Source organism: Bradyrhizobium sp. AUGA SZCCT0158, from assembly GCF_018130065.1.
Classification (GTDB): domain Bacteria; phylum Pseudomonadota; class Alphaproteobacteria; order Rhizobiales; family Xanthobacteraceae; genus Bradyrhizobium.
Genome location: NZ_JAFCME010000005.1, coordinates 111161 through 167997, shown reverse-complemented (window position 1 = coordinate 167997; position 56837 = coordinate 111161). Strand labels below are relative to the sequence as shown.

The window sequence follows — 56837 nt, the reverse complement described above, 5'->3', positions numbered from 1 at the left end:
GGTTCGAGTCGGCCCTGCGCGGTGCCAGGATTGCTGGCCACAGGCCGCTGAAGGAAAAGCCGAAGAGGCGAGCAGCTATGAAAACGAAGAAGAAGCCCGGCAGGTGAGCCGGGCTTCAACCGTTCGTTAACTAGGGAAACCTAGCGTTCGTAGACCGGAGTTGACTGAGTCGAGCTCTTCACGAGACTGATGCCATGCTGAGCATCAGCCTTGTTCCAGTAGCTCTCTCCAGAGTCGGCGATTTTCTTGTTGTTCGCTGCGTACAGAGTCCATCGCCACTGGCTAGCAGTGTCTTTGTAAATAACGAAGTGCATTGGAAAGTCTCCTTATGACCGAAGTCACTTATGGGAAGTACTTGTTCGAGTATCGCTTCAAGGATGCGGAGTGGGGATTTGAGATTATCGCGACCAGCCCGCAAGAAGCCCGTGAGCGCCTAAGGGCGATCAGCTGGGCTCAATACAAAGGTGAGGTTTTCGCGAGGGTATCGGCAACAAGTGCGCCGATGCTCAAAATTGCAACCCGCATCCGTTCGATGCTTGGGTTATGAACTGTCAATCATGAGAGCCTCCACTTTGGATATTTCAAAGTGAGCCCTTGACCAGAACGACCCTTCGGGAGTCTATTTACCCCCTCAAAGCTTTGCACCGCCCTAACTCGCACCTGCCCACATGCAGTGCGGGACTGGATCGGAAAGGGGCCACCTTGGATGTCCGTCCTTGGTGGCCTTTCCTTTTCCAGCGTCGCGTAGAGTGTCTGACGACTCCGTTACGCCCGTCAAGGACTAGTACGAGTTCCTGAATCAAATACTAAATATGGGGAAATAGAGGGATAACAGGGGGTGATCCCGCACCTGTGATCGGTCCAAGTATCAGTGAGTCCTCACAGATTCGACAAGGAAAAAAATGTTGCGGGCCTGTGGAGCGAGGGCTTCTCCCGGCTGTTCACAGGACAAGTATTTATTCGCCTCTTCCGGGCCTTCCGGGATTGCGCTCTGGAGACTCACGTAAGGCTACGGAGAAATTCCGGGCCGGGCATGCCGGCGCACTATTTGGTCCGCCAGTATTTCACGAATCGAGGCTTGGGCTTTGGTTGCTTTGAGCGCCAGCGTAAGAACCGGCCGGCCGCTTTGCTGAAGTCAGGCTTAGTTAGGCAGCCGGTACGTCAAACGCTTACCGGCTGCATTGGTCACAGCAAGCGTCATCCGTTCCCCGCTATCAAATCCAAGGGCGGTACGGTGGTCGAACCTGAAATCGTATTCGGCAAGGTAGCGGTGCAAATGTTTCTCGCTGCAATGCTGGTAAATGCCCTTCATGCCGCGCTTGAATATTGAGAAATAGCCTTCGCTTGTGGTGTCAAACGGATAAGCGGGAGTCGGCTATTCCAGCAAAGACCGAATCGCCTCAAAAGTCCGAGGCGATGCCTTTGCGCTCCCAGTCGCCGTAACGGGTGGGTTCGGGCCCCTTCGGACCCTGCAATTCCTTTTGTGCCGGTTGAGCGGCGTTGGCCTCAGCGGCTTTCCGGCGCGCTTCGGCCTCGGCGAGCGCACGCTGGGCGGCCGGCGTCAGCAACTTGCCGGGAGCGGCGCCGGGAAGAACTGCAGACGGTGATCGGGGATCGTCGGTCATGGCAAAATTTCCGGCAAAACTTTCCTGCGGCCGATCTCGTAGCACAAGGACGAACGCATCGCCGGCATCACAATCATGAAATCGTCGGCGCGATTCTTACATTTGGCATATTCGCATGCCAAATGAGTTTTTCATTTCCAAGTTCTTCACTTCGATGGCATGCGCCGAAACCCTGTTCAGCACCTTCCGAGATATTCCTTCTTCATGCCCCCTTCAAGATTCGCAGTTCCTGCCGAAGTTCCCGGTCTCGCAGCGCGGCGCATCGCGGCCGACATTCTCGACGGCGTGCTGCACAAGCACCGCACCCTCGACGAGCAACTCGACGGCGCCGGCGCCCATCCCGGATTGAAATCGCTCGCCGATCGCGACCGCGCGCTGATGCGGCGGCTGGTCGCAACGATCCTGCGGCGGCTCGGCACGCTCGGTCATTTGTTGTCGCGCCTTCTCAATCGCGGCGTTCCGACCGACGCGCCGCGCGCGCAAAGCGCGCTGTTGATCGGTGCCGCGCAGATTCTCTGGATGGACGTGCCCGATCATGCCGCCGTCGACCTGTCGGTGCGGCTGGTGCAATCCGACCGACGCGCCGCGAAATATGCCGGGCTCGTCAATGCCGTGCTGCGGCGTTGTGCGCGCGAAGGCCAGCCGCTGATCGACGAGGTCAAGGCGCAGACGCTGGACATTCCGCCGTGGCTGCTGGCGCGCTGGATCGCGGCCTATGGCGAGACCACCGCGCGCGAGATGGCCATTGCGATCGGCCATGAACCTTCGCTCGACATCACCGTGAAGTCGGACGCGCCGCAATGGGCGACCCGCCTGCACGGCGAAACGCTGCCGACCGGAACGGTGCGCACCCTGTTGCAGGGTTCCGTGACGATGCTGCCCGGCTTCACCGAGGGGCAATGGTGGGTACAGGACGCCGCCGCCGCACTGCCGGCGCGGCTGTTCGGCGACATCAACGGCAAGAGCATCGTCGATCTCTGCGCCGCGCCCGGCGGCAAGACCGCCCAACTCGCGCAAGCCGGCGCACGCGTCACCGCGGTCGATCGTTCGGCGCCTCGGATGACACGGCTGCGCGACAATCTTTCGCGGCTGTCGCTGCAGGCCAATGACGTCGTTGCCGATGGCGCCGAATGGCCGGGCGGCGACGCCACGTTCGACGGCGTGCTGGTGGATGCGCCCTGCACCTCGACCGGCACCATCCGGCGCCATCCTGATGTGGCCTGGTTGCGGCAGGAAACCGACATCGCGGCGCTCAGCGCGCTGCAGCTCCGGCTGCTGAAAAAGGCGGTCGCGCTGCTCAAGCCGGGCGGCACGCTGGTCTATTGCACCTGTTCGCTGGAACCGGAGGAAGGCGAGCAGGCGGTGGCAGCGCTGCTCGCGACCGAATCAGGCGTGCGCCGGGCGCCGGTCGACGCCGGCGAGGTCGCAGGCCTTGCCGAGATCGTCACGGCCGATGGCGATTTGCGTACCCTGCCCTGCCATCTGCCTCACGACGACCCGCGGCTTGGCGGGCTGGATGGATTTTACGCCGCGCGGCTGGTTAAATCCTGATTTTGCACCTGTTTTTCGCGACCATCGGGTGATTCGCGCACTTTCAAGATGGTGTTTTGGGCGCGTTTCCGGATTACAAAGGATTCGCCACAAGATCTCCTCCCATCAAGGTCAGGCGTGTCGGTCGCTCAACGCAGACGCATTACGACGCTGGTCGCGAGCCGCTTTACGCGGGGCGTGATCGCGCGCGCCAGCGGCAGTACCGTCGGGCTGTCGCGGCTCTGGCCGGGCCGCGCCGACCGGCTGATCATCGCCCCGCATGATCTGCGCACCGCCGATGCCACCCGCGCCGCCGAAATCTACGCCGGCCGTTTCGTGTTCGCCGGCAAGATCGTGACCTGCCACGGCCGCTCGATCTTCGATCTCGAGCCGCCGTCGGAAGATTGGGAAGTGGCGCTGCTCGGCTTCGGCTGGCTGCGCCATCTGCGCGCGGCCGATACCGCGCTGACCCGCGCCAACGCCCGTTCGCTGGTCGACGACTGGATTTCGAATCCCGGACGCAAGCGGCCGCTCGAGCGCCGCGCCGATGTGCTGGCGCGCCGCGTCATCTCGCTGTTGTCGCAGGCCCCGCTGGTGCTCGGCGATACCGACGGCAAATTCTATCGCAAATATCTGCGCGGGCTGACCCGCGAGATCCGCTATCTGCGCTACACCATGCTCGACATCGCCGATGGCGTGCCGCGGGTCCAGGTGCTGATCGCGCTTTGCTACGCCTCGCTGTGCCTCGCCAACCAGGCCAAACATATCCGCTCGGCGTCACGGCGGCTGTCCGACGAATTGCAGCGGCAGATCCTGCCCGACGGCGGGCACATCTCGCGCAATCCCGGCGCGCTGGTTGAATTGCTCAGCGACATGCTGCCGCTGCGCCAGACTTTTGCTGCAAGGAATATCGCGCCGCCACCGGCGCTATTGAACGCGATCGACCGCATGATGCCGATGCTGCGCTTCTTCCGTCATGGCGACGGCGCCTTTGCGCTGTTCAACGGCATGAGCAACGCGCCGAACGATCTGGTGGCGACGCTGCTGGCCTATGACGACACCCACGGCGTGCCGATGGCGCACATGCCGCATACCGGCTTTCAGCGCCTCGACGCCGGCGCCACCACGGTCATCATGGACACCGGTCCGCCGCCGCCGCCGAATATCAGCCAGGACGCGCATGCCGGCTGCCTGGCGTTCGAATTGTCCTCCGGGCCGAGCCGGATCGTCGTCAATTGCGGAATGCCCTCGACCGGCCGCGACAATTGGCGCGCCTTTGCGCGCAGCACCGCGGCGCATTCGACCCTGACCTATCACGAGACGTCGTCCTGCCAGTTCGTCGAAATATCGGCGATGAAGCGGCTGTTGCAGGGCGCGCCGGTAACCAGCGGCCCGGCCAATGTGGAGAGCTATCGCGAGGCCGTGGAGAACGGCGATCTCTTGACCACATCGCATGACGGCTATCTGCCGCGATTCGGCGTCGTGCACCGCCGCGTGCTGATGATGGCGCCTGATGGCGCGCGGCTCGACGGCGAGGACACGCTGTCGCCGGCACCGGGCTCGCGCATCAAGGGCAACGGCAGCGATTTTGCGTTGCGGTTTCATCTGCACCCGTCCGTGAAGGCGAGCCGGCTTTCCGACGCCCGCGGCGTCATGCTGGTACTGCCCAACCGCGACGTCTGGACCTTCGAGGCGCTCGACGACAAGGTCGACCTCGAGGACAGCGTGTTCCTGGCCGGCAATGACGGCCCCCGCCGCACCGCCCAGATCGTGATCCGGCAGGATTCCCGGCAGGCAACCTCGATCCGCTGGAATTTTGTCCGTTCCTCGACCTCAGCCGCGGCGACCAACGCAAGGCGCAACGCCCGCCGCGAGCCGGAATTGCCGCTGTAGGGGATTCGCGAGCCGTCATTGCGAGCGCAGCGAAGCAATCCATAGCGCGGCATAACGGATAGATGGATTGCTTCGTCGCTTTGCTCCTCGCTATGTCGAAAACTGGCATGCCAATATCCCCGGTATTTTCCCGAATTCCGGCATCGGCCGCGGTTTCATGACCGGCAAAACCATGCTACCGGCTGGCGAACCTGCCAGGAAACCTGCCATGACTGACCATCCCCGCCGCGTCACCCGCGCTCTGTTGTCCGTGTCCGACAAAACGGGCCTGATCGAATTCGCCCGCGCGTTGGCCGGCCACGGCGTCGATCTCGTCTCTACCGGCGGCACCGCGAAGGCGATCGCGGCCGCGGGGCTGAAGGTCAGCGATGTGTCCGACCTCACCGGTTTCCCCGAAATGATGGACGGCCGGGTCAAGACGCTGCATCCGAAGGTGCATGGCGGCCTGCTCGCGATCCGCGACAACAAGGAACACACGGATGCGATGCAGGCGCACGGCATCGCGCCGATCGATCTGCTGGTGGTCAACCTCTATCCGTTCGAGGCGACCGTCGACAAAGGCGCCGCTTACGAGGACTGCATCGAGAACATCGACATCGGCGGCCCGGCGATGATCCGCGCCGCGGCGAAGAACCATGACGACGTCGCCGTCGTCGTCGAAGCCCGCGACTATCAATCCGTGCTCGACGAGCTCGCCGCCAACAACGGCGCGACCTCGCTGACACTGCGCCGCCGCCTCGCGGCAAAAGCCTACGCCCGCACCGCCGCCTATGACGCCGCGATCTCGAACTGGTTTGCGCTTCAATTGAAAGACGACGCGCCTGACTTCCGCGCCTTCGGCGGCAAACTGATCCAGTCCTTGCGCTACGGCGAGAACCCGCATCAGATCGCGGCGTTCTACGCCACGCCCGACAAGCGGCCAGGCGTTTCGACCTTGCGCCAGCTCCAGGGCAAGGAACTGTCGTACAACAACATCAACGACACCGATGCGGCCTATGAATGCGTCGCCGAGTTCGACCCGGCCCGCACCGCGGCCTGTGTCATCGTCAAGCACGCCAATCCCTGCGGCGTTGCCGAAGGCAGCGATCTGCTTGGCGCCTACAAGAAGGCGCTGGCCTGCGATTCGACGTCGGCGTTCGGCGGCATCGTCGCGGTCAACCGCACGCTCGACGCAGACGCCGCGCGCGCCATCACCGAAATCTTCACCGAGGTCATCATCGCACCCGATGCCACGGAAGAAGCCATCGCCGTCGTCGCCGCAAAGAAGAATCTGCGGCTGCTGCTGGTCGGCGGCCTGCCCGATCCGCGCAAGCCGGGCCTCACCGCTAAGACCGTGTCCGGCGGTCTGTTGGTTCAAAGCCGCGACAACGCCGTGATCGAAGACATGGCGCTGAAGGTCGCGACAAGGCGCGCACCCACGGACGCCGAACTGCGCGATCTCAAATTCGCCTTCCGTGTCGCCAAGCACGTCAAATCCAACACGATTATTTACGCCAGGGATCTTGCCACCGTCGGCATCGGCGCCGGCCAGATGAGCCGGGTCGATTCCGCCCGCATCGCCGCCCGCAAGGCGCTCGATGCCGCGGCTGAACTGAAGCTCGCCGAACCGCTGACCAAAGGCTCGGTGGTCGCGTCAGACGCGTTCTTCCCGTTTGCCGACGGCATGCTGGCCTGCATCGAAGCCGGCGCCACCGCTGTGATCCAGCCCGGCGGCTCGATGCGCGACGACGAGGTGATCAAGGCCGCCGACGACCACGGCATCGCCATGGTGTTCACCGGCGTGCGGCATTTCCGGCATTGATTACTGTCGCCCCGGCCTTGAGCTCAGATGCGCAATTGCGCATCTGAGCTCAAGGCCGGGACGACGTGTTGAGAGAGCGCGGCAACCTCACCTCTCCCTCACCCGCCACAACAGCGCCAGCCCAACAACAAAAAACACCACCAGCAGCGCCATCCCCGCTTTCTGACTCGCGGTCACCGCCGTGACGATCCCGATCAGCAGCGGTCCGACGAACGAGGTGACCTTTCCGGTCAACGCGAACAGCCCGAAACATTGCGCGATGCGATCTTGCGGCGCGAGGCGAATCAGCAGCGTGCGCGACGCCGCCTGCAGCGGACCGCCAGCACCGCCGATCAGACATCCGAGGATGAGATAGGCGCGCTCGGCAGCCCCGGCGAATAATGGTCCGCCGGGGACGGGCGGGTCCACCTTCACGAACAGAATCGAATCCTTGTCGACCAGCAGTATGGCGGCGAGCGCCAGCAGCAGCACCAGGAGGCTGATCGCGATGACGCGCTTCGGCCCCACGCGGTCGTCGAGCTTGCCGCCGAGCCAGGCCCCGAACACGCCCGCGATGGCAGCTACAATGCCGAAGGTGCCGATCTGGATCGTGTGCCAGCCGAACGTGCCGGCTGCATAAATGCCGCCGAAGGCAAACAGCGACACCAACCCGTCGGTATAGATCATGTTGGCAAGCAGGAAAGTCGCCAGCGACTTCTGCTTCGGCAGTTCGCGCAGCGTCTGCTTCAGCTCGCTCAAACCTTCGCGCAACGCCGCGCGCACCGGCAGCTTCGCCGGATAATCCGGCGTCAGCAAAAACATCGGCAGCGTGAACAGCATGAACCATAGCGCCGTCAACGGTCCGGTGATGCGGTCGCCCGCATGCGTCACCGGGTCGAGGCCGAACAGCGGCATGAAGCCGAACAGCGTGCGTCCGGTCTGCGGATTGGCGGCGAGAAAACCGAGCACCAGGATCAGGCTGAGGATGCCGCCGACATAGCCGGTGGCCCAGCCGGTGCCGGACAGCCGTCCGATCTTGTCCGGCGGCACCAGCGTGGGCATCATCGCGTTGTTGAACACGGTGGCGAATTCGACGCCGACACTTGCGATCGCATAACACAGCAGCAGTGTCGGGATAATGCTGGGATCGCCGGGCTTTCCGAACCACATCAGGCTCGATCCGATCACCAGCAGCAAGCCGAATCCCGCGATCCACGGCTTGCGGCGGCCGCTGGCATCGGCAATCGCGCCCAGGATCGGCGACATCAGCGCAATCAACAGCCCCGCGGCCGCGGTGGCAAACCCCCACAGCGCCTGCCCGGTCGCCGGATCCGGCGCGACGAAGCCCGCGAAATACGGCGCGAACACGAAGGTGGTGATCAGCGTGAAATAGGGCTGGGCTGCCCAATCGAAGAAGATCCAGCTGACGACGGCGGCGCGGGGCGGATATTTTCCTGGAATATCAGCGCCAGATGCCTGCGGAGAAATCACCGTCATGCCCAGGAATTTCCTTCATCGATCACGACAAGGCGTTTTGCCCGTGGAATTCGAACCCATATAGCATGCGATTATCATGCGTGTGCGATTGCCAGGCATTACACCGGCTCCAACTGCGGCGGATTTTGGATGATTTTCTGCACGAATAAGTGGCGTAGCGCGCTGGCGACCATCACGCTCGTTGTTGCATGCAGCACAGCGGCGTATGCGCAGGAGCAACGCCGCCTCTATACACCGCCGGACCTTGCCACGGTTCGCGCCGTATCCGCCCAGCAGGGCATGGTAGTGGCGCAGGAAAAACTCGCGGCCCGCATCGGCGCCGACATTTTGCGGCAGGGCGGCAATGCGGTCGACGCCGCGGTCGCGACCGGCTTTGCGCTGGCGGTGACCTACCCGCGCGCCGGCAATATCGGCGGCGGCGGCTTCATGGTGATTCATTCCGCCGAGCGCAACGAAGCCGTCGCGATCGATTATCGCGAGACCGCGCCAGCAGCCGCCACGCGCGACATGTATCTCGGCGCCGACGGCAAACCCGACACCGACAAATCGCGCAATTCGGCGCTCGGCATCGGCGTGCCCGGCACCGTGGCGGGCCTGGCGCTGGCGCTGGAAAAATACGGCTCCGGCAAATTCACCCTCGCACAGACCATCCAGCCATCGATCGAACTGGCCCGCGACGGTTTTATCGTCGCCGACGACATGGCCGATACCCTCTCCGACATGTATCGCCGGATGGCGCGCTGGCCGAATTCCGCAAAACCTTTCTCGCGTGCCGATGGTGAGCAGCTGCGCGACGGCGACCGGCTGATCCAGCCTGATCTGGCGGCCACGCTGACCGCGATCGCCGAACAGGGCCCGCGCGGCTTCTATGAAGGACCGGTTGCCGAAAAACTGGCGAAGGCGGTGAGCAGTGCCGGCGGCATCATGACGCCGGACGATCTGAGATCATATCAGGCGCTGCTCCGCGCGCCGGTGCGCGGCAATTACCGCGGCTACGACATCGTCTCGATGCCGCTGCCGTCGTCGGGCGGCACGGTGTTGCTGGAAACGCTGAACATCCTCGAAGGCTTTCCGATGTCCGACATGAAGCAGGGCTCGGCGCCCTCGCTGCATGTCATGATCGAGGCGATGAAGCGCGCCTATGCCGACCGCGCCCGCTATCTCGGCGATCCCGATTTCGTCAACGCACCGATGCAGGTCCTGCTTGCCAAGGATTATGCGGCGAGGCAACGCGCCAGCATCGATCCGGAACGCGCAACGCCGTCGGCCGATGTCTTGAAGATTACCCCGCAACGCGAGGGCAGCAACACCACGCATTATTCGGTTGTCGACTCCAGTGGCAACGCCGTCAGCAACACCTACACCCTGAACTTCCCCTATGGCGTCGGCCTGGTCGCCGACGGCACCGGCGTGCTGCTCAACAACGAACTCGACGATTTCACCGCCGCGCCCGGCGCCTCCAACGCCTTCGGGCTGGTGGGTTTTGAGGCCAATCTGCCCGGCCCCGGCAAGCGGCCGCTCTCGTCGATGTCGCCGACCATCGTGCTGAAGGACGGCAAGCCGGTGCTGGTGACGGGAACGCCCGGCGGCAGCCGGATCATTTCGGCGGTGCTGCAGGTCGTCGTGAACGCGCTGGACTACAAGATGGATGTTGCGGCTGCCGTCGCCGCGCCACGCGTGCATCATCAGTGGATGCCCGACGAAGTGCGCGCAGAACGCGGCTTTCCGCAGGAGACGCTCGATGCGCTGAAGGCCAAAGGGCATCAGGTGATCGTGCCGCTCGGCCAGACCTCGGCCAATTCGATCGCTGTTACGCCCACCGGCCTGCTCGGCGCTCCCGATCCGCGTACGCGTGGTGCAGAGGCGGCGGGGCAGTGACGTAAAGCCGCCGATTTGCCTGATCGCATCATCGGCGTAGGATTGTTTTTCTGAAGTGTCGCCGTGAACAAAGGTGTGTTCCCTCCCCCCTTGCGGGGGAGGGTTAGGGAGAGGGGTTCACACGAGCGGTCCCGATGACGCCACCCCTCTCCCCGACCCTCCCCCGCAAGGGGGGAGGGAGCATAGCCATTTGTGCGTCCCTAACCTGGAGTCCTCCCATGACATCCCTCAAAGGCAAGACGCTGTTCGTATCCGGTGGCAGCCGCGGCATTGGGCTGGCGATAGCGCTGCGCGCCGCGCGTGACGGCGCCAATGTCGCGATCGCGGCCAAGACCGCCGAGCCGCACCCAAAGCTCAAGGGCACCATCTACACCGCCGCCGACGAGGTGCGCGCCGCCGGCGGCAAGGCGCTGCCGGTGCTGTGCGACATCCGCGACGAGGCGCAGGTGATCGCGGCGATTGACAAGGCCGTGGCCGAGTTCGGCGGCATCGACATCTGCGTCAACAATGCCAGCGCCATCAGCCTGACCAATTCGCAGATGACCGACATGAAACGGTTCGACTTGATGATGGGCATCAATACGCGAGGCACCTTCCTGGTGTCGAAATATTGCATCCCGCATCTGAAGAAGGCCGAAAACCCGCACATCCTGATGCTGTCGCCGCCGCTCGACATGAAGACGAAATGGTTCGAGCATTCCACCGCCTATACGATGGCCAAGTTCGGCATGAGCATGTGCGTGCTCGGGCTGTCAGGTGAACTGAGATCGGCAGGCGTCGCCGTCAACGCGCTGTGGCCGCGCACCACGATCGCGACCGCCGCGGTCGGCAATCTCCTCGGCGGCGACGCCATGATGCGCGCCAGCCGCACGCCTGAAATCATGGGCGACGCTGCTTACGTCATCTTCACCAAGCCGTCCCGCGAATTCACCGGGCGGTTCTGCATCGACGACAAGGTGCTCTATGCCAGTGGCGTGCGCGATTTCGAACCTTACCGCGTCGACAAATCTGTAGCCCTGATGCCGGACTTCTTCGTCCCTGATGATGACGTCCCGCCGCCCGGCGTCACCGTGCAGGCGCTGCCCTCGGTCGCCGCCGCGAAGCCGTAGCGCTGGGAACGGACTGATAGCGGAGAGACGTGTGGGCTGGCGAAGTTGGACCGCTGTCGCGTTGCTGCTGACCGTGTCGGCGACGGCCTGCATCATCTACCGCCCCGATCGCACGATCCGCATCGCCACCGGCTTGGTCGCGCACAATGTCTGCGCCAAGACCTTCGTCTCCGGCCTCGATCCGCAAACCGTGTTTTCGGAAACCATCGAGCGTCCCGGACTGCGCCGCCTGCGCACGGCGCTGCGATTCCACGTTGATCACGCGGCGATGAGTGTCGATGCGTCGGCGGCATGGATGTTCGGCAGCCGCGCTATCTATCATGAAGGGCTCGGCTGCGTGCTGCGGCACGGAACGAAGGAGCCGTACATCCTCAGGAGCGACATCGACGCATTGAAGGTACCGAAATCCCCGCCGCTGCTGGGCGAGATTGCCGGCCCCGATGTCGTGGCGCCGTCCAATCCGGCATTGAAGGCCGCGCTCGATCACGCCTTCGAGGAGCCAGCCGAGCCGCCGTTCCGGCGCACCAAGGCTGTCGTCGTGGTGCATGACGGCAGGGTGATCGCCGAGCGCTACGCCAGCGGCATCGGCGTCAACACGCCGCTGCCCGGCTTTTCCATGACCAAGTCGGTGACCAATGCCTTGATCGGCGTGCTGACCCAGCAAGGCCTTGTCACGCCATCGATGCCCGCGCCGATACCGGAATGGCGCGGCGATCTCAGGCGCGAGATCGAGGTCGAGCAGTTGCTGCGCATGACCACCGGGCTGGCACTCGATGAGGCCAGCAGCTTCGGCCAGATGGTCTATCTGACCGACGACATGGCCGGCTTCGCAGTCAACGCTACGCTTGTCGCGCCGCCGGGCACGCGGTGGGCCTATTCCAGCCCGACCACGCAATTGTTGGCGCGGATCATTCGCGATGCCGTCGGCGGACCGGAGCAGAGCCTGGCGTTTGCGTGGCGCGAACTGTTCAATCCTCTCGGCATGCGCAACGTCACGCTCGAATTCGACGCGACGGGCACGCTGCAGGGATCGACCAACATGCTGGCGAGCGCGCGGGACTGGGCGCGGTTCGGACTGCTGTTTGTCAATGACGGCGTTGTCGGCGGCAAACGCCTGCTGCACGAGGACTGGGTGGATTTCTCCGCCGCCGCCACGCTCGACACCGACTATGGCGCCGGCTTTTTGACCAACCGCAGCGAGCATGAACGCGCCAAGGAGCGCGTGCGGCTCGGTATCCCCCGCGACGCGTTCTTTGCAGCCGGCGATCTCGGCCAGCGCATCGTGATCATGCCGTCACAGCGTCTCGTCGTCGTGCGTCTCGGCGACAGCGTCGATCCGGAAGGCGACATCAAAGGGCTCGCCAGGTTGGTGAAGGAAGTGATCGCGGCGGTAGGGCCGTGAGGCGTCATTGCGAGCGAAGCGAAGCAAGTGCGGCATAGCGGACCGATGGATTGCTTCGTCGCTTTGCTCCTCGCAATGACGGGGGAGCTACCTCCCCACCACATACGGCCCGCCCTTTTCCAGCGCGCGGGCATAGGCCGGACGGGCGTGGATGCGCTCGAGGAACGCCATTGCCTGCGGATGTCCCTGCTCCAGCCCGCCGCGCGCCGCGGCGGCTTCGAGCGGAAAGCTCATCTGGATATCGGCGCCGGAGAATTCGTTGCCGGCGAACCATTCGCTTTTCGCCAGTTCGCTCTCCCAGTAATCCATGTGCTGCTTGAGCTGCGGATTGACCAGTGTGGTCAGCGCCGTGTTGCAGACCTTGCGCACCAGCGGCCGCAGCAACGCCGGCGCACGCTTCGGCATCAGCGTGAACAACAGTTTGAGCAGCAGCGGCGACATCGCGGAGCCCTCCGCATAGTGCAGCCAATAGGTGTAGCGCAGCCGCTCCGGCGTATTCGTTGCGGGGATCAGCTTGCCGTTGCCATAGGTGCCTATGATGTACTCGGCGATCGCGCCTGACTCCGCGATGGTGTTACCGTTGTCGGTGATCACGGGCGACTTGCCGAGCGGGTGAATGGCGCGCAGCTCTTTCGGCGCGCGCATGTCGGCCTGGCGCTGATAACGCACGATCTCGTAGGGCACGGCGAGCTCTTCGAGCAGCCACAGCACGCGCTGCGAGCGGGAATTGTTGAGATGGTGCACCGTCAGCATGGCTGTCCCTCCGGGAATTGCGGATGTTCCCGTATCAGGCCTTGGCCGGTTTTGCGACTTGCCAGCCCTAGACAATAGGACGGCATATTATAGGGCTGAGGAACAAAATACCCGGGTAATATTGACAGACCAAATATACCCGGGTATATTTATCCCATGTGGCTGTTTCGGAAACGCAAAATGACCCAAAGCTTTACCGCCTTCGAAGGCGAACGGCGCTTCATTACCGGCTCCCTTGCCCAGGTGGCGCTCGCCATCAAGCGGGCCGGCCGGATGGCCGGCTCGGTCCACATCTTCAGCGACAGCAGCGGCCGACCGCTCGATCTGGACCTGCGCGGCAGCGAGGACGAAATCGTCGCGAGGCTTCCACGCACCGAGCCCGAGGCCGCTGCTCCCGAACTCGGGCCGGCGGAGCCGCGCGGCCGCGGCCGGCCCAAACTCGGCGTGGTGGCACGCGAGGTGACGCTGTTGCCACGGCACTGGGAATGGCTGAACACCCAGCCCGGCGGCGCGTCGGTGGCCTTGCGCAAGCTGGTGGATGAAGCCCGCCGCATCAACGGTGATCGCGACCGCCTGCGCGCGGCGCGCGATGCGGCCTACCACTTCATGTCTGCGATGGCCGGCAATCTCGCCAATTTCGAGGAAGCTTCGCGCGCTCTGTTCGCCGATGACCGGCGCCGCTTCGCCGGACTGATCGCGGATTGGCCGGTGGATGTGCGCGACCACATCGTCAAGCTGGCCTACAGCGACCAGGCCGCGCAGGGAACATGACTTCGCGAAAACGATGGAGCGGGCTGACGGCGTCAGCCCGCTCTATCTGTTGATCTCGCAGCATCGACCGGCTAGGCTCATTTGGATGATAGTAATCATATAAGAAACCGTCAGGAGGATGCCGTGAGCTCCAATCCGCAGTTCCTGTTCGATTTCGGCAGCCCCAACGCCTTCCTCAGCCACGAGGCGATCCCGGCGATCGAAAAGCGGACCGGCACGAAATTCGAGTATGTCCCGGTGCTGCTCGGCGGCATCTTCAAGGCCACCAACAACAAGTCGCCGGCCGAAACGCTCGCCGGCGTCAAGAACAAGCGCGAGTTCCACGCGATCGAGACCGAACGCTTCGTCAAGCGCTTTGGCGTCAAGCCCTACACCTGGAATCCATTTTTTCCCGTCAACACGCTGAACCTGATGCGAGCAGCGGTCGCGGCGCAAATGGAAGGTGTGTTCGAGAAATATGTCGAAGCTGCGTTTCATCACATGTGGGTCGAGCCGAAGAAAATGGACGACCCGGAAGTCGCCGCGAAGGCGCTGGCCTCCTCCGGCCTCGATGCAGGCAAGCTACTGGCCCGCTCACAGGACGCGGATGTAAAGGCAAAGCTGATCGAGAACACGCAAGCCGCGGTCGAGCGCGGCGCGTTCGGCTCGCCGACGTTCTTTGTCGGCAAGGAGATGTTCTTCGGCAAGGAACAGCTGCGCGAAGTCGAGGAGATGGTTGTGGGGAAATGACGCGTAGCGTCATCCCGGGGCGCGCAGCGAACCCGGGATCTCGAGATTCTCAGATGTGCAATTGCACATCGTAGTTCGATGCTGCGCATCGCCCCGGAATGACGGCGCCACAGAGGCAGATGTGGAGTTCACCAATGCAAAAACGAAACGCCACCGTCGCAGTGATCGGCGCCGGCGACTACATCGGCGGCGAGATCGCCAAGAAATTCGCCGCCGAAGGTTTCACCGTTTTCGCCGGCCGACGGGACGGCGCCAAGCTGGAGCCGCTGAAGAAAGAGATCGAATCGGCCGGCGGGTCGATCGTGGCGCGCTCGCTCGATGCGCGCAAGGAGGACGAGGTCGCCGCCTTCCTCAACGACGCCGACGCGCACGCGCCGCTGGAGGTCTGCATCTTCAATGTCGGCGCCAACGTCAATTTCCCGATCCTTGAGACCACCGACCGCGTGTTTCGAAAGGTCTGGGAGATGGCCTGCTGGGCCGGGTTCCTGGCGGGCCGGGAATCGGCGCGGCTGATGCTGCCGCGCGGCCAGGGCAACATCTTCTTCACGGGCGCGACCGCGAGCCTGCGCGGCGGCAGCGGTTTTGCCGCCTTTGCCAGCGCCAAATTCGGCCTGCGCGCGGTGGCGCAATCGATGGCGCGCGAGCTCGGGCCAAAGAACATCCATGTCGCGCATCTGATCATCGATTCCGGCGTCGACACTGCCTGGGTGCGCGAGCGCCGCGAGCAGCTCTGGGGCAAGGAAGCCCTCGATAATCCTGACTTGCTGATGCCGCCGGCCTCGGTCGCGGCGTCCTATTGGCAGCTCTACCAGCAGCCGCGCAGCGCCTGGACGTTCGAGTTGGAGATTCGTCCGTTCGGGGAGAAGTGGTAAGGTGGCGAATGGCGAGTGGTGAATAGCGAATGGGCCTTCCCCATTTCGCCATTCGCTACTCACTATTCGCCCTCCAAGAACAACAACAACAGGACTAAACCAATGCGCATTCTCGTGGTCGGCGCCGGCGCCATCGGCGGATATTTCGGCGGCAGGCTGCTTCAGGCCGGGCGCGACGTGACGTTTCTGGTGCGGCCCAAACGCGCCTCTGAACTCGCCTCCGCCGGCCTCGTCATCAAGAGCCCTGGCGGCGACGTCACGCTGAAAAATCCGCCGACGGTGCAGGCCGACAAGCTCTCGGAAAAATTCGACGTGGTGCTGCTGAGCTGCAAAGCGTTCGACCTCGATGACGCCATAAAATCCTTTGCGCCGGCGGTTGGCCCAAATACGGCGATCATCCCGCTGCTCAACGGCATGCTGCACTTGAACGTGCTCGACGAAAGATTTGGCGCGGAGTGCGTGCTGGGCGGCCTCTGCGCTATTGCCGCGACGCTCAATGAGGCGCGCGAGGTGGTGCAGCTGGCGCCGATGCAGTCGCTCAATTTCGGCGAACGCGACGGCACCATGTCGGACCGCGTCCGTGCGATCTCGGAAATCTTCACCAGCGGCAATATCGGCGCACTTGCCAGCGAGCACATCATGCAGGACATGTGGGAGAAGTGGGTATTCCTCGCCTCATTGGCGGCATCGACCTGCCTGATGCGCACTTCGGTGGGGAACATCCTGGCGGTGACGGGCGGCAGGGATTTCCTGCTCGGCATGCTCGATGAGACCAGCGCGATCGCAAAGGCCGCAGGTCACGAGCCGACAGGCCCGTTCTTCCAGCGCACGCGGGGCCTGTTGACCACCGAAGGTTCACCGATGACGGCGTCGATGTTCCGCGACATCAAGGGAGGCTTTCCGGTCGAAGCCGATCACGTCATCGGCGATCTCGTCGCCCGCGCCGACGCCGCGAAAATTCCGGTGCCGAAGCTGCGCATCGCCTACACCCATCTCAAGGCGTATGAAAAGCAGCGGGGGTAGCGACACGCCGCGGGATCTATTTTTTTGGCGTCGTCCCGGCCTTGAGCCGGGACGACAGCAATTACAAATGCGCCAGATAATGCGCCAGCGCCTCGATCTCTTCTTCGCTGAGGGAATAGGCGACACTCGCCATCGCCGCCATGCCGCCGCCGGACCGCACCCCTGATTTGTAGTCGTGCAGCGCCTTGACGAGATAATCCTGACGCTGCCCGGCGACGCGGGCGACCGCCTTGGTGCCGGCGTAGTCCGGCAGGTGGCAAGACGCGCAACGCCCGCCCACGGCCGCCTGCGCGCCCTTCTTCGACAGATCCGGCTTGTCGTCGGGCGGCGCCTTCGGCGGCGGGAGCTGCGCGAAATAGGCGCCGAGATTGCGGATGTCCTCGTTGTTGAGCTGATCGACGATCGGCTGCATCTGCTCGTTCTTGCGGGCACCGGCACGGTAGAACACCAACTGCCACTGGATGAACATGTCCGGCTGCGCCGCCAGCGAGGGAATGTTTTCCATCTGCGAAATGCCGTTCTCGCCGTGACAGCCGACACACAATTCGGCCTTCGCCTTGCCGGCGGCGATATCGGCGGCATGGGTGGGGCCGCAGATCATCGCTGCTGCTAGTAGGATCCCGGTAAACGCAAGTCGCATCATGGCTCTCCCGTCGTCATGGCCGGGCTTGACCCGGCCATCCATCTCTCTTCAACAAATTTTGCGTTGATGGATGCCCGGATCAAGTCCGGGCATGACGAGCATGTTCCATTCCAAAACGCGAAGCTGCGGCCACTCGTTCCCGAGCAACCGCAGCCCCTATTATCTCCGCCCTACTTCTTCGCGTAGCTGATGCGATAGATCGCACCGGCCCAGTCGTCGGACACCAGGATCGAGCCGTCCTTGTCGAGGACGATGTCGTTGGGACGGCCGAGATAGCCCTGGTCGCCTTCGAGCCAACCGGAAGCAAAGATTTCCTGCTTGGCGTTCTTGCCGTCGGGACCGACGATCACGCGCTTGATCCGGGCGCCCTGATACTTTTTCCGGTTCCAGGAGCCGTGTTCGGCGATCAGGATGTTGTTCTTGTACTCGGCGGGGAATTGGCTGCCGGTGTAGAACTTCATGCCGAGCGGCGCCACATGCGCGCCGAGATTGAGCACGGGCGGTGTGAACTCCGAGCACTTGTGACCCATCGCGAATTTCGGATCCGGCATATTGCCCTGGTGGCAATAGGGATAGCCGAAATGCTCGCCGATCTTCGAGATCATGTTGAGCTTGTCGCTCGGCAGGTCGTCACTGATCCAGTCACGGGCGTTTTCCGTGAACCAGAGCCGCCCGGTGCGCGGATCGACGTCGCCGCCGACGCTGTTGCGGACGCCGAGCGCCCAGATTTCCGCATTGCCGGTCTTGGGATCGACGCGACGGATCTGCGAGACGCTGGTCGGCGGAATGCCGATGTTGAAGGGAGGTCCGAACGGCAGATAGAACCAGCCCTCCTTGTCGACCGCGATGTATTTCCAGCCATGCGCGGCGTAGGACGGCATGTCGTCATACACCACCTTGCCGGCGCCGAGATTGTCGATATTGGCTTCGGCGTTGTCGTAGCGGATCAGCTTGTCGACCGCGATGACGTAGAGCGCGCCGTCGCGGAACGCGAGGCCGGTGGGCATGTTGAGGCCCTTGAGGATGGTCTTGACCTCCTTCTTGCCGCCATTGTCCTTGATCGCATAGACGTTGCCGAGGCCGAACGAGCCGACGAACAGCGTGCCCTTGTCGCCCCAGGCCATCTGCCGCGCCGCAAGCACGCCCGAGGCGTAGACCTCGATCTTGAAGCCCGCTGGCAATTTGATCTTCGGGATCAGCTTGGCGAGTTCGGCGTCCGTCGCGCCGGTCGGCGGGCCGGACGGCGGCGCCTGTCCCCTCTGCGCCTCGGTCTCGTCGCCGAGAAACCAGTCGGGCGGCGGGTTGGTCCAGAATTCCTTGGTGCCGGATTCGTATTTCTTGAGCGGCTTCTGTTGCGCGTTGGCCTGGCCGGCCCCCGCGACAACGAGGATCGCCGTGAGCGCAAGAACAGATCGATGGAAAGCCGATTTCATCGCGTCACTCCCTATGCAGCCTTGGAGGCTGCGCCTGTTATTATTTTGAACGTTCGAGGCGAACTTGGTCAGGTGAGGTGGAATAGACCCTAAAATGGTAGCACATCCATTGCAGGAGAGAAGCGTAGGCTGCGCTACCCTGTCAGACGAAATTAGATTGAGTGGAAATATTCTTCGTCCGGTTTTGTTTCGGGCTTTTTGCAAGGGACGCGCTGCACCGCAATATTCGTTTCGAGCCAGCGCCGCGGCCGGATCGAACGGTGGCCGGGCGTCGAAGCACCTTGATCCGGAAGGCGAGGATCGCCACGGGATGAGAGCGCTACCGCGTGCGCTTCACCGTCAGCACGGCGGTGCCGCGGTTGTTGCGGTAGAGCAAATCGTAAAGACCGGGGATGCCGATCACGGCGTCGTTGACGAAGACGAACAGTTCTTCCTTGCCGTTCGGCGCAATCGTCGGCGTGATGTTGAACTGGATAATGTCGTCGTAGGGATCTGGCTCGTAGGAGTCTTCTTCGCCGCCGACGTTACCAAAACGCAAAACGATGCGGAACCAGTCCTTGGATAATTCCCGCCGCATCGGCAGCAATAGCCAGAGATAGACGCGCTCGTACCATTGCGGCCGCTCTTTGCTGGAAAAGCCCCCGACCGGCGTGCCGATGCGGGCAAGGCCATTGAACCATTGCTTGTCTTGGCCGTTTTTGTCGCCGGCTTGAATAGTCACATAATAGCGGCCGCGATGCTGCAGCAGGATGCCGGTCGCCTTGCACAAATCCGACGTCTCGAATTCGACGCGCGCGGTCTGGTTGACGGCGAGCACCGCGGGTTTCGGATCGGAATCGCGATGCACGCAGGTATATCCGGCCATGTCCCAGCCGTCGTAAGCAAGGTGGCTGACAAGCGCAAATCCGAGATAGACGAACACAGCCGCGAAGAAGCCCGGAGCGATCCTTTGCTTCAAAGTGTCCTGGATGCGGATGTAAAGCGGGCTGCTGCGCAGATCATAGATCCAGTTGTCAGGGAGCGCTGACGGCGCTCCCGGCGACTTCCGCCAGATCGAGGCCATCAGGTTCGACGTGCGGCCTGCGATCTTCGAGGACAGGACCAGCAGGCCTGTGACCAGGACAGCGATGAAGGCGAACCAGCCCGGCGCGCGCGCGTAACCGTCGATCCAGGTCGTCGCAAAGTCCGGCAGGAATCCGCCGACAAAGCGTACGAGGTGGGACACCCAGCGGATCGGACTGGTATATTCATCGTAGCGTTGCGCGCTGCTGATGAGCGGAAAGACGAGCAGCCACAGCGTCGCGCCGACGGTAGCGAAATAGGTGATGCGGCGCAGCCAGACCCAGTTCCAGACATGCTCCTGCGCCAACGCGCGCTGCGCCGCGGCGGCGCTCGTCTCAAAGGGTTGCGTGGCGGGCGCGATGCTGAACTTGTCGGGCGCGACGATCTCGCCGTCCTCCTTGACGACGTCGTAATATGGCGGCAGGCCGACCGGCGCGTAGCCATGCGCGTTGTTCTCGATGCGCCGGAAGACGCTTTCGTGAATCTTGGCGCTGACGACGTCGACCTCGTCTTCTTCCAGCTTCTTCGTATAGAAGGCCGGCACCAGCTTGCGCGGCCCGTAGCGATAGTATCCGCCAAGGCCCTTGCGCGGATCGTACAGCCGTCCGTCCTTGTCGCGCTTCGAGATCGCGTTCTTGAATGTATCGGGATCGGCAATCATGTGGTCGGGGCTCGGCGGCTGGCCCGCATAATCCGACTTGAATCTGAGCCCGCAGCGCCTCGCCTCGGTGATCATCCAGACGAAGGGGATGTGGGCCAGCGCATCGTCGGGATAGCCGCCGCCGACATTGGTATGCACGCCGGCGAACCAGACCTGGCTGATACGTTCGTCCTTGATGAAGCGCTTTGCTGTGGGATCCACCGCCGCCGCGCCGCCATTGGTGCCGGCGGTCTCGTCCCAGAGCTGCGGGTGGAAGGTGGTGCGTTCCTCGTCGAGCGCCAGCGCCTGGCAAGCGCGCGCGACGCTCGCGGACAGATGCTTGCCCGGCAGCTCGAGCCGCCAGAGATATTTATGAATGCCGCGGGTCATTTCGTCGACCGGCATGCCGTAGGCGGCAACCGTGTCCCAGACGCCGATGAACCTGACCTTGACGTTCCTGCGAACCTCCTTGGGCGGGTAGTGCGGACCGAACTTGTTGCGGAACCACTGGTAGGGTGCTTCCAGCCTCAGGTCATGATAGCGATCCCGGCGATAGGCGCGGTAGGCCGCACTCGCGAGACTATGCAGTTCGGCTTCGTTATCGGCTTTGACCAGCCCTTGGCTGTCGATCAACCCCATCACGATCCGGATCGTAAAGGCACCGCGGCTGAAGCCGAAGCCGAACAATTCGTCGTCCGTGTCGCGATAATTCCGGCAGGCAAACTTGTAGAGCGCGATGACGTTGCGGCGCAGGCCGAGACCGAATGCGCCGCCAAGGATCGCCATCGGCTTGAACGACGAGGTGCCGACGCCGTCGTCATAGAACGCGACCTGGTCGTTGCCGGAAAGATCCAGCGCCTCGAAGGTGCGCCAGACATTGGTGCGCCAGACTTTTGCGGCGGAGTTACCGGTGCCGTCGGACAGCAGAATGATTTTTCGGCTCATGGGACATGCCTCGCCCGCGGCATGAAATGAACATGCAACCTAGGGTAACTACAGGTTGACACGTTCTCTTCGAATAGAGAAGCGTTCCGCGGGCAGGGCGCCGCCTGTCAATACGGCGGCTCGTCATAGACGGGCTTGCCGTCGATCAGCAGGCGCTTGATCGCGGCCTGGCCGGAAGGCGTCACGGCCGCGACCACCTCCAGCCGTGCCTTTTCGGTCGTCTCGATTTTCTTGCCCTCGCCCTGCGGCACGAAATAGCTTTCGAGCCCGTATTTCACGAGGGCGGCACGGATTCCGGGTTTGCAAACTCTCAGCCCGCTCTCGTTGGGTGGGCAAACCGATCCCGCGTCCACCGTGCCCAGAATGACGATATCGGCGCCGGACACCGCCGGCCGCTCGGATGAGATCGCGACCGCCCTCGCCTTGCCGGTCTCGTCGGGCCGCAGGGTCACGAATACTTTTTGTCCCCGCTTGAACTCACTCGTTGAGTCCTTCGGCAAGTCAATTGACGAGATTCGATAATCGAGAATGACATAGTCGCCGCGAAACAGATCGCGCGGATCGACCGGCACGATCTCGAGCCGGACTTCCTGGCCGTTTCGCAATATTTCCGCGCGTTGATAGACCATCGCGAGGATCAGTCCGCAGAGCATCAGCGCGGCGAGGATGTAACGCGGGAGCAACGGCACGCGCCCGATCAGGCTGTCGACGGTACTCATCAGGCCGCACTCCCAGAGGATTGTTCATTGGCACGGCTTGACCAGGTTGCGAGTTTGCGCGCCCCCAAGGCGAGGCCCAGCAGCACGACACCGGCGGCAAGGAAGAACAGGGACTGGTCGAGCAATGTGCCGACCGTGCGCCAGAGCAGGATCAATATCGAAACGCCGAACACCGCGTAGCCGACCATGAAAAATGTCCGCAAGCCGACCAGCAGGCCGCCTGCGATCAAGGCCACCGCGCTGACGAGCACGGCGATGGGGATCAGCACGCGGCTCGGAATTGCGGGGCCGCCCGCCAGCATCAGCGGAATCGTCAAGCCAATGGCGCAGGCCGCGATGATCACAAGCCGCCCCTTGTCCCTGCCCCGCGCCAATCCCGCGAGGGCCGCGATCGCGAGCGCCGCGGCGACATAGGCAAGGCCGAGATGCGCATCGATGGCGTGCTCGAAGCGGACATATTTTTCCAGAACGAGTTCGATTTCAAAGCAGAGCAGCACGCCGAAGGCCCAGCCGCCCCACGGCAAGAGCGCCCGGAACTCGGCGGGCCAGTCGCGGTCCAGCGCCAGCAGCCCGATCGCCATATAGGCTACCGAGAACGCAATGCCGCCATGGATCAGCCGATCCGCCGGCGACCAGATCAGTGAGGCCAGCCAGACGCTCAGCGCCAGAACGGCCGCGTGCGCCACCAGGCGATTTTCGCGGCCCAGCGCCAATGCAAACGCCGGAACGAACAGCAAGAAGAACGGCCAATGAATTTCGCGCCATTGCGCGTCGTCGGACCGTCCGAGCGTCCAAGCCGCCATCGCCGCAAAGGCAATCACGAGCGGGCCGCTCTTGCCCGTCAGCGCCGCCGCGATGAGCGCGCCGATCGCCACCAGCATGGCGCCGGCCGGCCAGTCGCCGGGCAGATGATACATCTGGCCGACCAGCGCCACGCCTGCGCCAAAGCACAGCGTGGCGAACGTCACGGCGGCATCGGCGCCCCAGGGGATCGCGCGCCGGCCGAGTAGCAGGGCAACGGGAAAACAAGCCGCAATCAGCGTGAGAATGCCGACCAGCCTAACCAGGCGTGGAATCTCCTGCCAGTTCGCGGCAACAAAGGCGCTGACGCTGGCCGCCAGCATCAGGGCGCCGAGCATCGCGAAGATGGCGGGCAGGCGCGAGGTCGCCTCTTCGCCAAATCGCGCCTTGCGGATGGAATGGGCCGCGTCGCCCGAGATCACGCCCTCTGCGACCCATTTGACCAGGTCCGCCTCAAGGCGCTGCCGATATCCCCGTTCAAACAATTGCCAGCCTCGCGTGTGTCACGATCCTTGCGGCGCGGCACAAGACGACGCTGCAATCCTTGGTATCAGAAGATGGCATGCAGGTTCGGTGGAAGAAGCAGGCCGCGGCGGCAGGTCGCCCGCCGCCACAAACGACAAAGCCGCCTGACGGCGGCTTGTCATTCAATCATCGGTTTGGCATGCGAGAAATCTTGGAGCGGGCGAAGGGGCTCGAACCCTCGACCCCGACCTTGGCAAGGTCGTGCTCTACCACTGAGCTACACCCGCATCCGAGATGTCGGCGATCGCTCGCCGGCAACGGCAGAGCTATGCCAAATGCAGGCCGTGAATGCAACAGTGCGAACGCGGCCGAAACCACCGAGATAGCCCGATTTTCTTATTTTATTGGCGTGAATCCGTCCGAAACGGCGCCCAAACCGCGGTAATCGGTTCCCCTGTCTCCTCAGCGCGAATTCCTGGGTCAAATTGCCGGGAATCTCGCCGATTCGGACTTCCGCCCGGATGCCCCCGATCCGCCCTCCCGGTCAATTCGTCGCGCCGGCTGGACACGTGATGGGGAGGCCGCCCATCGTTCGGGGCAGCACGCTGCGGGCCGGGCCGATTGAATTTTGTGACCAAGCCGCCATCTAGCGGATGAGAACTTCGCGCCCTTCCGTGCTAGAAGGGCGCCAATCTCTGGGACAGCTTTCGAGACCAATTTTCAAGACATCAGGTGAGGATACATCGTGACGATAATTGAGCAGGGCGGCGGCCCCGCGCCGCAGGCCGTACCCGATCTGATCAAGGATACCACCACCCAGACCTTCGTGAAGGACGTCATCGAGGAATCGAAGCGCCAGCCGGTGCTGATCGACTTCTGGGCGGAGTGGTGCGGTCCGTGCCGTCAGTTGACGCCGATCATCGAGAAGGCCGTCCGCGCCGCCAAGGGCAAGGTCAAGCTGGTCAAGATGAACATCGACCAGCATCCGCAGATCCCCGGCCAGATGGGAATCCAGTCGATCCCGGCCGTGATCGCCTTCGTCAACGGCCAGCCCGCAGATGGCTTCATGGGCGCGGTGCCGGAGAGCCAGGTCACCGCCTTCATCGACAAGCTCACCAAGGGCATGGCCGCACCGGGCGAACCGAACATTGCCGAAATTCTCGCCGAGGCCGAAGCCGTGCTGGCGGAAGGCGATGCGGCTGCCGCGGCGCAGATCTATGCCGAGGTGCTGTCGATCGATTCCACCAATATCGCCGCGTTGGCGGGTCTTGCGAAATGCTACGTGACGACCGGTGCCATCGAGCAGGCCAAGCAGACCATCGCGATGGTCCCGGAATCCAAACGCAATGACGCCGCCGTCAAGGCCGTGCAGGTCTCGATCGATCTCGCCGAACAGGCGCAATCGGTCGGTCCGGTCACCGAGCTGGAACAGAAAGTCGCCGCAAACCCGCTCGATCATCAGGCCCGATTCGATCTGGCGACCGCGCTCAACGCCCAAGGCAACCGCGCCGAAGCGACCAACCAGCTGCTCGAAATCGTCAAGCGGGACCGCAAGTGGAACGAGGATGGCGCGCGCAAGCAGCTGGTGCAGTTCTTCGAAGCGTGGGGCGGGGCCGATGAATCGACCGTGGATGGACGCAGGCGGCTGTCGACGATCCTGTTCTCGTGAGTTGCGTATTCCGCAACCGTGGACGCCGGTTTTGGATTAAGAATACGCACAAGACATAGACATCTCATGCAGTAGAGCCGGGGCCGCAGATGCCGATCAATGCCGAATACCGCGGACCCGGCGAGCTTCCCGAAATCATTCCGGTGTTTCCGCTACCGGGTGCACTGCTGCTGCCGCGCGGCCAGATGCCGCTCAACATCTTCGAGCCGCGCTATCTGGCGATGGTCGACGACGCGCTGCGCGACGGTCACCGCCTGATCGGGATGATCCAGCCGGATATTTCCCACAGCAAGGACGAAGCGCGGCCGATGCTGTTCAAGGTCGGCTGCGTCGGCCGCATCACCCAGCTCGCCGAATCCGGCGACGGTCGCTACATCCTCGAACTCACCGGCATCTCGCGCTTTCGGGTGGTCGAAGAGCTGACGGTGCTGACCGCGTACCGGCAATGCAAGGTGGATTTCTTCCCCTTTGTTGACGACTTCACCGCGCGCAAGGGCGAAGAGGCAGTCGACCGCGAGGCGCTGCTCGAGGTGCTGACCGATTTTCTCAACGCCAACAATTTGAAAGTGGATTGGGAGGGCATCGAGAGCGCGCCCAACGAGGCGCTGGTCAATGCGCTGGCGATGATGTCGCCCTATGGCCCCGCCGAAAAGCAGGCGATGCTGGAAGCGCCCGATTTGAAGACGCGCGCGGAAATCCTGATCGCGGTGACCGAGATGGACCTCGCCAAGAAGCGCACCAGCGGCGGCGATACCGGACTGCAGTAGACCGCGCCGGCTACGCCGCGTTCGCGGCTGCCTTGGCCCGCGAGCGCACCATTTTCGCGACTTCGGCGCTCGTTACCGGCGGACTGAAATAATAGCCTTGCGATTCGAGGCAGGCCTCTCCGCTGAGGATGTCCCATTGTTCCTTGGTTTCCACGCCTTCTGCCGTCGTGGTCTTGCCGAGGCTTACGGCAAATCGAACCACTGCGCGCGCGATGACGCGGGATTCTTTCTTCGGACTCGTCAGCTCGCTGACGAAGCTGCGGTCGATCTTGATCTTGTCGAATGGAAACTTTTGCAGGAAGCTCAGGGATGAATAACCGGTGCCGAAATCATCCAGGGCAATTCGAACGCCCAGTTCGTGCAGCTGACCGAGCGCAGCAAACACGGCTTCGCTGTCGTGCATGATGGCCGTTTCGGTAACCTCGAGTTCGAGCCTTTGCGGCGCAATTCCCGAACCAGCCAGGGCGCTGATAATGACCCGAACCAGGTCCTTGCTTCTGAACTGAGCCGGAGACAGGTTTACCGCGATCTTGAGATGGGCAGGCCATTTTGCCGCCTCTGCGCACGCCGTCCGCAATACCCACTCTCCGATCGGCACGATCAAGCCGGTTTCTTCCGCGAGCGGGATAAAATCGCCCGGCATGACCCAACCGCGCTCGGGATGATGCCAACGCAGCAGCGCCTCAAAGCCGCTGATCTTGCCGTTCTTGAAGTTGACGATCGGCTGGTAGCGGAGTTCGAACTCATTATTGGAAATCGCACTCCGCATATCCCGTTCGAGGTTGCGGCGGGCATGCATGAGTTCGTCGAGTTCCGGCTCGAAGAAGCGGAAGGAACCACGCCCGCCATTCTTGGCGGAGTACAGAGCGAGGTCCGCTTTCTTGAGAATCTCATCGGAATCGGTTCCGTCGCGTGGCGCGACGGCAATGCCGATGCTGGTTCCGACGGTGACCCGGTGATCGCCAAGATCGAAAGGCTCGCAAAGCGCAGCCTTGATGCGTTCGGCGAGCGCCACGGCTTCCACCAGCGGATTTTCCACGCACTCAATGACGGCGAACTCGTCGCCGCCCAGCCGCGCGACCATCGCCGTTTCCCTGACGCACCCCAGCAGCCGCGCCGCAACGGCTTGCAACAGGGCGTCTCCCGTGGGGTGCCCCAGCGTGTCGTTGACCTCCTTGAAGCGGTCAAGATCAAGCATGAGCACCGCGAGATCGGCGCCTCCCCTGCGCGTGATGGAAAGGGCGAGCTCCAGGCGCTTCCTCAGCAGGACGCGGTTTGGCAGATCGGTCAGCGCGTCATGATGGGCCATATGCGTGATCTTGGCCTCGGACCTGCGCTGCTCGGTGACGTCCTGGTGCGTCGCCACCCAGCCGCCACCGGGCATCGGTTGCCTCGTAACGCAGATCAATCGACCATCGGCGAGCTCGTCGACTCGGCTTGCCGGGACGTTGCTTGGCAGCGCATTCAGGGCCGACATCACCTTTGCGGCGCCGTCATTGGTGCCGGTCTTGAGGATGCCGTTGCTGATGCGATGCTCGATGATTTCGCGGTGTGATGTTCCCGCCCGCAACAGTTCCGGCGGCAGCTGATACATCTTCGCGTATCGATCGTTGCAGACGACAAGCCGCTTCTCCGCATCGAACATGCAGAGACCCTCGCCCATGTTATTGATCGCCGAATCGAGCCTGAGCTTCTGCTCCTGCAATTCTCTTTGGGAGCCTTCGACCTGCTGTCGCGCGTGCGAGAGCTGATCGATGATTTCCTCGAATTTGCGCGTCCGGTTGGCGAGGCGGCGATCCGCCAGCACGCCGACCAGGCTCATCCCGAGCACCGACAGCGCCACGCCCGCAATCGCGACAGCGAGAAAGGCGGGAGAAAGTGACATCTCGTCAGGTGCCCGCGTCGGATCGGGGACAATTTCTACCGCGCCCATCGCCGTGAAATGATGCGAGACAATTGCGAGCGTCAGGAAAACCGCCGCGACAAATGTTCCCCACAAATCCTTGTAGCGGACCGCGAACGCGAGCGCCGCATAACCGAACGCCATGCCGATAAGGATGGAGGCGAACACGAGATCGAGCGACCAGGTGACCCGGCCCGGGACTTCGAGCGCCCACATGCCGAGATAGTGCATGCTGGCAATGCCCGCGCCGATGATTCCGCCGCCGATGGGCGCGCGCCACCGGCCGGGCGCATTCGCGGAGAAGCCGAACCCGCCGGACGTCAATATCATTGCCACGGCGAGCGACAGTGCCGTCAAGGCCACGCCGTATCCGGTCGTGACACCGGGTTCGTAAGCGAGCATCGCGATGAAGTGCGTCGCCCAGATCCCGTACCCGATCGCGGCGCCCGCAATTGCAATCCAGATCAGCCGCGTCCTGGATTGCGACGAGATCGCGCGATGAAAGATATGGATGGCGACGACGCTTGCGACAAAGCAAACGAGGCCGGCGAGGAGAACAAATCGCCAGTCGTGTTCGACCGTAAGGCAGCTAAGAACGCGGAACATGTCATTCGGCCATGGTTGTACCTCACCATGGTTACCCGCGCTGGCTATTCGACTCCTTAATTTTCTTGCAGGTTCCGAGGGCGTAGTTATCCGCACGTAAAGAGCGAATGTATAATGGTTGAATACATCAGGGATTCTACGGAAAACCTCGATCTATCTGCCCGTTAGTGTGCATTTGATTGATTGAATCGCTCGATCCGGAACCGCGTGCGGGGCTACTTTCGCGCTGAGCGAAAGCGGGACTGGCGAGGAAGCGCAGCCGTAGTAGTACGGAACTTTCCGTGGTGATACGGGGCTGCGGCAGCGTTGGCGTTAATGCGTTCGCTGCGATCATATCGGAGAGAAAAACGGTTCGTATTCACGGGGTGCTCCAACTCGGCATGCGATTCTCAATATTTGCCCGGTCCGCTTCCACTTGATTGGCGCTGCCGAGCAACGCCTTCTGCTCCGAAGTTTCAGCGGTGAGTGCCGCTTCGGCGTCGCGCGCGACGGCTTGATTGAGCAGCCGTTTGGCAGCGCGGACCGCGTGCGGACTGAGTGATGCGATCTCGCGCGCCGTGGCCAGGGCTGCAGTCCGGGGGTCCGCCTCCAGTCGCGTCGCAAACCCGTACGCGATGGCTTCTTCGGCGGAAAAAGTTCGCGCGGTGTAGGTCAGCTCACGCACCACGTCTTCGCGCGCCAGCTGACGCATAAGTTGGGTACCGGACATATCCGGCGCCAATCCCCACTTCGCCTCGATAATGCCGAGGCGCGTGCCCGGCGCGACGTATCGCATATCGGCACCAAGGGCGAGCTGGAAGCCACCGCCCAGCGCAATGCCGTGAACGGCGGCGATCACGGGGTCGGGTAGCTCGCGCCATAGCCAGACGATGTGCTGCACAAAATTGGCGACACCGTGCGTGCGCCGGTCGAGCCCGGCGAACGGCAGGAGAGCACCGCCGTTTGCCACCGCGGCAGTTCTTTCGACGTCGGGCGATGCCTAATATCCCGCGACCGCCAGTGCGACGACGGCGGTCAGCGCCTTCCATCCAAAACCGCGTCCGCGCGACCACCACGCATTCGCCGCGGCGGCAAAGGCGTAGATCGCGATCACGGTAATGACGATCCAGTGCCGCGCGCTCTCGGAGCCGAAGGAAGGCGCTGCAATCAGCAGCACGGCGCCGCCGATCCACGCCACGGTGCCGGCCTGCCACACCAGCCGGATCAGGGTCCGCAGGCTTTCGGGCTGGATGGTCGCTTTGGCGAACACCTTGGTTTCGCCGAGCACGCCGTGAATCAGGGACACCGCAATTCCGGCGACGCCGGCGCATTGCAGAATGATATCGCGCATCGGATGATGCCTCCATACAGTTGTGTATGGTTATGCGCCGGGGGCTTGGCGGCTGTCAATACAGTGGTGTATGGTGAGATGTCGCAGGGCGGGAACATGGGCGATCAACTCTCGGGGCAGGATTGGGTCGACCAGGGTCTGAAGACGCTGGCGAAAAGCGGCTTCACGGCGCTGAAGGCGGAACCGCTGGCCAAGGCGATGGGGGTGTCGCGCGGCAGTTTCTACTGGCATTTCGCGGATATTTCCGCGTTCCATGCCGCGATCCTCAAGCAATGGCGCGAAATCGCCGCCGAACAGATCATCGCCGGGGTCGAGGCCGCATCAAAGGAAGAGAATCCGCTCGAGGTGCTGCTGCGCCGGGTGTTCGGCGCAAGACTGGCGCTGGAAAACGCGGTCCGCACCTGGGCCAGCGTCGATCCCGCGGCGCGGGCGGCGGTGCAGGCGATCGACCGCCGCAGGCTCGGCTATGTCGAGAGCCTGTTGACGCAGTCCGGCCTATCCGCGGAGGTGGCCCGCGCCCGCGCGCAAATCCTCTATTGGGCGTTTCTCGGGTTTGCCCTGTCGGACCAGCCGCTGCCGAAAGCGCAGCAACAGGCCATGCTCGACGAAATGCTGCGGATAGCCACCTCGCGATGACAAGTTTGGTGTGCTAAGGGACCGGCCAAGCTGGAGATCACAAATGAATTCGACCGAACGCCTCGACAGCACCGTCGATCCGAAATTGCTGGAAATCCTGGTGTGCCCGATCACCAAGGGACCGCTGGAGTTCGACGCCTCCCGCCAGGAGCTGATCTCGCGCTCCGCCAAACTCGCCTACCCGATCCGCGACGGCATCCCGATCATGCTGCCGGAAGAGGCGAGGAAGATCGATTGAAGCGGGCGAATAGTGAGTGGCGAATGGCGAACAGGAAAACCATTCGCCATTCGCGTCCTTACAACGCCTCGCCCTTCAGCAGCCGCGGCACTTCGCCTGATAAGCCCGCGGCCTGGCGGATGAACAGGCTTTTCAGCGGCGGCGCGCGGTCGACCAGGCCCAATCCGATGTCGCGCACGGTGCGCAGCAGCGTCGATTCGTTCGAGAACAGCAAGTTCAGCGAGTTGGTCGCAACGCCCATTGCCATGGTGTCGAAGCGGCGCCAGCGCTGGTACCGTTCGAGCACGTCGGCCTGGCCGAGATCCATGCCGAGCCGCGCCGCATCGACCACGACTTCGGCCAAGGCAGCGACATCCTTCAGCCCCATATTGAGACCCTGACCTGCGATGGGGTGGATCACATGCGCGGCGTCGCCGATCAGCGCCAGACGTTCGGCGATGAAGGAGCGCGCGACGAAATAACCGAGCGGAAACGCGCGCGGCTTGTCGAGCGCCTTGACCTCGCCGAGATGCAGGCCGAAGCGCTGCTCGAGCTCGCCATGAAATTCGTCCTCGCCGAGCGCGGTGATGCGGGCGGCCTCGGTGCGGTTCTCGGTCCACACCAGCGACGAGCGCTTTCCGCTCAGGGGCAGGATCGCGAACGGGCCTGCCGGCAAAAAATGCTCTTCGGCGCGGCCGTGATGATCGCGCTCATGGCCGACGGTGACGACGATGCCGGATTGATCATAGTCCCAGCCATGGGTGGCGATCCCGGCGCGTTCGCGCAGCTTTGAGCGCGCGCCGTCGGCGGCGACCAAAAGGCTGGCTTCGATGATCGTGCCGTCCGCCAGCGTCACGTCGACGCCGTCGGTGCGTGAATCGAACGAGGCCACGGCGGTGGCACGCAGCTCGATGCCCTCGGCCTCGGTCCGCGCCACCAGCGCATCGATCAGATAGCGGTTCTCGACCATATGCGCGAACGGCTCGCCGGGCTCGACATTGCCGGCGAAGGTGAGGAACACCGGACGGGTGGCGTCTTCCAGCCTGGAATCGGTGACGACCATGTCTGTTATCGGCTGCGCGGTGGGCGCGATCTGGCCCCACACGCCGAGTGCCTCGAACAGCCGCCGGCAGGCGGCGACGATCGCGGTGGCGCGCGGATCGCGGCTCGGCTTTGAGGCCAGCGCCGGATCGGCCACGATGACAGGAATATCGCGGCCCAGGCCCTGACGCAGCGCCAGCGCCAGCGCCAGCCCCGCAAAGGCGCCGCCGCAGATGACAATACTTCGCTGTGCCGGCATGCAATCCTTACTCGCGGGTCATGGTCTGTACTTGCTACATGACTATAGCTGGGTGAAACAGAGGCCTGAAACAAGGCCAAACCGTCATTCCGGGGCACGCGCCTTCGCGTGAACCTCAGATGTGCTATCGCACATCGGGGAATCTCGAGATTCCGGGTTCGATACTGCGTATCGCCCCGGAATGACCCAAGCAACCGAAAGTGCCGCCATGTCCGCAAGCGTGACCGACCTGATTTCGATCCTCGACATCGAACCGATTGAGGTGAATTTGTTTCGCGGCAACAGCCCGAAAACCGCCTGGCAGCGGGTGTTCGGCGGCCAGGTGATCGGACAGGCGATGGTGGCGGCGTGCCGCACCGTCGAAGGCCGGCTGCCGCATTCGCTGCACTGCTATTTCATCCTGCCGGGCGACCCGCAGGTCCCGATCATCTACCAGGTCGAACGCTTGCGCGACGGCAAGAGCTATTCGACCCGCCGCGTCACGGCGATTCAACATGGCAACGCGATCTTCTCGATCATGGTCTCGTTCCATGCCGAGGAGGAAGGCGCCTTCAACCACCAGGACAAGATGCCGGACGTGCCGCCGCCGGAAAAGCTCTCCGCCGAGGAAGTGGCAAAACAGCCGGTGTTCAAGGAGATGCCGGAGTTCATCCAGCGCTATTACGAAATGGACCGGCCGATCGAGTTGCGACCGGTCGAACTCGGCCGCTATTTCGGCGAGACCATCGACGACGGCCGCATCAATGTCTGGATCCGCACCGCGGCAAAATTCCCGGACGATCCGGCGCTGCATATGTGCGCGCTGGCCTATGCGTCGGATTTCTCGCTGCTCGATGCCGTGATGGCGCGCTACGGCCGCACGCTGTTCGACAGCAACGTGATGCCGGCCAGCCTCGATCACGCGATGTGGTTTCACCGGCCGTTCCGCGCCGACGAATGGCTGCTTTATTCGCAGGATTCACCGAGCGCACAGGGCGGCCGCGGGTTGGCCCGCGGCCTGATCTTCAAGCCCGACGGCACGCTGGTGGCGTCGGTGGCCCAGGAAGGCTCGATCCGCCAGCGCCGGACATAGCGTTTTCGAGCGATCACGCCTTACCCGTTCGGCTGCGCGCCTCGCTCGGCCAACACCGTCTGCGACGCCAGCCACTGCCACATCCATCGATACACCCATGGAATCGGGATGATGAAGATCGACGCAATGGCCGCCACGATCGCACGCCACAGGAACTCCAGCCCGGTGCCGATGAACAGCACTTCGCGCTGCGTACCCTGAATGTTGCGGCAGAACCACCGCATCATCGCGGTATACACCCACGCCCAGCCGATGATCGTAAAGATCGCGAGCACCCCGAGGATCGAGTATCCCAGAAAGGCCAAGACCGAGCCGGTGAAGCTGAGCCCGAGCGGCTGTCCGTTGGACGCGAGGTTCGCGACGAACCATTTGGCGAACAGCCAGTAGAGCACGATCTGGAGAAGGTTTATCAGATTGCTGAGAATGTCGCTGCCGAGGAAGGCGACGGCAATAACGATCGCGATAAATCCGAAATACCAGGGAACGATGGTCATCGCATTGCCGGTGAAGCTGAGGTTCGGACGGCCCGGCACCTTTACGCACGGCACGATCCAGTTGAGATACCAGACCAGGACCCACGGCGCCGGAATCACCAGCACCATTCCGATAATCATCACGAGGCTGCGCCAGACAAACTCCAGGATGCCGAAATCGATCGACAGCGGGCCACCCCCGTAACCGCCTCCGCCCCCATAACCACCGCCTGCGGCACTGCTCATCGGCGGCGGGCCGCCCGGTTGGGTAACCGACGGCGGGGCACCACCCGCCGGCATCAGGCCGGGAATTTCGCCCGCGCGCTGCCAGCCGGACATTCCCTCGGACCAGACCAGCGTGTCGGCCCTGACTGTCCCCCTCGTGATGAGATCGCGCAGCTGGGCTTCAGGAAAGGGCCCCTGTTGCTGGCCATTCGCTGCATAAAACCACGATCGGTTCGACATTTTTAATCCCTTTGGTCGTGGAAACGGCGGAAGCCGGCGGGGCGGCTGGCGAAAAACCCATTCTGTCGGAGGATCATATTCCCTGTACAGTGACCGAGGTCACCGCTTGCAAATGTTTTCCCCTTAAACCTGCAAGTTTTTTGTGCCATTTGCATAGAAAGATGCCAGATTTGGATTTTGGCAGCGCGCCGCCGGGCGGCCTGCCTGCCGAACACGCCCGAAAGAACGTCAAAAAGACCGCCTGGAAAGACCGTCCAAAAGACCATCCGAGAACTTCCAAGAGAAACTTCCAAGAGAAACGTCCAAGAGTGCATCCCAAGAGACATGAAGGCCTGACCATGAAACTCGTCGTCGCGATCATCAAACCATTCAAACTTGACGAGGTGCGTCAGGCGCTGACGGCCATCGGCGTGCACGGCATGACCGTCACCGAGGTCAAGGGGTACGGCCGCCAGAAGGGCCACACCGAAATCTATCGCGGCGCCGAATATGTCGTGAACTTCCTGCCCAAGCTGCGCATCGAAATCGCGGTCGCCTCCGACGTCGCGGACAAGGCGGTCGAGGTCATCACCGCACATGCGCGCACCGGCCAGATCGGCGACGGCAAGATCTTCGTGACGCCGATCGATCACGCACTTCGCATTCGCACCGGGGAAACCGACAGCGACGCGCTCTAAAGTTTTCAGTTCAGTTCAACGCGCGCGGGCAACGACGCCTGACGCGCGAACAAAAAACGACAACAGAACGACAACAGGCCGGGGAAATTCCATGGGGGCACTCTCGATTCGTGCAGCGAAGATCGCTGCGCTCAGCATTCTTGCGATGAACGTCTGGCCGGCGACACCGGCCTTTGCGCAGACATCGACCATCAACGCGGCCGACACCGCGTGGATGATCGTCGCCACCGCCCTCGTCCTGATGATGACGATACCGGGCCTGGCGCTGTTCTATTCCGGCATGGTGCGCAAGAAGAACGTGCTGGCGACAATGGCGCAGAGTTTGGCTGCGGTCGCGATCATCTCGATTCTCTGGGTGTGTTTCGGCTATTCGCTGGCGTTCGTCGGCGAAGGTCCCTGGATCGGCACGCTCGACCGCTGGTTCCTCATCGGCGTCACCATGGACAGCGTCCACCCGGCGGCGAAGACGATTCCGGAAATACTGTTCGTGCTGTACCAGATGACGTTTGCGATCATCACGGTGGCGCTGGTGGCGGGCGCGGTGGCCGACCGGATGCGGTTCTCGGCCTATCTGCTGTTCTCGATCGGCTGGTTCATGTTCGTCTATGTGCCGCTGGCGCATTGGGTGTGGGGCGGCGGCTTCCTCGCCACCATGGGCGTGCTGGATTTTGCCGGCGGCCTCGTCGTGCATCTGTCCGCCGGCATCGGCGGTCTGGTTGCCGCCAAGGTGATGGGACAGCGTCACGGCTATGGCAGCGACAACCTTTCCCCGTTCGACCTGTCGCTCGCCGTCATCGGCACCGGATTGCTGTGGGTCGGCTGGTTCGGATTCAACGGCGGCTCGGCGCTGGCGGCGAATTCACGCGCCGTGATGGCGATCACCGCAACGCATCTGGCGGCCTGCGCCGGCGCGCTGACCTGGGGCGCGATCGAATGGGCGACGCGGCGCAAACCCTCCGTGCTCGGCATGATCTCCGGCGCGATCGCCGGCCTCGGCACGATCACGCCGGCCTCCGGTTACGTCGCACCGTGGCATGGAATCATCATCGGCATTGTGGCGGGTCTGGTTTGCTTCTGGGCCTGCACCTGGCTCAAGCACCGTTTCAAGTATGACGACTCGCTCGACGTGTTCGGCGTCCACGGCATTGGCGGCATGACCGGCACCCTGCTCGCCGGCGTGTTTGCAACGTCAGCCATCGGCGGCAGCGCCGGCCTGATCGAGAACAACCCGCAGCAGGTGCTGATCCAGCTCTACGGCATCGGCGTCACCTTGGTGTGGTCGGGCGGCGTCACCTATGTGCTGCTCAAACTGGTGAGCGCGTTCGTGCCGCTGCGGGTGTCACTGCAGCAGGAGCTGGAAGGCCTGGATATTTCGCAGCACGGCGAGGCGCTTCAGTAGAACTACCCATCTAGAATAGGGGCTTCCTGCCCTCGCACTGGGCAGGATTATGTCCGGAGTCTGGCGTGCCCGCGCCTTGACCAGCCATGCCTATTTTTTAATCGCGACGGAATAGCGCAGTTTGGTTCCCCTCCCCGAAAGGCCGAAAAGGCCCGGATTCGTAAACTGTTAGGGAAATCCGCCGTTCTGGCACGGCATTTGATTCTAAGGGTCCTGGCTGTGCCCGCGAAGTGAACTTCTCCGCGTGGTGAACCTCAGTCGAGAACGCCCGGTCCGTCTGTACCGGGCCAAGCGGGGATAGGACCCATGAAAATTGTTATGGCGATCATCAAGCCATTCAAACTCGAAGAAGTCCGGGACGCCCTGACCGCCATTGGCGTTCACGGTCTCACGGTGACGGAAGTCAAAGGCTATGGTCGGCAGAAAGGCCACACGGAAATCTATCGCGGCGCTGAATACGCGGTGAGCTTCCTGCCCAAGATCAAGATCGAGGTCGCTGTGGCCTCGGATCAGGTCGACAAGACCATCGACGCCATCACCTCGGCAGCAAAAACCGGACAAATCGGCGACGGCAAGATCTTCGTCATCAACCTCGACCATGCGGTTCGCATCCGCACCGGTGAGGCGGATGCCGCGGCACTCTGATCTCGCGCTCAACCCAGACACTCAGGAGTACAACAAATGACGTTCAAACGTCCCTATAGCGCGGGACTGACGGCCCTCGCCGTCGGCATGTTCGCCGCAACCTCCGCTTACGCGGAAGCCACAGTCAACAAGGGCGACAACGCCTGGATGCTCACGTCGACGGTGCTGGTGCTGTTGATGACGATCCCCGGCCTTGCGCTGTTCTATGGTGGTCTGGTCCGCTCCAAGAACATGCTCTCGGTCCTGATGCAGGTTTTCTACACCGTCTGCATCGTCACTCTGATCTGGGCGGTCTACGGCTACAGCCTCGCCTTCACCGGCGGATCGGACTTCATCGGCGGCTTCTCCAAGGCGTTCCTGAAGATCGCGCCGGAAGGCAAGACGATTCTCGACGCTCAGGCGGCGACCTTCTCCGCCGACGTCAACATCACCGAGCTGATCTATATCTGCTTCCAGATGACCTTCGCGTGCATCACCCCCGCACTCATCGTCGGCGCCTTCGCCGAACGCATGAAGTTCTCGGCTGTCGCGCTGTTCGTACCGCTCTGGGTAACCCTGATCTATCTGCCGATCGCGCACATGGTTTGGTACTGGGCTGGACCGGACGCGATTACTGCCGCGCTCAAGACCTTCGAAGCCGCGACGGACAAAGCGGCTGCGCAGGCCGCCTTCGATGCGGCGAAGACCGCCTTCGGGGATGACCAGGGCTGGATCTTCAAGAAGGGCGCGATCGACTTCGCGGGCGGCACCGTGGTGCACATCAACGCCGGCATCGCCGGTCTCGTCGGTGCGCTCCTGATCGGCAAGCGCGTCGGCTACGGCAAGGAGCTGATGGCTCCGCACTCGCTGACCATGACCATGATCGGCGCTTCGCTGCTCTGGGTCGGCTGGTTCGGCTTCAACGCCGGATCGAACCTCGAAGCCTCCGGCGGCGCCGCGCTCGCCATGACCAACTCCTTCGTTGCAACGGCAGCGGCGGCGATGGCCTGGATGTTCGCGGAATGGATCGTCAAGGGTCATCCTTCCGTGCTCGGCGCGTTGTCGGGTGCGGTGGCGGGCCTGGTGGCGGTTACGCCCGCGGCCGGTTACGCCGGTCCGATGGGCGCGATCGTGCTCGGTCTCGTGGTCGGAATCGTCTGCCTGTTCTTCTGCACCGTGGTGAAGAATGCGCTCGGCTATGACGACTCGCTCGACGTGTTCGGCGTCCACTGCGTCGGCGGCATCGTCGGCGCGCTCGGCACCGGCATCCTGGTGAACCCGGCGCTCGGCGGTACCGGTGTCATGGACTACACCATCGGCAAGATCGCGGAATACGACTTCGCAGCCCAGATGGTCTCGCAGCTCTGGGGCGTCTGCACCACGTTGGTGTGGTCGGGCATCGGTTCTGCCATCCTGTTCAAGGTCGTCGATGTCATCGTCGGCCTGCGCGTCAACGTCGAGACCGAGCGTGAAGGCCTCGATGTCACCGAGCACACCGAGCGCGCCTACAACATGTGAGTTCTCCCGGGGTGCGATCCCCAAGGGGTCGCACCCACAACTCCGGTCCGGGCACATACCCGGCAATGCCCTGACCGTTGAGGGGCTCCAGCGCAAGTTGGAGCCCCTTTCTTTTTTTGGAGTTTGGAAATTGAATCGAACTTGAGTGGACGCTTGAGTGGCAACATGGCATCGGAAGCCTTCACCGAGGACTGTCGATGACGCTCCCCCCGCTTCACGTCGTATTCACGCCCTCCGGCGCCGGCAGTCTGAGGCAAGCTCTTGCGAATGCCGGCCGCGACGATCAGGTCATTTCCTCTTTCGACCACCTTGGCTTCGGACCCATCAACCCTCCCGATCTGCCGCTCCGATCGAAATGGGTGGAGAACGAACTTGGCTGGACGGGATGGAATGACATCACTCCCGAAACAGAAGCGTTCTGGCGCGAGGCGCTTTCCCCTGGCCGTCGAAAGGTCGCGTGGACGTCGCGGCGATCGACCGTGGAGTATGCGGGCTTTCTCGAATGGCTGTGGCGAATGGAAGACGCGCCATGCGACGTGGTCGATCTGAGTGAGGTCAAGGTGTCTCGCAACTCCGGGCAAGACCCGACACCGCCGTCGACCTTGGCCATTAGTCTTGGCATTATTCCGACAGACATAATTGGCCAAGACAAGCTATGGAGCTTGGCCGAGCCGCTGCAGGCCGCCGCGCGGTTGCGATATCGCGATCTGTGGCAGCAGCTTCGTTCCGAGAACGCGCCGCTGCGCGTCATCGAAGGCACGGAACTCGTGTCGGCGCCCATTTCGTATTTCGATACGCGGTTGATGTCTTGCGCAACGAACGACTGGCAGAAGGTGGCAAGGATCGTCGGGGAGATTTTGGTTGCAGAAATGGATGATGAAGTCCTTCAGGTCGGCGATCTTGTGCTGGCGGCACGCATCGACGCCTTGGTCGAGAGCGGCTGTCTGGAAATTCAGGGCAAATCTGCGCTCGACATGCGCGACAGTCAGGTGAGGCTACCGGGGGCGAAATAGAACACCTTTTGCGGGATTGCGTGTCATCACCCAAATCTCGCACTGAGTTTCGGAAACAGGTCGTAAACCTTGTCCTCCTGCCACTCGGTTCCGGATGGCTGAGCTGGCGCACTCCGCGCCGGTAGGTTGCCGCCAACCGCTTCAACGCCATCGGTGACGGCGTATTGATAGCCTTCGTAGAACCAGTCCAATTCATCAAAGCCGTCGTCCGCCAGGGAGTCCGGATCCGACAGCGCGCGCTTGAACGCCTGGCGTCCCCGGGAAATCAACGCGGCGCGAAAATCGGAGAAGGTGTCGTCGCTGCAGCCGCCATTGATGACGTAAGCCGCGCCCCACAGCGGCCAGTCATAAGCCTGGTCCATCTTTTCATTGAACAACCGCGCAAACTCGAGCGCCTCGTCCTTCGGCAGCGCCGCGATTTGCTGGCGCAGCGCGTCGCATTTCTGATCCATATCGCCACCCGAACTATCGTGCGCGCGCTGCACGATTTTCCAGAATCCATCCTCGTCCATTACGTGCTCCTGCCAGCAAACTCGCCTTCGTCGTCCTGCACAAGCTAATCCGGGACTGGCTGAAATCACGATGGAACAGAAACCAGAGCTAAAAAAGCATTGCCAAATCCTGCTCACGGCGCAGAATTGACTGCAACGATAACCGGGAGGACGTCATGAAACTCGAAGGCGGATGCTATTGCGGCAAGGTGCGCTATCAGGCCGAGGGCGACCCGATGATGAAAGCGCAGTGCCATTGCCGCGAATGCCAGTATATCACTGGCGGCTCGACCAACATGTTCCTGGTGATGCCGATCGCCGGCTTCAAATACACCAAGGAGACTCCCAAGCAGTTCAAGCGCACCGACCTGGAACGCGCGGTGACGCGGGAGTTCTGCGCCGAATGCGGCACCCACGTCGTGACGCGGCCGCCGGGCTTGCCGGGCGTCGTGGTGAAAGTCGGCACGCTCGACGATCCCTCGCAGTTCGACGGCCCGCAGATCGCGATCTACACCGTCGACAAGCAGCCCTATCACCATGTGCCCGAGGGCATGCCGAGTTTCGAACGGCTGCCGCAAAGGTAGGCCTTCCAGCATCGTCATTGCGAGCGAAGCGAAGCAATCCATAGTGCGGCATAGCAATTGTGGATTGCTTCGTCGCTTCGTTCCCTTGCGCAAACGCTTTACGTTTGTCGCAGGCAATGACGCTTAGCTGTGACAAAAACAACACGACGGGCAAATCAGTTCTGATTTACGGAAGTTGTGTCAAGCCCCAAAATAAAAAATATTTCTGTTTACCAGAATGGCAAATCAGGTGCATACCTTTCGCCATCCCGCCCTGCTAAGAAGGGCGTCGGCCGTCGTCACGGACGTTGGGCGGGTTGCGGTGGACGCTGGTTTACGCCTCGACGACGGCGTGGATGAGCGTACGGCAAAACCGTGTGGTCCTGGCACCCGTTGCAGGTGTCAAGCTGTCGGGTAGGCGAGAGCCGAACGGCAGCGACGGAGTCAACCAAGAACTCGTCTCCGGGGAGAGCACGGCATAAGCCGTAAAGCCATTGCGCAGGGAAGGCCGGGTGTTCTCCGCTGCCCTGTATGCTCGTGTGCAGCTTTCTTTGCACTATTCGCACACGAGACCGCGGGTGCAGCGCGCACCCGGTCTTCCCTGCGCCCTCTCATGAGAGGGCAAGGAATTTCTGGCAAAGCTCGGGCGCAATGCGTCGCGAGAATGCGAACGCACACTCAGTGTCATCGCCCGGCTTGACCGGGCGACCCAGTATTCCAGAGGCGTCGATGATGGAACCGAGAAGCCGCGGCGTACTGGATCCCCGCATGCGCGGGGATGACAACCGAATGCGGCGCGGAGCTGCTGGTGCTGATCGCCCCAAAATCACTCAAAATCGACGCTGGCGCCGATGGTTAATCGCGTCTTAACCTCGCCGTATCTATGGTGGTTTGATCCGTTACCGGTCGCTCCACCCGCTATTGAAAGTGTTGGCGTTTCAGACATGGCAATGACCGCCTCTTCCGGCGTGGCGCAGGGCGCCGGCAGTATCCCGGCCGGTCAGGCCGAACGTTCGCCGTTTCTGCGGACGGCCGAGCTTCTGGCTCCCTATCAGCCCGGTAAGCCATTGATTGCATTGTCATTAGGCGAGCCGCAGCACCCGGTTCCGTCCTTTGTCGGACCGGTGCTGGCCCAGCATATCGCCGATTTCGGCCGCTACCCGATCGCCAAGGGCATCGAGCCATTCCGCCTAGCGGTCGCAAACTGGCTCTCGGCCCGGTTCCAGCTGCCCCGGGCAATGGATCCCGAGAGTGAAATTCTGGTGCTGAACGGCAGCCGCGAGGGGCTGTTCTTCGCCGCGATCACGGCCGCGCGCTATGTCGGCCCGCGCAAGGGCACGCCGGCGATCCTGATGCCAAACCCGTTCTATCCGGCCTATGGCGCCGGCGCGCGCGCCGCCAATTGCGAACCGATCTATCTGCCGACCACGCTCGCCAACGGCTTCCTGCCGGATCTCGACGCGCTCGATGAGGCGACGCTGGCGCGCACCGTTGCGATGTACATCGCCTCGCCCGCCAATCCGCAAGGGTCGGTCGCCTCGCGCGACTATTTTACCCGTCTGGTGCAACTCGCCGATCGCTACGGCTTCATGATCCTGAGCGACGAGTGCTATTCGGAAATCTACACCAAGCAGGCGCCGGGCAGCGTGCTCGAATGCGCAGGATCCGATTTCAGCAACGTCGTGGCGTTTCAATCGCTGTCGAAGCGCTCGAACCTGCCGGGCATGCGCGTCGGCTTTGCGGCCGGCGACAGGAAATTTCTCAGCGTCTTTCACGAACTGCGCAACGTCGCCGCCCCGCAGGTGCCGGTGCCGCTGCAGCAGGTCGCGGTCGCCGCCTATAGCGACGAGGCGCATGTCGAGGAAAACCGCCGACTCTATCGCATCAAGTTCGATCTCGCCGATCAGATCCTCGGCAATCGCTACGGCTATGCCAGGCCCGCCGGCGGCTTCTGCGTCTGGCTCGATGTATCGGAGCGCGGCGGCGACGAGGCTGCAACGGTGCAGCTCTATCGCGATGCCGGCGTGCGCGTGATCCCCGGAACCTATTTGTCGCGTCCGCAGAACGACGGCAGCAATCCCGGCGCCGGCTATATCCGCCTGGCGCTGGTATCGGACAGTGAATCAACGGCCGAGGCGTTGCACCGCCTGGTCGAAACTTTGGCTTAGTCGCAGGGCCCCATGAGCATGCCAGCGATCGAACGTGTCATTCCCCTGGTCGGCCATCTGCCGGCCTCGATCCGCGACGCGCTGGCGCGGCGCCTGCGGGAGGTTGCAGGCCTGTGCCTGATCGCGATCTCCGGCGTCGCCAGTGCCGCGCTGATGACGTGGTCGGTGCAGGATCCGAGTTTGAGCCACGCGACCTCGCGTGCGATCCGCAACGTCCTCGGTTATCCCGGCGCGATCGGCGCCGATCTCCTGATGCAGATTCTCGGCCTTGGCGCGATCATGCTGATCCTGCCCGTCGCGGTGTGGGGCTGGCGCATGCTGACCCATCGCACCTTCGACCGCGAAGCGTTGCGCCTGGCCTGCTGGATTCTCTGCACCATCATTGCGGCAGGCTTTGCCAGCTGCTGGCCGCATGGCGGCGCATGGCCGCTGCCGACCGGGCTTGGCGGCGTCGTCGGCGATGCCCTGGTGCGTGCGCCGGCCGTCATCTTCGGGCCCGCCGGTTTCATCTACCGCCTGGTGCTCGGCATCATCCTGTTCGCGGCGATGTGCGCCACCTTCCTGTTTGCGAGCGGCTGGGGTTCGCGTCCACGCGACGACGAAGAGCTGACACCGATCGAGGACGATGACGCGCCGTTCGAGGAAGAGCGCGATCGCAGCTCGGTCTCGCTCGGCTGGGTCTATCATGCCCTGATGAGCGCCAAGGCCCGGCTCGGCTGGCTGATGTCCACGGCCTACCGTTCGCTGGTCGCAAGCGCGCCGCAGCCCCGCACCGCCTCGTTCGAGCGACAGGAGCCCAGTCTCGGCGGCCGCCCGGCGCCATCGATTGCCCCGCAGGCCGAGGAAGATTACGGCCACGAGGAAGAGGAAGAAGACGAGGAAGAGGAAGCCCCCGTCGCCCGCGCCCCGCGCAAGAAGGCGGCAGCGCCAAAAGCATCGACACGCAAAGACAAGTTCGAACTGCCCGCGGTCTCGATGCTCACGGCACCAAAAGCATCCGATCGCCAGCCGCTCAGCAAGAGCGAATTGGAAGCCAATTCGCGCGCGCTGGAAGGCGTGCTCGGCGACTTCGGCGTCCGCGGCGAGATCGTCAAGGCCAATCCCGGCCCTGTCGTGACGCTGTACGAACTCGAACCGGCGCCCGGCATCAAATCCTCGCGCGTCATCGGCCTCGCCGACGACATCGCCCGCTCGATGAGCGCGCTGTCGGCACGCGTCGCCGTGGTGGCCGGCCGCAACGCCATCGGCATCGAATTGCCGAACGCGCACCGTGAGAAGGTCTATTTGCGCGAGCTGCTGTCGCTGAAGGACGAGTCGCACGCCAAGCTGCCGCTCTGCCTCGGCAAGAATATCGGCGGCGAATCCATCATCATCGACCTGGCGCGCACGCCGCATATGCTGATCGCCGGCACCACCGGCTCCGGCAAATCGGTCGCCATCAACACCATGATCCTGAGCCTAGTCTACCGGCTGCGGCCCGATCAGTGCCGGCTGATCATGGTCGATCCCAAAATGCTCGAACTCTCCGTCTATGACGGCATCCCGCATCTGCTGACGCCGGTCGTGACCGACCCGAAGAAGGCCGTGGTCGCGCTGAAATGGGCGGTGCGCGAGATGGAAGAGCGCTACAAGAAGATGTCCAAGCTCGGCGTCCGCAACATCGATGGCTACAACCAGCGTCTCGTCGAAGCCAAGGGCAAGGGCGAGGAGCTGACGCGCACGGTGCACACCGGCTTCGACAAGGAAACCGGCAAGGCGATCTACGAGGACGAAAAGCTCGACCTCGAACCGCTGCCCTACATCGTCATCATCGTCGACGAAATGGCCGACCTGATGATGGTGGCCGGCAAGGACATCGAAGGCGCGGTGCAGCGGCTGGCGCAGATGGCGCGCGCCGCGGGCCTGCACGTGATCCTCGCCACGCAGCGTCCGTCGGTCGACGTCATCACCGGAACCATCAAGGCGAACTTCCCGACCCGCATCGCGTTTCAGGTCACGTCGAAGATCGACAGCCGCACCATTCTCGGCGAAATGGGCGCCGAACAACTGCTCGGCCAGGGCGACATGCTCTATATGGCGGGTGGCGGCCGCATCAGCCGCGTGCACGGCCCGTTTGCCTCCGACGAGGAAGTCGAAAAGGTGGTGCGCCATCTCAAGACGCAGGGCCAACCTGAGTATCTCGAGGCCGTTACGGCGGAAGAACCTGCCGAGGGCGAGGACGGCGCGGTGTTCGATTCCACCGGCATGGGCGGCGATGGCGGCGGCGACCTGTTCCAGCAGGCCGTGGCCATCGTCAAGCGCGACCGCAAGGCCTCGACCTCCTACATTCAACGCCGGCTGCAAATAGGCTACAACCGCGCGGCGTCATTGATGGAGCGGATGGAACTCGAAGGCATCGTCGGCCAGGCCAACCACGCCGGCAAACGCGAAATTCTGGTCGAGGAAGAAGAGAGCGGTTTCTAGAGCGATTTCAAGCGATTGGGCGCACTGACGAACTGAATTTGGTGTAATAATTCTCACGGAAAAACGATATCTCCTTTGGTCGAAAGCGCGATAAAACCACCGGCAGTGGGACGATCCGTTGAATAGAGATTCGAAATATCTAATGACACACTACTTTACCCATCGCGGCGTCCGTTACGGACTGGCGCTTGTGATCGCCATGTCCGTTGCCGGCGCAGCGACATCAGGCTTTTCGCAGAACGTTCCGGTCCCAAAGCCCGCACCCAAGGCCCGCGACGGCGGCGTGCAGCTGAGCGCGCAGGATTCGCAAAAAGGTCCGGCGACGACGGGTGCGACCCAGGCGCCGCCGAAGGCGGGGGCGACGCAAGCGCCACCGAACCCTGTCATCCCCGATCCAAATCGCAATGTGCCCGCCAATATTTTCGCGACCTTCGATGCCAACCAGAAGGCGCAGGCCGCCAGGGTGAGTACGTATCTGTCGTCGCTGCAGACGCTGGTCGGAAATTTCGTCCAGGTCGGGCCGGACGGCAGCAAGACCAAGGGCGACTTCGTGATCCAGAAGCCGGGCAAGGTACGCTTCGAATATGATGCGCCGAGTCAGATCGCGATCGTTGCCGACGGATCCTCGCTCGCCGTGCGCGACAAGAAGCTCGCGACCCAGGACATCTATCCGTTGTCGCAAACGCCGCTCCGGTTCCTGCTGTCGGACCGTATCGATCTGTTGAAGGATACCAACGTCGTCAGCGTCACTGCCGATGACGTCTTCATCAGCGTCACCATCGAGGAGAAGCAGGCGCTGATCGGCACCAGCCGGTTGATGCTGATGGTCGGCACCAAGGACGGCCAGCTCAAGCAATGGACCGTGACCGACCCGCAGGGCTACGACACCACGGTCGCGGTCTATAATCTCGATACGTCGAAGAAGGTCGATCCCGGCCTGTTCAAGATCGATTTCACCAATTATTCGGTGCCGCCAGGCTGATGATTCTTGATTAGGGACGAAGGACGTGCGTCATCAAGCGCACGTCTTTTTCATTTCGGGCCCGCATGCGTTTTTCCCTGACCACGTGGAATATCAACTCGGTGCGCCTGCGCATCGACATCGTCGCCAAATTCCTCAAATCGGTACGGCCTGACGTCCTCTGCCTGCAGGAGACCAAATGCATCGACGATGCCTTCCCGCTGAAGCGCTTCAAGCGCCTCGGCTATGAGCATGTCGCACTGAACGGACAGAAGGGCTATCACGGCGTCGCCATCGTCTCGAAACTGCCGTTCGAGACCAAGGATATCCGCACCTTCTGCGACAACATCGATTCGCGGCACATCTCGGTGGCGTTCGGCGAAAAGGCCCAGCTCGCAAAGCCGCTGGTGCTGCATAATTTCTACGTCCCGGCCGGCGGCGACATCCCCGACCCCGCGCTCAATCCGAAGTTCGATCACAAGCTGAAATTTCTCGACGAGATGAAAGCCTGCGAACCGCTGCATCCGCGCGGCGACGACCGGCATATCCTGGTCGGCGACCTCAACGTGGCGCCGCACGAGAACGATGTGTGGTCGCACAAGCAGCTGTTGAAGGTGGTCTCGCACACCCCGATCGAATGCGAAAAGCTGCTGGCGGCACAGACCCATGGCGAATGGTTCGATGTCGCCCGGATGCGCATTCCACTGTCGGAGAAGGTCTATACGTGGTGGAGCTACCGCGCCGCCGACTGGACCGTCGGCGACCGCGGCCGCAGGCTCGATCACATCTGGGTCTCGCGCGCGCTGAAGGATGGCGTCAGCGATTTCCGCATCACCCGCGACGCGCGCAGCTGGGAGCGCCCGTCGGATCACGTGCCGGTTACGGTGACGCTGGAGGTGTGAGGTCAGAGCGTTTTCGAGCGAAGTGGATACCGGTTCGCGTGAAGAAAACGCGTCAAAACAAGAATTGCGATCAGGTAGAGAGCTTGGCGCCGGCCATCAATATATCGCTGGCAAGCTGGCTGGTGCGGGTGGCGAGTTCGTCGCGCAGCGCCCGCGCCGCGGCAGGATCGCTCTCGAGCACGCGCTGAAACAGGCTGCGCGACACCCGGATCACGGTGGAATTCTCGATCGCGATCGCGCTCGACGGCCGCTTCATCGCCACGATCAACGCCAGCTCACCGATCAGGGCACCGGGACCTGCGATGACTTCAGCGCCGCCGTCCTCGACCCGGAACGCACCGCGCTGCACGATATAGCCTGCGTCCGCCTCGTCGCCGGCGTTGAACAACTGGTCGCCGCGGCCGAATTCGCGTTGCTCCGAGCCGATCGCCAGCATGCGCAGCGCCGTCGTTCCCAACAAGCGCAGTGTCGGGACGCGCTCGAGCAGAGCTACATCATCTTCGATCGACATACGGAACCGGTGATGCCCAAAGAGGTACGATTCGTGGGCCGAATCGTATCACGGCACCAGCTTGTAGCCACCGGCTTCCGTCACCAGGATCTCGGGATTCGCGGCATCCTTTTCGATCTTCTGCCGCAGCCGGTAGATGTGGGTTTCCAGGGTGTGGGTGGTGACACCCGAATTATAGCCCCAGACTTCCTGCAGCAGCGTCTCGCGCGACACCGGCATCTGGCCGGCCCGGTACAGGAAGCGCAGGATCGCGGTTTCCTTCTCGGTCAGCCGCACCTTCCGGGCGTTGGCGCCGGTCAGCATCTTGGAGCCGGGGCGGAAGCTGTAGGGGCCGACGGAAAACACCGCGTCCTCGCTGGCCTCGTGCTGGCGCAGCTGCGCCCGGATCCGGGCCAGCAGCACGGCGAAGCGGAACGGTTTTGCCACGTAGTCATTGGCGCCGGATTCGAGGCCGAGAATGGTATCCGAATCGGTGTCGTGGCCGGTCAGCATGATGATCGGCGCCTTGAAGCCCCCCTTGCGCAGGGAGCGCACCACTTCGCGGCCGTCGGTATCGGGCAGGCCGACATCCATCAGCACCAGGTCGGGGGAATTGGCCTTGGCGGCGCTGGCGCCCTTGGCGCCGGTATCGACCGCGGAGGCTTCGAACTCCTCATGCAGTGATAATTGCTCAACCAGCGTGTCGCGCAGATCGGTATCGTCATCCACGATCAGGATCTTGCGGGCATTGGCCATAGGTACGATCCTCTAGAGGCAGGCGGCGGACACAAGTGGGAGCGTCTCAAGCCGGTCTTGGTCGGTTGGTCGATGACGAAACTGGCTCGCGGGCGAACCTCGGCCATCGGGTACGGAATCAGGTAGGAGATTGTTACAATTTCACAAGGCGAACCGCAGTGTATCCCAGATTCGAGGGGCTGTTGGATGAATGTCCTGTAATGCGCGTCAAATAGAGCAATTGCGGCCGGGGACGCAACCCCAGGATTTGGACCTTTGGCATGGGAAACACCAATTTTTCAATCACTTATGAGACAGAAGCGCGTGATCGGCCGCTCTCGGCGATCAGGGTTCATCGCGCCGCGGGCGATCCACGCCGGGGCTGGCTGACGGCCGACGGCTGGACCATCCCGGTGGCACTTGGTCGCGGCGGCATCCTCGCCAACAAGCGTGAAGGCGATGGCGGCACCCCGCGGGGCACCTACCGGCCGCTGCAATTATGGTGGCGCGCCGACCGCCACACCCGCCCCCCAACCTTTCTGCCGGTCCGGCCGATCCGGCCCGGGGACGGCTGGTGCGAAGACCCGAAGGACCGCCACTACAACCAGCCGATACGGCTCATGCGTGACCAAGCCGGCGACCGCCTCACACGCGACGATCACCTCTACGACTTCATCGTCGAGATCGATCACAACAGCGCGCCGCGTATTGCCGGCCGCGGCAGCGCGGTGTTCCTGCATCTGGCGCGCCCGAATTTTTCCGCCACGGCAGGCTGCGTTTCGATGACAAAGTCTGCGATGCTGCGGTTGCTGCGGCGGATGGGGCCGCAAACCAAAATTATTATTGGATGAACTTCATTTCAGGGTGCGGGGATTATGCAGGACAGACATCAGATTGCGTCGGCGTCGCAGACGTTGCACGACCATTGGCGCGCCGGCACCAAGCTTGACGCACTCGACGACTGGCTGCGTCCACAGGACCGCATCGAGGCATATGCGATCCAGGCCGCGATCGAAAGATTTTCGACGACCCATCTGTTCGGCTGGAAGATCGCGGCCACCAGCGAGGCCGGGCAGAAACACATCAATGTCGGCGGTCCAATGGCCGGACGCATTCTCGCCGAGACCGTGATCCCTGACGGCGGCACGGCGTCGATGGCCGGCAACGAAATGCGCGTTGCCGAGCCGGAATTCGCGTTTCGCATGCGCTACGATCTACCGTCGCGATCGACGCCCTACACGGTGGGCCAGGTGCTCGATGCCGTGGACACGCTGCATCCGGCGATCGAAATTCCGGATTCGCGCTTTTCGGATTTCGTCAGCGCCGGCGACGCCCAGATCATCGCCGACAACGCCTGTGCGCACCTGTTCGTGCTCGGCCCGGCCACGACAGCCGACTGGCGCGCGCGCGACCTGGTGGAGGAGCGGCCTGTCACCACGCTGCGCGGCCAGCAATTCGTCGGTCACGGCAAGAACGTGCTGGGCGATCCCCGGCTGGCGCTGACCTGGCTCGCCAACGAATTGCGCCAGCTCGGCGTGACACTGAAAGCGGGCCGCGTCGTCACCACAGGCACCTGCCATCCGCCGCTGCCGATCCAGGCGGGCGATTTCTGCGCGGTTGATTTCGGGGTGCTCGGGAAAGTGTCGGTGGGGTTCGAGTAGCCTTCGCCTCAAACTCAGTGTCGTCCCGGCCTTGAGCACAGATGCGCAATTGCGCATCGGGGGACCCATAGCCACCGCTATTCATTGCTCACGAAGAGTATCAACTCCGACTGTGCATAACCGAGGAGCCACGGCGTATGGGTCCCGGCTCAAGGCCGGGACGACAAGTCACCGATGCCCGAAAATCGCCGAGCCGACGCGGATATGCGTGGCGCCGAACTGGATCGCGATCGCAAAATCGGCGCTCATGCCCATCGACAGATTCTTCAAGCCGTTGCGCGCGGCGATCTTGGCGGTCAATGCGAAATGCGGTGCCGGCGCCTGGTCGACCGGTGGAATGCACATCAATCCGGAAATCAGCAGGCCATATTTCTCCCGGCAGCTCGCGATGAACGCATCGGCCTCGCCGGGCGCGACGCCGGCCTTCTGCGGCTCCTCGCCGGTGTTGAGCTGGACGAACAATTCCGGCTGCTTTTTTTGGGAATTGATTTCCTTGGCTAACGCTTCGCAAATGCTCGGGCGGTCGACAGAATGAATGGCGTCGAACAGCGCCACGGCCTCTTTCGCCTTGTTGGATTGCAGCGGGCCGATCAGATGCAGCGCCAGCCCCTGGTAAGCGGACATTAACCCAGGCCATTTCGCTTTGGCTTCCTGCACGCGATTCTCGCCGAATACGCGCTGTCCGGCGTCGATAATGGGCGAAATCGCCGACGCGTCGAACGTCTTGGACACCGCGATCAATTGTACCGTCGCCCGATCGCGGCGCGCTTCCTTGCAAGCACGCGCGATGTCCTGCTCCACCGAGGCAAGACCGCTAGGTAAAGGTTCAGTTAGCGAGGTGGTCGTCGGAGGCGTCATGTCGATTGCGGCTCGTACATTTACGGGATTTCCTTGGATTTTACCAAGTTCGGGAAGGGCTTTTTGAATCCTTCGCTTTACCCTGCCACGCGGGGTAGGGGCCAAAATGTCTAGCGTTATTTTCAACCGCAACAGAGTGAAACTCAAGAAGCTTCTGGGGATCCGGACGCGGCTGGTGCTGCTGGCGTTGATGCTGGTGGCGCCCTTGATGCTGGAACGCGTCCGTTCGCTCGAGCATGCCCGCTCCAAGCAAATCGCCCTTGCCACCGAAGAATTCCTCAACATCGCCCAGCACAGCGCCGATACCCAGCGCGAAGTGGTCTCCTCCGTCGAGACGATGCTGAAATCGGCGGCCTATATCCGCGCCTCCAGCGGCATCGGGCGCAGTTGCGAAATCCTGCGTGCCAGCCTGCCGAGCAACCTGCCCTGGATCCGCAGCATCATGATCGCGTCCAAGGACGGCCTCGTGCAGTGCTCGACCTTGAACATTCAGGTGGGATTGCAAATCGGCGACCGCGAATATTTCAAGAAGGCGCAGGCAAGCCGCGACTTCGTTTTCAGCGATTACCTGTTCGGCAAGACCAACGGCCGGCCGATGATGATGGCGGCCTATCCGGTGTCTGCCATCAATCCCGAGGAAGATGCCATCGTCGTTGCCGGCATCAATATCGACTGGCTGTCGAAGATCATGACCAATCTCGGCGGGCGGCCGGGAATTTCGTCGTTGCTGGTCGACAGCGCCGGCGTCGTCCTCGCCGCGCCTACCGATCAGACCAGCATGATCGGCCGGCCGCTCGATTCGGTGCCGCTGATGTCCGCCGTGGCGGAGAAGGCCTTGAGCTCCGACGCCCCGACCGGCTCGCTTTCGTTCACCGCGTCCGACGGCTCGAATCGCACCATCAGTTTCTCCCGGATTTCCGGAACACAGTCCCGCCTGATCGTCAGCATCGACGAAACCAGGGTGACGGCCGCGATCAATCGCGAGATCCGCACCGCCTATCTTCAATTGGGATTTGTCTGCCTGTTCGTGCTGCTGGGCGCGCTGATCGGCGCGGAAAAACTGATCATCAACCCGATCGAGGTGATGACCGGCATGGCCAGGCGGTTCGGCGAGGGCGACCGCACGGCGCGCGTCGCGCGCAGCAAACTGCCTTCGGAATTCATGCCGCTGGCGCGCGCCTTCAACGCGATGGCCGCCCAGCTCAGCCAGCGCGAGCGCGAGCTCCTTGCCAACAACGACCGCCTCACCGTAATCGCGTCGATCGACATGCTGTCGGGTCTCGCCAATCGCCGCGGCTTTCAGAGCCGTCTGGATTTCGAATGGATGAAGGCGCAGCAATACAACAGCGAATTGTCGCTGCTGATGATCGATGTCGATCACTTCAAGCTCTACAACGACACCTATGGCCACCCCGAGGGCGACGCCTGCCTGACCAGGCTCGGCGAAACGCTGGCCGGCATCGCCGCCGACACCATGGGCTTCGCCGGGCGCTATGGCGGCGAGGAATTCTGCCTGCTGCTGCCGAACACCGATTCGCTCAAGGCACTGGCGATCGGCGAGATGGTGCGCACCGCGGTGCTGGACCTGAAAATACCGCATCACACCAGCAGCCATCACACCGTCACCGTGAGCATCGGTGTGGCCGGCACGCTTCCGAACGACGCGCAGCGCCCGGGCGACCTGATCGAGGCGGCCGATGCCGCCCTCTACGCCGCCAAACACCGCGGCCGTAACACCGTGGTCGAACATGGCTTTGCGAAGATGGTCGATCAGGCCGGGATGGCGCTGGCGGGCTAGCCCGTCGCCCGCTGCTCAGGCACGAGTTCGGCCTCGGTGACGACCCGGTTGCGGCCGGTCTTCTTGGCCTGATAGAGCGCGCGGTCGCAGCGCTCGATCAGATCGGCCATCGATTCGCCGCCCTGGAACTGCGCCACTCCGATGGAGATGGTGATGCCAGGCAGTGCTTCTCCGGTCGAACGGCGGGAGATGTGGCATTCGGCAACCAGGCGCCGGATGCGTTCCGCAATCGTGGCAGCCGTCGTCAGGCCGGCGTTCGGCAGGATGACGATCAACTCCTCGCCGCCATATCGCGCCGGCAGATCGATGTCCCGCACGGCCTCGCGCAACACCTTCGCCATCAGGCGCAGCACCTGGTCGCCGACCCCGTGGCCGAACTCGTCGTTGAAGCGCTTGAAGTGATCGATATCGATCAGAAGCGCACTCACTGGATCGTCCTGCTCCATCGCCGCGAGCTGAGCCTTGCGGAAGAACTCCTCCAGCGCGCGGCGGTTCGGCAGGCCGGTCAGCGTGTCTGTCTTGGCCCGCTCCTCGGACTTGACCAGGGAATCGCGGATCGTCGCCAGTTCGCGTGATTTCTCGACAAAGCTGACTTCGAGCTTGGTGGCGCGCGTCGTCGCCTTGGCGAGTTCGCTCATCAGGCTCTCGATCAGCAGCTTGGGATCGACGCCGGCCCCGGTGCGCTCGGTGACATCGTTGATGGCGGCCATTTGCGAGCGGTTGTCGGCGATCGCCGTGGTCAGGAACTGCTTGGCCGACGCCATTACCGAATGCAGTTGCTGGGAGACTTCATAGGCCACCGCCTCGTCGGCGGCCTTCGATCCGATATAGCTCTCATAGATTTCACGATTGGTCTGGGCGTCGAATTTGCGCTTGTTGGAAATTGTTCGGCGTCGGCGGCACGCGATGCTCGGCCATTGAGCGCATGGCCGTTTCAGCGACCGACGTCGCGTATTCGAAATCGAGCTCGTCGAATCCCGCGGTCACGGCTTTGATGGCTTCCTACCGGTGAATTGGTGCTCTTTTCATAGGCAGGTTCCCATGAATTCGTTAAATGCCCCTCAACCGACCCGCCGGCATTCGGCTCAAGACACCCCAAGGGGGCCTGTCGATCTGCGCCAACCCGTTGACCCCGCAACCGCTTTTGTGGCCTAGTCCGCCGTCTTTTAGACGGCCCCGAATCCATAAAAGCCCAGCGATTCCATGACCTCCGAACGCTATAACGCCCGTGACTCCGAGCCGCGCTGGCAACGCCAGTGGGACCAGAAGGCGATCTTCGCCTCCAAAAACGACGATTCCCGGCCGAAATATTACGTCCTCGAGATGTTCCCCTACCCGTCCGGGCGCATCCATATCGGGCATGTCCGCAACTATACGCTCGGCGACGTGCTGGCGCGGTTCATGCGCGCCAAGGGGTTCAACGTGCTGCACCCGATGGGCTGGGACGCGTTCGGGCTGCCGGCCGAAAACGCCGCGATCGAGCGCAAGGTCGCGCCCAAGGCCTGGACCTACGACAACATCGCCGCGATGAAGAAGCAGCTGCAGTCGATCGGACTGTCGCTCGACTGGAGCCGGGAATTCGCGACCTGCGACCCCAGCTATTACAAGCATCAGCAGAAGATGTTTCTCGACATGCTGCGCGCCGGTCTCGCCGAGCGCGAGAAGCGCAAGCTGAACTGGGACCCGGTCGACATGACCGTGCTCGCCAACGAGCAGGTGATCGACGGCCGCGGCTGGCGTTCCGGCGCCGTGGTCGAACAGCGCGAGATGAGCCAGTGGGTCTTCAAGATCACGAAGTACTCGCAGGAACTGCTGGACGCCCTGGACGGGCTGGATCGCTGGCCCGACAAGGTGCGGCTGATGCAGCGCAACTGGATCGGCCGCTCCGAGGGCCTGCTGGTGCGCTTCGCGCTGGATGCGGCAACAACGCCGGCCGGCGAGAGCGAGCTGAAGATCTTCACGACGCGGCCCGACACGCTGTTCGGCGCGAAGTTCATGGCGATCGCGGCCGACCATCCGCTGGCGATCGCGGCGGCAGCGAAGAATCCCAAGCTCGCGGAGTTCATCGCCGAGGTCAAGCGCATCGGCACCGCCCAGGAAATCATCGACACCGCCGAGAAGCAGGGTTTCGACACCGGCATCCGCGCCGTGCATCCGTTCGACCCGAACTGGAAGCTGCCGGTTTATGTCGCCAACTTCGTGCTGATGGAATACGGCACCGGCGCGATCTTCGGCTGCCCCGGGCACGACCAGCGCGACCTCGATTTCGTCAATAAATATGCGCTCGGCGTCACGCCCGTCGTGTGTCCGGAAGGCCAGGATTCGAAGACGTTCGTGATCACGGACACCGCCTATGACGGTGACGGCCGCATGATCAATTCCCGCTTCCTCGACGGCATGACCATCGAGCAGGCCAAGGAAGAAGTCGCAAAGCGGCTGGAGCGTGAACTGCGCGGCAACATGCCGGTGGCTGAGCGGCAGGTGAACTTCCGCCTGCGCGACTGGGGCATTTCGCGCCAACGCTATTGGGGCTGCCCGATCCCGGTGATCCACTGCCCGAAATGCGATGTGGTGCCGGTGCCGGACAGCGACCTGCCGGTGGTGCTGCCGGAGGACGTGACCTTCGACAAGCCCGGCAACGCGCTCGACCATCATCCGACCTGGAAGCACGTCGCCTGCCCCAAATGCGGTGGCAAAGCCCAGCGCGAAACCGACACCATGGACACGTTTGTCGACTCGTCCTGGTATTTTGCGCGCTTCACCGATCCCTGGAACGAGAACGCGCCGACTACGCCTGACGTCGTCAACCGGATGTTGCCGATCGACCAGTATATCGGCGGTGTCGAGCACGCGATCCTGCATCTGCTGTACAGCCGCTTCTTCACCCGCGCGATGAAGGCGACCGGCCATATCGGCATGGACGAGCCGTTCGCCGGCATGTTCACGCAGGGCATGGTGGTGCACGAGACTTACCAGAAGGCCGACGGCTCTTACGTCACGCCCGCCGAGGTGAAGATCGAGACCGGCGGCAATGGCAAGCGCGCCCTGCTGCTGACCACGGGTGAAGAGGTCGCCATCGGCGCGATCGAGAAGATGTCGAAGTCGAAGAAGAACACTGTCGACCCCGACGACATCATCGCCACCTACGGCGCCGACGTCGCGCGCTGGTTCATGCTGTCGGACTCACCACCGGATCGCGACGTGATCTGGAGCGACGAGCGCGTGCAGGGCGCCTCGCGCTTCGTGCAGCGGCTGTGGCGGCTGGTCAACGAATCGGCCGAGATCGCCAAAGCAGCCCCGGCCGCCCGGCCGGCCTCGTTCGGCGATGATGCGCTGGGCTTGCGCAAGGCGGCCCATGGCGCGCTGGACAAGGTGTCGAACGGCATCGAGCGGCTGCATTTCAACGTCTGCCTCGCCCATATCCGCGAATTCACCAATGCGCTGGCCGAGGTGCTGGGGCGGGAGGGGCAGCCGACGCCTGACTTGGCCTGGTCGGTCCGGGAGGCCGCGGTCATCCTTGTTCAATTGTTCGCTCCCATGATGCCCCATCTGGCCGAGGAGTGCTGGACGGTATTGGGGCAATCCGGGCTGATTTCGGAAGCCAATTGGCCCCAAATCGAACGCGATTTGCTGGTTGAAGACACGGTGACGCTGGTGGTTCAGGTCAACGGCAAAAAACGGGGTGATGTAACCTTGCCACGGGGCGCCCAAAATCCGGAAATTGAGGCTGCCGTTCTGGCCCTTGATGCGGTAAAACTGGCCCTGGGCGGCAAGGCCGTCCGCAAGGTGATTGTTGTTCCCATGAGGATCGTGAATGTCGTTGGCTAGGACCCGGATCGCCGCTCGGCTGCTCGCCGTTGTCGCTCTGGCGGCGCTGACGGCCGGCTGTTTTCAGCCGATGTATGCCGAACGCGCCGACGGCTCGCCCGGCCTGCGCGAAAAGCTGATGGGCGTGGAAATCCCGCCCGTCGACAAGAACAACGCCTCCCGCGAGGCCCGCATTCAGGTCGAAATCCGCAACCAGCTGGCGTTCAAGCTTTATGGCAATGCGACCGGCATGCCGCCGACCCATCGGCTGGTGCTGCGGTTCTCCACCAGCCGCTCGTCGCTGATCCTCGATCCGACCACCGCGCTGCCGTCGAGCGAGAATTACGGCATCGACGCGCAGTACAATCTGATCGATCTGGCGACGAACAAATCTGTCATGACAGGCACGACCTTCTCCCGCGTGTCCTATGACATCCCGGGCCAGATGCAGCGTTTCGCCCGCGCCCGCGCCTTCCGCGACGCGGAGGATCGCTCAGCCAACGAGATCGCCGAGAACATCCAGACCCGGCTGGCGTCGTTCTTCGTCGCCGGCACCTGATCCCGCAATTGGTCGCGCTTCGCGGAAAAGAAATCGACGCTTTTCTCGCCCGGCCTGATTCCGGCCGTCCCATCATCCTGCTGTACGGCCCGGACGCCGGCCTGGTGCGTGAACGCGCCGACGCACTGCTGGCGTCCGCGGT

50 protein-coding genes, 1 tRNA gene and 2 pseudogenes (1 of these 53 cut by a window edge) are annotated in these 56837 nt (G+C 62.9%); 32 read left to right on the top strand and 21 right to left on the bottom strand.

Annotated elements, in window-relative coordinates:
• Window positions 1-140: 140 nt before the first annotated feature.
• Window positions 141-314 carry a DUF1508 domain-containing protein gene (locus tag JQ574_RS09355; RefSeq protein WP_212210287.1) on the bottom strand — a complete coding sequence of 58 codons (174 nt, stop codon included), beginning with the start codon at window positions 312-314 and terminating at the stop codon, window positions 141-143.
• A gap of 14 nt (window positions 315-328) precedes the next feature.
• On the opposite strand from JQ574_RS09355, the gene JQ574_RS09350 reads away from it, so the two are divergent.
• On the top strand, window positions 329-547 hold the full coding sequence (locus tag JQ574_RS09350) for a hypothetical protein (protein ID WP_212210286.1): 219 nt from the start codon (window positions 329-331) through the stop codon (window positions 545-547).
• A 594-nt stretch (window positions 548-1141) separates the two neighbouring features.
• Here the strand turns inward: JQ574_RS09350 and JQ574_RS09345 are convergent.
• Window positions 1142-1348, bottom strand: a pseudogene (locus tag JQ574_RS09345) (transposase); the annotation flags it as partial.
• Window positions 1349-1400: 52 nt separating this feature from the next.
• Window positions 1401-1625 (bottom strand): DUF1674 domain-containing protein, encoded by a 225-nt coding sequence (locus JQ574_RS09340; RefSeq protein ID WP_211994391.1) that lies wholly within the window; start codon window positions 1623-1625, stop codon window positions 1401-1403.
• 204 nt (window positions 1626-1829) lie between these two features.
• Between JQ574_RS09340 and JQ574_RS09335 the strand changes: the two genes are divergently transcribed.
• From JQ574_RS09335 to purH, 3 genes are all read left to right on the top strand, one after another.
• Window positions 1830-3176, top strand: coding sequence for an RsmB/NOP family class I SAM-dependent RNA methyltransferase (locus JQ574_RS09335; RefSeq protein WP_212210285.1), 1347 nt, complete (start codon window positions 1830-1832; stop codon window positions 3174-3176).
• A 117-nt stretch (window positions 3177-3293) separates the two neighbouring features.
• On the top strand, window positions 3294-5048 hold the full coding sequence (locus tag JQ574_RS09330) for a heparinase II/III family protein (protein ID WP_312014730.1): 1755 nt from the start codon (window positions 3294-3296) through the stop codon (window positions 5046-5048).
• A gap of 208 nt (window positions 5049-5256) precedes the next feature.
• On the top strand, window positions 5257-6849 hold the full coding sequence (gene purH / locus JQ574_RS09325; RefSeq protein ID WP_212210283.1) for a bifunctional phosphoribosylaminoimidazolecarboxamide formyltransferase/IMP cyclohydrolase: 1593 nt from the start codon (window positions 5257-5259) through the stop codon (window positions 6847-6849).
• 87 nt (window positions 6850-6936) lie between these two features.
• On the opposite strand, the gene JQ574_RS09320 is transcribed toward purH, so the two are convergent.
• Window positions 6937-8325: an MFS transporter gene (locus JQ574_RS09320; RefSeq protein WP_212210282.1), complete on the bottom strand. Its 1389-nt coding sequence runs from the start codon at window positions 8323-8325 to the stop codon at window positions 6937-6939.
• Between the two features lie 129 nt (window positions 8326-8454).
• Here JQ574_RS09320 and ggt point away from each other — a divergent pair, with 129 nt between their 5' ends.
• The 3 genes from ggt to JQ574_RS09305 all read left to right on the top strand — a co-directional run bounded on the left by ggt (window position 8455) and on the right by JQ574_RS09305 (window position 12714).
• A complete protein-coding gene (gene ggt, locus JQ574_RS09315) occupies window positions 8455-10203 on the top strand; it encodes a gamma-glutamyltransferase (protein WP_212210281.1) in 1749 nt (582 codons plus the stop codon).
• A gap of 218 nt (window positions 10204-10421) precedes the next feature.
• Window positions 10422-11312 (top strand): NAD(P)-dependent oxidoreductase, encoded by an 891-nt coding sequence (locus JQ574_RS09310; protein ID WP_212210280.1) that lies wholly within the window; start codon window positions 10422-10424, stop codon window positions 11310-11312.
• Between the two features lie 31 nt (window positions 11313-11343).
• Window positions 11344-12714 carry a serine hydrolase gene (locus JQ574_RS09305; protein WP_312014731.1) on the top strand — a complete coding sequence of 457 codons (1371 nt, stop codon included), beginning with the start codon at window positions 11344-11346 and terminating at the stop codon, window positions 12712-12714.
• An 87-nt stretch (window positions 12715-12801) separates the two neighbouring features.
• On the opposite strand, the gene JQ574_RS09300 is transcribed toward JQ574_RS09305, so the two are convergent.
• Window positions 12802-13467: a glutathione S-transferase family protein gene (locus JQ574_RS09300; RefSeq protein WP_212210279.1), complete on the bottom strand. Its 666-nt coding sequence runs from the start codon at window positions 13465-13467 to the stop codon at window positions 12802-12804.
• Between the two features lie 180 nt (window positions 13468-13647).
• Here JQ574_RS09300 and JQ574_RS09295 point away from each other — a divergent pair, with 180 nt between their 5' ends.
• The 4 genes from JQ574_RS09295 (at window position 13648) to panE (ending at window position 16862) form a co-directional block, all read left to right on the top strand.
• The gene (locus JQ574_RS09295; protein WP_212210278.1) at window positions 13648-14238 is read left to right on the top strand and encodes a DUF2239 family protein; all 591 of its coding nucleotides are present in this window, start codon (window positions 13648-13650) and stop codon (window positions 14236-14238) included.
• Between the two features lie 123 nt (window positions 14239-14361).
• The gene (locus tag JQ574_RS09290) at window positions 14362-14967 is read left to right on the top strand and encodes a 2-hydroxychromene-2-carboxylate isomerase (protein ID WP_212210277.1); all 606 of its coding nucleotides are present in this window, start codon (window positions 14362-14364) and stop codon (window positions 14965-14967) included.
• A 134-nt stretch (window positions 14968-15101) separates the two neighbouring features.
• Entirely contained in the window at window positions 15102-15839 is a 738-nt protein-coding gene (locus tag JQ574_RS09285; protein WP_212210276.1) for an SDR family oxidoreductase, read from the top strand.
• A 102-nt stretch (window positions 15840-15941) separates the two neighbouring features.
• Window positions 15942-16862 carry a 2-dehydropantoate 2-reductase gene (panE, locus tag JQ574_RS09280; protein ID WP_212210275.1) on the top strand — a complete coding sequence of 307 codons (921 nt, stop codon included), beginning with the start codon at window positions 15942-15944 and terminating at the stop codon, window positions 16860-16862.
• 61 nt (window positions 16863-16923) lie between these two features.
• Here the strand turns inward: panE and JQ574_RS09275 are convergent, their stop codons facing one another.
• The 6 genes from JQ574_RS09275 to JQ574_RS09250 all read right to left on the bottom strand — a co-directional run bounded on the left by JQ574_RS09275 (window position 16924) and on the right by JQ574_RS09250 (window position 23857).
• Window positions 16924-17502, bottom strand: coding sequence for a c-type cytochrome (locus tag JQ574_RS09275; protein WP_249119234.1), 579 nt, complete (start codon window positions 17500-17502; stop codon window positions 16924-16926).
• Window positions 17503-17675: 173 nt separating this feature from the next.
• Window positions 17676-18938: a sorbosone dehydrogenase family protein gene (locus JQ574_RS09270; RefSeq protein WP_212210273.1), complete on the bottom strand. Its 1263-nt coding sequence runs from the start codon at window positions 18936-18938 to the stop codon at window positions 17676-17678.
• Between the two features lie 319 nt (window positions 18939-19257).
• On the bottom strand, window positions 19258-21585 hold the full coding sequence (locus JQ574_RS09265; protein WP_212210272.1) for a DUF2235 domain-containing protein: 2328 nt from the start codon (window positions 21583-21585) through the stop codon (window positions 19258-19260).
• A 107-nt stretch (window positions 21586-21692) separates the two neighbouring features.
• Window positions 21693-22304 (bottom strand): GDYXXLXY domain-containing protein, encoded by a 612-nt coding sequence (locus JQ574_RS09260; RefSeq protein WP_212210271.1) that lies wholly within the window; start codon window positions 22302-22304, stop codon window positions 21693-21695.
• Window positions 22304-23590 (bottom strand): DUF2157 domain-containing protein, encoded by a 1287-nt coding sequence (locus JQ574_RS09255; protein ID WP_212210270.1) that lies wholly within the window; start codon window positions 23588-23590, stop codon window positions 22304-22306. The genes JQ574_RS09260 and JQ574_RS09255 overlap by 1 nt, the downstream gene beginning before the upstream one ends.
• A gap of 192 nt (window positions 23591-23782) precedes the next feature.
• Window positions 23783-23857: transfer RNA gene (locus JQ574_RS09250), tRNA-Gly, on the bottom strand.
• A 458-nt stretch (window positions 23858-24315) separates the two neighbouring features.
• On the opposite strand from JQ574_RS09250, the gene trxA reads away from it, so the two are divergent.
• Together trxA and JQ574_RS09240 are read left to right on the top strand one after the other, a co-directional pair.
• Complete coding sequence (gene trxA, locus JQ574_RS09245; protein WP_212210269.1) at window positions 24316-25239, top strand: thioredoxin; 924 nt, start codon at window positions 24316-24318, stop codon at window positions 25237-25239.
• An 89-nt stretch (window positions 25240-25328) separates the two neighbouring features.
• Window positions 25329-26006, top strand: a complete 678-nt coding sequence (locus JQ574_RS09240; protein ID WP_212210268.1) for an LON peptidase substrate-binding domain-containing protein — start codon at window positions 25329-25331, stop codon at window positions 26004-26006.
• A gap of 10 nt (window positions 26007-26016) precedes the next feature.
• Here JQ574_RS09240 and JQ574_RS09235 read toward each other — a convergent pair whose 3' ends face one another.
• The 3 genes from JQ574_RS09235 to JQ574_RS09225 all read right to left on the bottom strand — a co-directional run bounded on the left by JQ574_RS09235 (window position 26017) and on the right by JQ574_RS09225 (window position 29845).
• Window positions 26017-28515 (bottom strand): EAL domain-containing protein, encoded by a 2499-nt coding sequence (locus JQ574_RS09235; RefSeq protein ID WP_212210267.1) that lies wholly within the window; start codon window positions 28513-28515, stop codon window positions 26017-26019.
• Between the two features lie 358 nt (window positions 28516-28873).
• Entirely contained in the window at window positions 28874-29464 is a 591-nt protein-coding gene (locus JQ574_RS09230) for an enoyl-CoA hydratase-related protein (RefSeq protein WP_212210266.1), read from the bottom strand.
• 30 nt (window positions 29465-29494) lie between these two features.
• The gene (locus JQ574_RS09225) at window positions 29495-29845 is read right to left on the bottom strand and encodes a hypothetical protein (RefSeq protein WP_212210265.1); all 351 of its coding nucleotides are present in this window, start codon (window positions 29843-29845) and stop codon (window positions 29495-29497) included.
• A gap of 96 nt (window positions 29846-29941) precedes the next feature.
• On the opposite strand from JQ574_RS09225, the gene JQ574_RS09220 reads away from it, so the two are divergent.
• A complete protein-coding gene (locus tag JQ574_RS09220; protein WP_212210264.1) occupies window positions 29942-30481 on the top strand; it encodes a TetR/AcrR family transcriptional regulator in 540 nt (179 codons plus the stop codon).
• A gap of 43 nt (window positions 30482-30524) precedes the next feature.
• On the top strand, window positions 30525-30719 hold the full coding sequence (locus JQ574_RS09215) for a Trm112 family protein (protein WP_192740625.1): 195 nt from the start codon (window positions 30525-30527) through the stop codon (window positions 30717-30719).
• A gap of 58 nt (window positions 30720-30777) precedes the next feature.
• Here the strand turns inward: JQ574_RS09215 and JQ574_RS09210 are convergent, their stop codons facing one another.
• Complete coding sequence (locus JQ574_RS09210) at window positions 30778-31998, bottom strand: ubiquinone biosynthesis hydroxylase (protein ID WP_212210263.1); 1221 nt, start codon at window positions 31996-31998, stop codon at window positions 30778-30780.
• A gap of 208 nt (window positions 31999-32206) precedes the next feature.
• Between JQ574_RS09210 and tesB the strand changes: the two genes are divergently transcribed.
• On the top strand, window positions 32207-33070 hold the full coding sequence (gene tesB, locus JQ574_RS09205) for an acyl-CoA thioesterase II (RefSeq protein ID WP_212210262.1): 864 nt from the start codon (window positions 32207-32209) through the stop codon (window positions 33068-33070).
• A gap of 20 nt (window positions 33071-33090) precedes the next feature.
• Here tesB and JQ574_RS09200 read toward each other — a convergent pair whose 3' ends face one another.
• Window positions 33091-34008 carry a DUF4339 domain-containing protein gene (locus JQ574_RS09200; protein WP_212210261.1) on the bottom strand — a complete coding sequence of 306 codons (918 nt, stop codon included), beginning with the start codon at window positions 34006-34008 and terminating at the stop codon, window positions 33091-33093.
• A 338-nt stretch (window positions 34009-34346) separates the two neighbouring features.
• Between JQ574_RS09200 and JQ574_RS09195 the strand changes: the two genes are divergently transcribed.
• The 5 genes from JQ574_RS09195 (at window position 34347) to JQ574_RS09175 (ending at window position 39239) form a co-directional block, all read left to right on the top strand.
• The gene (locus JQ574_RS09195; protein WP_192740630.1) at window positions 34347-34685 is read left to right on the top strand and encodes a P-II family nitrogen regulator; all 339 of its coding nucleotides are present in this window, start codon (window positions 34347-34349) and stop codon (window positions 34683-34685) included.
• 145 nt (window positions 34686-34830) lie between these two features.
• Complete coding sequence (locus JQ574_RS09190) at window positions 34831-36084, top strand: ammonium transporter (RefSeq protein ID WP_249119232.1); 1254 nt, start codon at window positions 34831-34833, stop codon at window positions 36082-36084.
• A 306-nt stretch (window positions 36085-36390) separates the two neighbouring features.
• On the top strand, window positions 36391-36729 hold the full coding sequence (locus JQ574_RS09185) for a P-II family nitrogen regulator (RefSeq protein WP_008142813.1): 339 nt from the start codon (window positions 36391-36393) through the stop codon (window positions 36727-36729).
• Between the two features lie 36 nt (window positions 36730-36765).
• Window positions 36766-38226, top strand: a complete 1461-nt coding sequence (locus JQ574_RS09180; protein WP_212210259.1) for an ammonium transporter — start codon at window positions 36766-36768, stop codon at window positions 38224-38226.
• A 197-nt stretch (window positions 38227-38423) separates the two neighbouring features.
• Complete coding sequence (locus tag JQ574_RS09175) at window positions 38424-39239, top strand: DUF3658 domain-containing protein (RefSeq protein WP_212210258.1); 816 nt, start codon at window positions 38424-38426, stop codon at window positions 39237-39239.
• A 26-nt stretch (window positions 39240-39265) separates the two neighbouring features.
• Here the strand turns inward: JQ574_RS09175 and JQ574_RS09170 are convergent, their stop codons facing one another.
• The gene (locus JQ574_RS09170; protein WP_212210257.1) at window positions 39266-39751 is read right to left on the bottom strand and encodes a DUF4240 domain-containing protein; all 486 of its coding nucleotides are present in this window, start codon (window positions 39749-39751) and stop codon (window positions 39266-39268) included.
• Window positions 39752-39906: 155 nt separating this feature from the next.
• On the opposite strand from JQ574_RS09170, the gene JQ574_RS09165 reads away from it, so the two are divergent.
• The 5 genes from JQ574_RS09165 (at window position 39907) to JQ574_RS09145 (ending at window position 46787) form a co-directional block, all read left to right on the top strand.
• Complete coding sequence (locus tag JQ574_RS09165; RefSeq protein ID WP_212210256.1) at window positions 39907-40314, top strand: GFA family protein; 408 nt, start codon at window positions 39907-39909, stop codon at window positions 40312-40314.
• A 923-nt stretch (window positions 40315-41237) separates the two neighbouring features.
• The gene (locus JQ574_RS09160; protein ID WP_212207614.1) at window positions 41238-42461 is read left to right on the top strand and encodes an aminotransferase class I/II-fold pyridoxal phosphate-dependent enzyme; all 1224 of its coding nucleotides are present in this window, start codon (window positions 41238-41240) and stop codon (window positions 42459-42461) included.
• A gap of 12 nt (window positions 42462-42473) precedes the next feature.
• Window positions 42474-44924, top strand: coding sequence for a DNA translocase FtsK (locus JQ574_RS09155; protein WP_212207613.1), 2451 nt, complete (start codon window positions 42474-42476; stop codon window positions 44922-44924).
• 142 nt (window positions 44925-45066) lie between these two features.
• A complete protein-coding gene (locus JQ574_RS09150; protein WP_212207612.1) occupies window positions 45067-45906 on the top strand; it encodes an outer membrane lipoprotein carrier protein LolA in 840 nt (279 codons plus the stop codon).
• A 65-nt stretch (window positions 45907-45971) separates the two neighbouring features.
• Entirely contained in the window at window positions 45972-46787 is an 816-nt protein-coding gene (locus JQ574_RS09145) for an exodeoxyribonuclease III (RefSeq protein ID WP_212207611.1), read from the top strand.
• A 70-nt stretch (window positions 46788-46857) separates the two neighbouring features.
• Here JQ574_RS09145 and JQ574_RS09140 read toward each other — a convergent pair whose 3' ends face one another.
• Window positions 46858-47298: a Crp/Fnr family transcriptional regulator gene (locus JQ574_RS09140; RefSeq protein ID WP_192740640.1), complete on the bottom strand. Its 441-nt coding sequence runs from the start codon at window positions 47296-47298 to the stop codon at window positions 46858-46860.
• A gap of 48 nt (window positions 47299-47346) precedes the next feature.
• Window positions 47347-48033: a response regulator transcription factor gene (locus JQ574_RS09135; protein ID WP_044539278.1), complete on the bottom strand. Its 687-nt coding sequence runs from the start codon at window positions 48031-48033 to the stop codon at window positions 47347-47349.
• Window positions 48034-48293: 260 nt separating this feature from the next.
• On the opposite strand from JQ574_RS09135, the gene JQ574_RS09130 reads away from it, so the two are divergent.
• Both JQ574_RS09130 and JQ574_RS09125 read left to right on the top strand, forming a co-directional pair.
• Window positions 48294-48863: a L,D-transpeptidase gene (locus tag JQ574_RS09130; RefSeq protein WP_212207610.1), complete on the top strand. Its 570-nt coding sequence runs from the start codon at window positions 48294-48296 to the stop codon at window positions 48861-48863.
• Window positions 48864-48887: 24 nt separating this feature from the next.
• Window positions 48888-49673 carry a 2-keto-4-pentenoate hydratase gene (locus JQ574_RS09125; RefSeq protein WP_212207609.1) on the top strand — a complete coding sequence of 262 codons (786 nt, stop codon included), beginning with the start codon at window positions 48888-48890 and terminating at the stop codon, window positions 49671-49673.
• 168 nt (window positions 49674-49841) lie between these two features.
• Here the strand turns inward: JQ574_RS09125 and JQ574_RS09120 are convergent, their stop codons facing one another.
• A complete protein-coding gene (locus JQ574_RS09120) occupies window positions 49842-50531 on the bottom strand; it encodes a YggS family pyridoxal phosphate-dependent enzyme (RefSeq protein WP_212207608.1) in 690 nt (229 codons plus the stop codon).
• 106 nt (window positions 50532-50637) lie between these two features.
• On the opposite strand from JQ574_RS09120, the gene JQ574_RS09115 reads away from it, so the two are divergent.
• Window positions 50638-52329 (top strand): diguanylate cyclase domain-containing protein, encoded by a 1692-nt coding sequence (locus JQ574_RS09115; RefSeq protein WP_212207607.1) that lies wholly within the window; start codon window positions 50638-50640, stop codon window positions 52327-52329.
• On the opposite strand, the pseudogene JQ574_RS09110 reads toward JQ574_RS09115, so the two are convergent.
• Window positions 52326-53247, bottom strand: a pseudogene (locus tag JQ574_RS09110) (GGDEF domain-containing protein). The gene JQ574_RS09115 and the pseudogene JQ574_RS09110 overlap by 4 nt on opposite strands.
• 285 nt (window positions 53248-53532) lie before the next feature.
• Here JQ574_RS09110 and leuS point away from each other — a divergent pair.
• The 3 genes in view from leuS to holA are tightly spaced (at most 8 nt apart) and all read left to right on the top strand, a layout consistent with a single transcriptional unit that may run on beyond the window.
• Complete coding sequence (leuS, locus tag JQ574_RS09105; protein WP_212207606.1) at window positions 53533-56157, top strand: leucine--tRNA ligase; 2625 nt, start codon at window positions 53533-53535, stop codon at window positions 56155-56157.
• Window positions 56144-56695, top strand: coding sequence for an LPS assembly lipoprotein LptE (gene lptE, locus JQ574_RS09100; protein ID WP_212207605.1), 552 nt, complete (start codon window positions 56144-56146; stop codon window positions 56693-56695). The genes leuS and lptE overlap by 14 nt, the downstream gene beginning before the upstream one ends.
• An 8-nt stretch (window positions 56696-56703) precedes the next feature.
• Window positions 56704-56837, top strand: the beginning of a protein-coding gene (holA, locus tag JQ574_RS09095) for a DNA polymerase III subunit delta (RefSeq protein WP_212207604.1). The gene runs 895 nt beyond the window's last position; the window shows 134 of its 1029 coding nt (coding positions 1-134); the start codon lies at window positions 56704-56706; its stop codon lies beyond the right edge, outside the window.

Bases quoted from the DNA above. Each gene is read 5' to 3' on its own strand.
- JQ574_RS09270 (WP_212210273.1), bottom strand. From the start codon at position 18,938: ATGAAATCGGCTTTCCATCGATCTGTTCTTGCGCTCACGGCGATCCTC.
- ggt (WP_212210281.1), top strand. From the start codon at position 8,455: ATGATTTTCTGCACGAATAAGTGGCGTAGCGCGCTGGCGACCATCACG.
- JQ574_RS09170 (WP_212210257.1), bottom strand. From the start codon at position 39,751: ATGGACGAGGATGGATTCTGGAAAATCGTGCAGCGCGCGCACGATAGT.
- JQ574_RS09320 (WP_212210282.1), bottom strand. From the start codon at position 8,325: ATGACGGTGATTTCTCCGCAGGCATCTGGCGCTGATATTCCAGGAAAA.
- JQ574_RS09340 (WP_211994391.1), bottom strand. From the start codon at position 1,625: ATGACCGACGATCCCCGATCACCGTCTGCAGTTCTTCCCGGCGCCGCT.
- panE (WP_212210275.1), top strand. From the start codon at position 15,942: ATGCGCATTCTCGTGGTCGGCGCCGGCGCCATCGGCGGATATTTCGGC.
- JQ574_RS09225 (WP_212210265.1), bottom strand. From the start codon at position 29,845: ATGCGCGATATCATTCTGCAATGCGCCGGCGTCGCCGGAATTGCGGTG.
- JQ574_RS09160 (WP_212207614.1), top strand. From the start codon at position 41,238: ATGGCAATGACCGCCTCTTCCGGCGTGGCGCAGGGCGCCGGCAGTATC.
- JQ574_RS09130 (WP_212207610.1), top strand. From the start codon at position 48,294: ATGGGAAACACCAATTTTTCAATCACTTATGAGACAGAAGCGCGTGAT.
- JQ574_RS09240 (WP_212210268.1), top strand. From the start codon at position 25,329: ATGCCGATCAATGCCGAATACCGCGGACCCGGCGAGCTTCCCGAAATC.
- JQ574_RS09335 (WP_212210285.1), top strand. From the start codon at position 1,830: ATGCCCCCTTCAAGATTCGCAGTTCCTGCCGAAGTTCCCGGTCTCGCA.
- JQ574_RS09260 (WP_212210271.1), bottom strand. From the start codon at position 22,304: ATGAGTACCGTCGACAGCCTGATCGGGCGCGTGCCGTTGCTCCCGCGT.
- JQ574_RS09140 (WP_192740640.1), bottom strand. From the start codon at position 47,298: ATGTCGATCGAAGATGATGTAGCTCTGCTCGAGCGCGTCCCGACACTG.
- JQ574_RS09145 (WP_212207611.1), top strand. From the start codon at position 45,972: ATGCGTTTTTCCCTGACCACGTGGAATATCAACTCGGTGCGCCTGCGC.
- JQ574_RS09220 (WP_212210264.1), top strand. From the start codon at position 29,942: ATGGGCGATCAACTCTCGGGGCAGGATTGGGTCGACCAGGGTCTGAAG.
- JQ574_RS09190 (WP_249119232.1), top strand. From the start codon at position 34,831: ATGAACGTCTGGCCGGCGACACCGGCCTTTGCGCAGACATCGACCATC.
- JQ574_RS09175 (WP_212210258.1), top strand. From the start codon at position 38,424: ATGACGCTCCCCCCGCTTCACGTCGTATTCACGCCCTCCGGCGCCGGC.
- JQ574_RS09185 (WP_008142813.1), top strand. From the start codon at position 36,391: ATGAAAATTGTTATGGCGATCATCAAGCCATTCAAACTCGAAGAAGTC.
- JQ574_RS09150 (WP_212207612.1), top strand. From the start codon at position 45,067: ATGACACACTACTTTACCCATCGCGGCGTCCGTTACGGACTGGCGCTT.
- lptE (WP_212207605.1), top strand. From the start codon at position 56,144: ATGTCGTTGGCTAGGACCCGGATCGCCGCTCGGCTGCTCGCCGTTGTC.
- JQ574_RS09285 (WP_212210276.1), top strand. From the start codon at position 15,102: ATGCAAAAACGAAACGCCACCGTCGCAGTGATCGGCGCCGGCGACTAC.
- JQ574_RS09135 (WP_044539278.1), bottom strand. From the start codon at position 48,033: ATGGCCAATGCCCGCAAGATCCTGATCGTGGATGACGATACCGATCTG.
- JQ574_RS09115 (WP_212207607.1), top strand. From the start codon at position 50,638: ATGTCTAGCGTTATTTTCAACCGCAACAGAGTGAAACTCAAGAAGCTT.
- JQ574_RS09200 (WP_212210261.1), bottom strand. From the start codon at position 34,008: ATGTCGAACCGATCGTGGTTTTATGCAGCGAATGGCCAGCAACAGGGG.
- JQ574_RS09350 (WP_212210286.1), top strand. From the start codon at position 329: ATGACCGAAGTCACTTATGGGAAGTACTTGTTCGAGTATCGCTTCAAG.
- JQ574_RS09235 (WP_212210267.1), bottom strand. From the start codon at position 28,515: ATGTTCCGCGTTCTTAGCTGCCTTACGGTCGAACACGACTGGCGATTT.
- leuS (WP_212207606.1), top strand. From the start codon at position 53,533: ATGACCTCCGAACGCTATAACGCCCGTGACTCCGAGCCGCGCTGGCAA.
- JQ574_RS09300 (WP_212210279.1), bottom strand. From the start codon at position 13,467: ATGCTGACGGTGCACCATCTCAACAATTCCCGCTCGCAGCGCGTGCTG.
- JQ574_RS09125 (WP_212207609.1), top strand. From the start codon at position 48,888: ATGCAGGACAGACATCAGATTGCGTCGGCGTCGCAGACGTTGCACGAC.
- JQ574_RS09120 (WP_212207608.1), bottom strand. From the start codon at position 50,531: ATGACGCCTCCGACGACCACCTCGCTAACTGAACCTTTACCTAGCGGT.
- purH (WP_212210283.1), top strand. From the start codon at position 5,257: ATGACTGACCATCCCCGCCGCGTCACCCGCGCTCTGTTGTCCGTGTCC.
- JQ574_RS09215 (WP_192740625.1), top strand. From the start codon at position 30,525: ATGAATTCGACCGAACGCCTCGACAGCACCGTCGATCCGAAATTGCTG.
- tesB (WP_212210262.1), top strand. From the start codon at position 32,207: ATGTCCGCAAGCGTGACCGACCTGATTTCGATCCTCGACATCGAACCG.
- JQ574_RS09210 (WP_212210263.1), bottom strand. From the start codon at position 31,998: ATGCCGGCACAGCGAAGTATTGTCATCTGCGGCGGCGCCTTTGCGGGG.
- JQ574_RS09295 (WP_212210278.1), top strand. From the start codon at position 13,648: ATGACCCAAAGCTTTACCGCCTTCGAAGGCGAACGGCGCTTCATTACC.
- JQ574_RS09265 (WP_212210272.1), bottom strand. From the start codon at position 21,585: ATGAGCCGAAAAATCATTCTGCTGTCCGACGGCACCGGTAACTCCGCC.
- JQ574_RS09275 (WP_249119234.1), bottom strand. From the start codon at position 17,502: ATGCGACTTGCGTTTACCGGGATCCTACTAGCAGCAGCGATGATCTGC.
- JQ574_RS09355 (WP_212210287.1), bottom strand. From the start codon at position 314: ATGCACTTCGTTATTTACAAAGACACTGCTAGCCAGTGGCGATGGACT.
- JQ574_RS09165 (WP_212210256.1), top strand. From the start codon at position 39,907: ATGAAACTCGAAGGCGGATGCTATTGCGGCAAGGTGCGCTATCAGGCC.
- JQ574_RS09155 (WP_212207613.1), top strand. From the start codon at position 42,474: ATGAGCATGCCAGCGATCGAACGTGTCATTCCCCTGGTCGGCCATCTG.
- JQ574_RS09180 (WP_212210259.1), top strand. From the start codon at position 36,766: ATGACGTTCAAACGTCCCTATAGCGCGGGACTGACGGCCCTCGCCGTC.
- JQ574_RS09195 (WP_192740630.1), top strand. From the start codon at position 34,347: ATGAAACTCGTCGTCGCGATCATCAAACCATTCAAACTTGACGAGGTG.
- JQ574_RS09310 (WP_212210280.1), top strand. From the start codon at position 10,422: ATGACATCCCTCAAAGGCAAGACGCTGTTCGTATCCGGTGGCAGCCGC.